49 protein-coding genes and 2 tRNA genes (1 of these 51 running past the window's edge) are annotated in these 57,671 nt (G+C 39.0%); 34 read left to right on the top strand and 17 right to left on the bottom strand.

Annotated elements, in window-relative coordinates:
- Nucleotides 1-49 precede the first annotated feature (49 nt).
- The 4 genes from LJC66_RS02895 to aceA all read left to right on the top strand — a co-directional run bounded on the left by LJC66_RS02895 (nucleotide 50) and on the right by aceA (nucleotide 3,345).
- A tRNA-Asn gene (locus tag LJC66_RS02895) sits at nucleotides 50-124 on the top strand.
- A 4-nt stretch (nucleotides 125-128) separates the two neighbouring features.
- Nucleotides 129-200: transfer RNA gene (locus tag LJC66_RS02900), tRNA-Glu, on the top strand.
- A gap of 209 nt (nucleotides 201-409) precedes the next feature.
- Nucleotides 410-1,669 carry a M48 family metallopeptidase gene (locus LJC66_RS02905; RefSeq protein WP_230931761.1) on the top strand — a complete coding sequence of 420 codons (1,260 nt, stop codon included), beginning with the start codon at nucleotides 410-412 and terminating at the stop codon, nucleotides 1,667-1,669.
- Nucleotides 1,670-2,061: 392 nt separating this feature from the next.
- Entirely contained in the window at nucleotides 2,062-3,345 is a 1,284-nt protein-coding gene (aceA, locus tag LJC66_RS02910; RefSeq protein WP_221813031.1) for an isocitrate lyase, read from the top strand.
- Nucleotides 3,346-3,540: 195 nt separating this feature from the next.
- On the opposite strand, the gene LJC66_RS02915 is transcribed toward aceA, so the two are convergent.
- Nucleotides 3,541-3,777 (bottom strand): IDEAL domain-containing protein, encoded by a 237-nt coding sequence (locus LJC66_RS02915; protein ID WP_013055344.1) that lies wholly within the window; start codon nucleotides 3,775-3,777, stop codon nucleotides 3,541-3,543.
- Between the two features lie 176 nt (nucleotides 3,778-3,953).
- Between LJC66_RS02915 and LJC66_RS02920 the strand changes: the two genes are divergently transcribed.
- From LJC66_RS02920 to LJC66_RS02955, 8 genes are all read left to right on the top strand, one after another.
- Nucleotides 3,954-5,933, top strand: a complete 1,980-nt coding sequence (locus LJC66_RS02920; protein ID WP_230931762.1) for a S9 family peptidase — start codon at nucleotides 3,954-3,956, stop codon at nucleotides 5,931-5,933.
- Nucleotides 5,934-6,095: 162 nt separating this feature from the next.
- Nucleotides 6,096-6,713: a TVP38/TMEM64 family protein gene (locus LJC66_RS02925; protein WP_013081701.1), complete on the top strand. Its 618-nt coding sequence runs from the start codon at nucleotides 6,096-6,098 to the stop codon at nucleotides 6,711-6,713.
- 580 nt (nucleotides 6,714-7,293) lie between these two features.
- A complete protein-coding gene (gene fabG / locus LJC66_RS02930; RefSeq protein ID WP_013055347.1) occupies nucleotides 7,294-8,034 on the top strand; it encodes a 3-oxoacyl-ACP reductase FabG in 741 nt (246 codons plus the stop codon).
- Between the two features lie 262 nt (nucleotides 8,035-8,296).
- Nucleotides 8,297-11,797, top strand: coding sequence for a helicase-exonuclease AddAB subunit AddB (gene addB, locus LJC66_RS02935; protein WP_230931763.1), 3,501 nt, complete (start codon nucleotides 8,297-8,299; stop codon nucleotides 11,795-11,797).
- A complete protein-coding gene (gene addA, locus LJC66_RS02940) occupies nucleotides 11,790-15,515 on the top strand; it encodes a helicase-exonuclease AddAB subunit AddA (RefSeq protein ID WP_230931764.1) in 3,726 nt (1,241 codons plus the stop codon). The genes addB and addA overlap by 8 nt, the downstream gene beginning before the upstream one ends.
- A gap of 53 nt (nucleotides 15,516-15,568) precedes the next feature.
- Nucleotides 15,569-16,753, top strand: a complete 1,185-nt coding sequence (locus tag LJC66_RS02945) for an exonuclease SbcCD subunit D (RefSeq protein ID WP_195695395.1) — start codon at nucleotides 15,569-15,571, stop codon at nucleotides 16,751-16,753.
- Nucleotides 16,750-20,142, top strand: coding sequence for an SbcC/MukB-like Walker B domain-containing protein (locus LJC66_RS02950; protein WP_230931765.1), 3,393 nt, complete (start codon nucleotides 16,750-16,752; stop codon nucleotides 20,140-20,142). The genes LJC66_RS02945 and LJC66_RS02950 overlap by 4 nt, the downstream gene beginning before the upstream one ends.
- A 14-nt stretch (nucleotides 20,143-20,156) precedes the next feature.
- Nucleotides 20,157-20,462: an HNH endonuclease gene (locus LJC66_RS02955; RefSeq protein ID WP_230931766.1), complete on the top strand. Its 306-nt coding sequence runs from the start codon at nucleotides 20,157-20,159 to the stop codon at nucleotides 20,460-20,462.
- A gap of 46 nt (nucleotides 20,463-20,508) precedes the next feature.
- Here the strand turns inward: LJC66_RS02955 and LJC66_RS02960 are convergent, their stop codons facing one another.
- The 6 genes from LJC66_RS02960 to LJC66_RS02985 form a co-directional block, all read right to left on the bottom strand.
- Entirely contained in the window at nucleotides 20,509-20,727 is a 219-nt protein-coding gene (locus tag LJC66_RS02960) for a spore germination protein (RefSeq protein WP_013055353.1), read from the bottom strand.
- A 60-nt stretch (nucleotides 20,728-20,787) separates the two neighbouring features.
- On the bottom strand, nucleotides 20,788-21,219 hold the full coding sequence (locus LJC66_RS02965; protein ID WP_050691098.1) for a spore germination protein GerPE: 432 nt from the start codon (nucleotides 21,217-21,219) through the stop codon (nucleotides 20,788-20,790).
- A 12-nt stretch (nucleotides 21,220-21,231) separates the two neighbouring features.
- A complete protein-coding gene (locus tag LJC66_RS02970; RefSeq protein WP_013055355.1) occupies nucleotides 21,232-21,408 on the bottom strand; it encodes a hypothetical protein in 177 nt (58 codons plus the stop codon).
- Complete coding sequence (gerPC, locus tag LJC66_RS02975; protein ID WP_230931767.1) at nucleotides 21,405-22,121, bottom strand: spore germination protein GerPC; 717 nt, start codon at nucleotides 22,119-22,121, stop codon at nucleotides 21,405-21,407. The genes LJC66_RS02970 and gerPC overlap by 4 nt, the downstream gene beginning before the upstream one ends.
- 89 nt (nucleotides 22,122-22,210) lie before the next feature.
- Nucleotides 22,211-22,486: a spore germination protein GerPB gene (locus LJC66_RS02980; protein WP_016763006.1), complete on the bottom strand. Its 276-nt coding sequence runs from the start codon at nucleotides 22,484-22,486 to the stop codon at nucleotides 22,211-22,213.
- Between the two features lie 30 nt (nucleotides 22,487-22,516).
- Nucleotides 22,517-22,738, bottom strand: coding sequence for a spore germination protein (locus tag LJC66_RS02985; RefSeq protein ID WP_013055358.1), 222 nt, complete (start codon nucleotides 22,736-22,738; stop codon nucleotides 22,517-22,519).
- Nucleotides 22,739-22,936: 198 nt separating this feature from the next.
- On the opposite strand from LJC66_RS02985, the gene LJC66_RS02990 reads away from it, so the two are divergent.
- A complete protein-coding gene (locus LJC66_RS02990) occupies nucleotides 22,937-24,109 on the top strand; it encodes a DUF418 domain-containing protein (RefSeq protein ID WP_230931768.1) in 1,173 nt (390 codons plus the stop codon).
- 78 nt (nucleotides 24,110-24,187) lie between these two features.
- On the top strand, nucleotides 24,188-24,535 hold the full coding sequence (locus LJC66_RS02995; protein ID WP_013055360.1) for a DUF1516 family protein: 348 nt from the start codon (nucleotides 24,188-24,190) through the stop codon (nucleotides 24,533-24,535).
- Nucleotides 24,536-24,889: 354 nt separating this feature from the next.
- Here the strand turns inward: LJC66_RS02995 and LJC66_RS03000 are convergent, their stop codons facing one another.
- Nucleotides 24,890-25,450 (bottom strand): DUF2777 domain-containing protein, encoded by a 561-nt coding sequence (locus LJC66_RS03000; RefSeq protein WP_016763009.1) that lies wholly within the window; start codon nucleotides 25,448-25,450, stop codon nucleotides 24,890-24,892.
- A gap of 171 nt (nucleotides 25,451-25,621) precedes the next feature.
- On the opposite strand from LJC66_RS03000, the gene asnB reads away from it, so the two are divergent.
- From asnB to LJC66_RS03060, 12 genes are all read left to right on the top strand, one after another.
- Nucleotides 25,622-27,469, top strand: coding sequence for an asparagine synthase (glutamine-hydrolyzing) (asnB, locus tag LJC66_RS03005; RefSeq protein WP_230931769.1), 1,848 nt, complete (start codon nucleotides 25,622-25,624; stop codon nucleotides 27,467-27,469).
- Between the two features lie 314 nt (nucleotides 27,470-27,783).
- The gene (locus LJC66_RS03010) at nucleotides 27,784-29,316 is read left to right on the top strand and encodes a phytoene desaturase family protein (RefSeq protein ID WP_050691094.1); all 1,533 of its coding nucleotides are present in this window, start codon (nucleotides 27,784-27,786) and stop codon (nucleotides 29,314-29,316) included.
- Complete coding sequence (locus LJC66_RS03015; RefSeq protein ID WP_230931770.1) at nucleotides 29,313-30,770, top strand: phytoene desaturase family protein; 1,458 nt, start codon at nucleotides 29,313-29,315, stop codon at nucleotides 30,768-30,770. Before LJC66_RS03010 ends, LJC66_RS03015 begins: the two co-directional genes overlap by 4 nt.
- A gap of 58 nt (nucleotides 30,771-30,828) precedes the next feature.
- Nucleotides 30,829-31,677: a phytoene/squalene synthase family protein gene (locus LJC66_RS03020; RefSeq protein ID WP_016763013.1), complete on the top strand. Its 849-nt coding sequence runs from the start codon at nucleotides 30,829-30,831 to the stop codon at nucleotides 31,675-31,677.
- 192 nt (nucleotides 31,678-31,869) lie between these two features.
- A complete protein-coding gene (locus LJC66_RS03025) occupies nucleotides 31,870-32,211 on the top strand; it encodes a P-II family nitrogen regulator (RefSeq protein WP_025749925.1) in 342 nt (113 codons plus the stop codon).
- A 37-nt stretch (nucleotides 32,212-32,248) separates the two neighbouring features.
- On the top strand, nucleotides 32,249-33,649 hold the full coding sequence (locus tag LJC66_RS03030) for an ammonium transporter (protein ID WP_050691053.1): 1,401 nt from the start codon (nucleotides 32,249-32,251) through the stop codon (nucleotides 33,647-33,649).
- Between the two features lie 149 nt (nucleotides 33,650-33,798).
- Nucleotides 33,799-35,313: an alpha-amylase family glycosyl hydrolase gene (locus tag LJC66_RS03035; protein WP_230931771.1), complete on the top strand. Its 1,515-nt coding sequence runs from the start codon at nucleotides 33,799-33,801 to the stop codon at nucleotides 35,311-35,313.
- Between the two features lie 58 nt (nucleotides 35,314-35,371).
- Nucleotides 35,372-36,406 (top strand): LacI family DNA-binding transcriptional regulator, encoded by a 1,035-nt coding sequence (locus LJC66_RS03040; RefSeq protein WP_195695386.1) that lies wholly within the window; start codon nucleotides 35,372-35,374, stop codon nucleotides 36,404-36,406.
- A gap of 345 nt (nucleotides 36,407-36,751) precedes the next feature.
- Nucleotides 36,752-38,299, top strand: a complete 1,548-nt coding sequence (pruA, locus tag LJC66_RS03045) for an L-glutamate gamma-semialdehyde dehydrogenase (RefSeq protein WP_195695385.1) — start codon at nucleotides 36,752-36,754, stop codon at nucleotides 38,297-38,299.
- 23 nt (nucleotides 38,300-38,322) lie between these two features.
- The gene (locus tag LJC66_RS03050) at nucleotides 38,323-39,528 is read left to right on the top strand and encodes an ornithine--oxo-acid transaminase (RefSeq protein WP_230931772.1); all 1,206 of its coding nucleotides are present in this window, start codon (nucleotides 38,323-38,325) and stop codon (nucleotides 39,526-39,528) included.
- Nucleotides 39,529-39,631: 103 nt separating this feature from the next.
- A complete protein-coding gene (locus tag LJC66_RS03055; RefSeq protein WP_230931773.1) occupies nucleotides 39,632-41,311 on the top strand; it encodes a M20/M25/M40 family metallo-hydrolase in 1,680 nt (559 codons plus the stop codon).
- Between the two features lie 23 nt (nucleotides 41,312-41,334).
- Nucleotides 41,335-42,753, top strand: coding sequence for an amino acid permease (locus LJC66_RS03060; RefSeq protein ID WP_028407441.1), 1,419 nt, complete (start codon nucleotides 41,335-41,337; stop codon nucleotides 42,751-42,753).
- Between the two features lie 29 nt (nucleotides 42,754-42,782).
- On the opposite strand, the gene LJC66_RS03065 is transcribed toward LJC66_RS03060, so the two are convergent.
- The 3 genes from LJC66_RS03065 to LJC66_RS03075 form a co-directional block, all read right to left on the bottom strand.
- Nucleotides 42,783-44,195, bottom strand: coding sequence for a sigma-54 interaction domain-containing protein (locus LJC66_RS03065; protein WP_195695383.1), 1,413 nt, complete (start codon nucleotides 44,193-44,195; stop codon nucleotides 42,783-42,785).
- A gap of 104 nt (nucleotides 44,196-44,299) precedes the next feature.
- On the bottom strand, nucleotides 44,300-45,163 hold the full coding sequence (locus LJC66_RS03070) for an SDR family oxidoreductase (protein ID WP_230931774.1): 864 nt from the start codon (nucleotides 45,161-45,163) through the stop codon (nucleotides 44,300-44,302).
- Nucleotides 45,164-45,303: 140 nt separating this feature from the next.
- Nucleotides 45,304-45,795 (bottom strand): YajQ family cyclic di-GMP-binding protein, encoded by a 492-nt coding sequence (locus LJC66_RS03075; RefSeq protein ID WP_013055376.1) that lies wholly within the window; start codon nucleotides 45,793-45,795, stop codon nucleotides 45,304-45,306.
- A gap of 255 nt (nucleotides 45,796-46,050) precedes the next feature.
- Between LJC66_RS03075 and LJC66_RS03080 the strand changes: the two genes are divergently transcribed.
- On the top strand, nucleotides 46,051-46,914 hold the full coding sequence (locus LJC66_RS03080; protein WP_116515080.1) for a CvfB family protein: 864 nt from the start codon (nucleotides 46,051-46,053) through the stop codon (nucleotides 46,912-46,914).
- A gap of 34 nt (nucleotides 46,915-46,948) precedes the next feature.
- Here the strand turns inward: LJC66_RS03080 and LJC66_RS03085 are convergent, their stop codons facing one another.
- Entirely contained in the window at nucleotides 46,949-47,080 is a 132-nt protein-coding gene (locus LJC66_RS03085) for a DUF3941 domain-containing protein (RefSeq protein ID WP_013055378.1), read from the bottom strand.
- Nucleotides 47,081-47,132: 52 nt separating this feature from the next.
- Nucleotides 47,133-47,993, bottom strand: a complete 861-nt coding sequence (locus LJC66_RS03090; RefSeq protein WP_195695381.1) for a DegV family protein — start codon at nucleotides 47,991-47,993, stop codon at nucleotides 47,133-47,135.
- A 256-nt stretch (nucleotides 47,994-48,249) separates the two neighbouring features.
- Between LJC66_RS03090 and LJC66_RS03095 the strand changes: the two genes are divergently transcribed.
- Nucleotides 48,250-49,089, top strand: a complete 840-nt coding sequence (locus LJC66_RS03095; protein WP_192100719.1) for a YitT family protein — start codon at nucleotides 48,250-48,252, stop codon at nucleotides 49,087-49,089.
- A 37-nt stretch (nucleotides 49,090-49,126) separates the two neighbouring features.
- On the opposite strand, the gene LJC66_RS03100 is transcribed toward LJC66_RS03095, so the two are convergent.
- From LJC66_RS03100 to LJC66_RS03110, 3 genes are all read right to left on the bottom strand, one after another.
- Complete coding sequence (locus LJC66_RS03100) at nucleotides 49,127-49,888, bottom strand: DUF3813 family protein (protein ID WP_195695380.1); 762 nt, start codon at nucleotides 49,886-49,888, stop codon at nucleotides 49,127-49,129.
- Between the two features lie 3 nt (nucleotides 49,889-49,891).
- Complete coding sequence (locus LJC66_RS03105; RefSeq protein WP_013055382.1) at nucleotides 49,892-50,044, bottom strand: hypothetical protein; 153 nt, start codon at nucleotides 50,042-50,044, stop codon at nucleotides 49,892-49,894.
- Between the two features lie 118 nt (nucleotides 50,045-50,162).
- Nucleotides 50,163-50,975: a Cof-type HAD-IIB family hydrolase gene (locus tag LJC66_RS03110; protein ID WP_195695379.1), complete on the bottom strand. Its 813-nt coding sequence runs from the start codon at nucleotides 50,973-50,975 to the stop codon at nucleotides 50,163-50,165.
- 235 nt (nucleotides 50,976-51,210) lie between these two features.
- Here LJC66_RS03110 and LJC66_RS03115 point away from each other — a divergent pair, with 235 nt between their 5' ends.
- Nucleotides 51,211-51,519, top strand: coding sequence for a metal-sulfur cluster assembly factor (locus tag LJC66_RS03115; RefSeq protein ID WP_013055384.1), 309 nt, complete (start codon nucleotides 51,211-51,213; stop codon nucleotides 51,517-51,519).
- 30 nt (nucleotides 51,520-51,549) lie between these two features.
- Here the strand turns inward: LJC66_RS03115 and LJC66_RS03120 are convergent, their stop codons facing one another.
- Nucleotides 51,550-52,248 (bottom strand): Crp/Fnr family transcriptional regulator, encoded by a 699-nt coding sequence (locus tag LJC66_RS03120; RefSeq protein WP_050691041.1) that lies wholly within the window; start codon nucleotides 52,246-52,248, stop codon nucleotides 51,550-51,552.
- A 352-nt stretch (nucleotides 52,249-52,600) separates the two neighbouring features.
- Between LJC66_RS03120 and argC the strand changes: the two genes are divergently transcribed.
- The 5 genes from argC to LJC66_RS03145 form a co-directional block, all read left to right on the top strand.
- Nucleotides 52,601-53,644: an N-acetyl-gamma-glutamyl-phosphate reductase gene (gene argC, locus LJC66_RS03125; protein ID WP_028407449.1), complete on the top strand. Its 1,044-nt coding sequence runs from the start codon at nucleotides 52,601-52,603 to the stop codon at nucleotides 53,642-53,644.
- Between the two features lie 49 nt (nucleotides 53,645-53,693).
- Nucleotides 53,694-54,926 carry a bifunctional ornithine acetyltransferase/N-acetylglutamate synthase gene (gene argJ / locus LJC66_RS03130; protein WP_374199187.1) on the top strand — a complete coding sequence of 411 codons (1,233 nt, stop codon included), beginning with the start codon at nucleotides 53,694-53,696 and terminating at the stop codon, nucleotides 54,924-54,926.
- Between the two features lie 12 nt (nucleotides 54,927-54,938).
- Entirely contained in the window at nucleotides 54,939-55,763 is an 825-nt protein-coding gene (gene argB / locus LJC66_RS03135) for an acetylglutamate kinase (RefSeq protein ID WP_230931776.1), read from the top strand.
- Complete coding sequence (locus LJC66_RS03140; protein ID WP_230931777.1) at nucleotides 55,729-56,883, top strand: acetylornithine transaminase; 1,155 nt, start codon at nucleotides 55,729-55,731, stop codon at nucleotides 56,881-56,883. The genes argB and LJC66_RS03140 overlap by 35 nt, the downstream gene beginning before the upstream one ends.
- Nucleotides 56,884-56,953: 70 nt before the next feature.
- Nucleotides 56,954-57,671 carry the 5' portion of a carbamoyl phosphate synthase small subunit gene (locus LJC66_RS03145; protein ID WP_121944379.1) on the top strand. Its footprint extends 356 nt past the window's final position, so the window shows 718 of its 1,074 coding nt (coding positions 1-718); its start codon is at nucleotides 56,954-56,956; the stop codon falls past the right edge of the window.

Consider the following 57,671-nt stretch of genomic DNA (forward strand, 5'->3'; position numbering starts at 1 on the left):
CCTGATAAGCGTGAGGTCGGTGGTTCGAGTCCACTTAGGCCCACCATATTCCACAGTAGCTCAGTGGTAGAGCTATCGGCTGTTAACCGATCGGTCGTAGGTTCGAGTCCTACCTGTGGAGCCATACTGGCCCGTTGGTCAAGCGGTTAAGACACCGCCCTTTCACGGCGGTAACACGGGTTCGAATCCCGTACGGGTCATCTTAAAAGCAGTTTGCATATGCAAACTGCTTTTTTTGTTTGTAAACAGAGTTTATTCTTTTGTCTAAACTCTATTTTTCGTTTTTCTATGATTTCCTCGCCCAAAATTGCATTTCTTATAGCCCATCTATAAACGCTTGTTCTAAATTTCGAAAAAAAACCTACAATAGTAATAACGGCATACTGTTTGTACAAAAGGAGGGGAATGCGTGAAAAAAATTGTTTGGTGGTCCATCGGAGTTTTTCTTGTGTATGGAGCGTGCATTTGGGTGTATTTATTCTATATAAGTGATACCTCTATTCCACAATCATTAAAAGGCACCAGCGTAGACCCGGCTACGTTTATGAATGCACGAGAACTTATGTTGACCGAAAAATATTCAAAAATTAGAGATGCGCTCTTTTTTATCCGAATTCCATATGAGTGGCTAGGGTTTATTTTAATTTTAGTGTTAGGTGTGTCTAAGAAAGTTAATAAGTGGTCTAAAGACGTTAGCCGTTTCGGTCTTCTCCAAACTGCTATTTATGTATTTTGGTTATCTGTTCTGCTGCTGATCTATTCTTTTCCTATGGACTGGATTAGCTATAAGCTTTCAAAGGCTTACCATATTACGACGCAATCTTTCCAAGGATGGATGAAAGATCTTTTTACAGATTTTTGGGTAAACTATGCCACCATGTTTTTAGTGATTGCTGTGTTATATGCATTCATTTGTAAGTTTTCAAAAAAATGGTGGCTGTATGCGTGGCTAGTATCTATTCCATTTACGCTATTTTTGACGTTTATTCAACCAGTGGTTATCGATCCGTTGTACAACGATTTTTATCCATTAAAGAATAAAGAGCTGGAGACGAAAATTTTGCATTTAGCAGATGAAGCTCATATACCTGCTAAGCATGTATATGAAGTAAACATGTCTGAAAAAACGAACTCTCTCAATGCATATGTAACGGGAATAGGTTCTAATTCAAGAATTGTGTTATGGGATACTACTCTTAATAAATTAACGGAACGAGAAATTTTGTTTATCATGGCGCACGAAATGGGTCACTATGTGAAGAAGCATATTTATGTGGGGATTGCTTCAGCATTAGTTTTATCGATTGTAGGTTTATGGCTAACGAAACATTTAGCCAGCTTTTTGATTAAGAGATGGGGAAAAACATTAAAAGTCACTTCTCTTAGTGATTTAAATTCATTACCGCTTATTCTACTTATTTTTTCTGTTCTTACATTTGCTGTGAGTCCTTTAACAAATATGCAATCGCGTCATCATGAACTTCAATCTGACACGTACGCCATGGATTTAACAGGAGATAAACAAGCTGCTGTTAAAACATTTCAGGACTTAACAAAATCAGGATTATCTCAGGTGAATCCGCCGTATTTAGTGAAGATTTTCCGATATGGTCACCCAACAATTCTGGAAAGAATTTCATTTGTTGAGAAGTATGAAAGAAATGAATAAGTGATATAAGAAAAAGTAAAGGATATATGAAGCCTTTTATACGTAGGTATTAATAGAAAAGCCTCCTTGCGGGTAGGAAAAAAATTCTAAAAGGAGGTTTCATTTTCGAAAGTACTGTTATATAATAACGTATGTAAAATAAAAACTGTTTTATAACAATAGGGAGGAATAGTTATTTGTGATTGAAAAGATAGCAGTCTAAATTTTCAGCGTATATTCACCTCAGCTAAGTCTTACTACATGTCCTTCAACTACTTACTTATTTCATCTGCGTTCTTGCTAATATTATGGCAAACTGCTAATTTACTTCATCATGAAACAGACATATTCTAACTGCTGCGTTTTATATTTTTATGAATATAGAATTTTAAATTCATTAGGGGGTATAAAGAATGAAAGACATTCGTGTAAAAAACCTTGAAGAGAACTGGAAAAGCGATGAGCGTTGGAAAGGAATTGAACGTCCATATTCTGCAGAAAAAGTCATTGGGCTAAGAGGGTCCATTGATATTGAACACACGCTTGCTAGAAGAGGAGCCGAAAAGTTCTGGAACTTATTAAAAACAGAGCCATACGTTCATGCATTAGGAGCTTTAACAGGGAATCAAGCAGTACAACAGGTAAAAGCAGGGTTAAAAGCAATTTACTTAAGCGGATGGCAAGTAGCTGCAGATGCAAATCTTTCAGGAAACATGTATCCTGATCAAAGTTTATACCCGGCAAACAGCGTGCCGCATGTTGTGAAACGAATCAATCAAGCGCTCCAGCGTGCCGATCAAATTCAGCATTTAGAAGGAGAAGGGGATATCGATTACTTTGCTCCAATTGTAGCAGATGCAGAAGCAGGGTTTGGAGGACAGTTAAACGTATTTGAACTCATGAAAGGAATGATTGAGTCGGGAGCATCTGCCGTACACTTTGAAGATCAATTATCCTCTGAGAAAAAGTGTGGTCATCTCGGCGGCAAGGTATTGCTTCCAACTCAAACCGCTGTGAAAAATTTGATTGCTGCTCGTTTAGCTGCTGATGTAATGGGTGTTCCAACGCTTCTGATTGCTCGTACCGATGCTGATGCAGCTGATTTAATTACAAGTGATGTTGATCCTGTAGATCGCCAGTTTATTACAGGTGAACGCACCGCTGAAGGTTTTTATCGCACGAGAGCCGGAATCGATCAAGCTATTGCTCGTGGCTTAGCATATGCGCCGTATGCTGATCTAGTATGGTGTGAGACGTCTGAACCAAACTTGGAACAAGCACAAAAATTTGCAGATGCTATTCATGAAAAATTCCCAGGCAAAATGCTTGCTTATAACTGTTCACCATCTTTCAACTGGAAGAAGAAGTTAGATAAGAAAACGATTGAAAAATTCCAAAGAGAAATCGCAAAAATGGGATACAAATTCCAATTCGTTACGCTTGCTGGCTTCCACGCTTTAAATCACAGCATGTTTGAGCTGGCACGAGGATATAAAACAAGAGGAATGGCAGCTTATTCAGAGTTACAAGAAAGAGAGTTTGCTAGTGAAGTAAATGGATATACAGCTACAAGACATCAGCGTGAAGTAGGAACAGGTTATTTTGATGAAGTGGCGCAAGTAGTTTCTGGTGGGACTTCCTCTACAACAGCTTTAAAAGGTTCAACGGAAGAAGAGCAGTTTCAAGCACATAAATAACAAAAAATCTATGAGTGGAACGGTCGGTTACTTCCACTCATAGGAAAAATCCTAACAAAAAAGATTCTTACAGATGTAAGAATCTTTTTTTATGTAGTAAACACGATTTAACAGACAGCTGTTCTTCCTGAGAAGAAAGGATCTGCCTGTTAAACGTACATATAAATCATTAACATGAATTAAGTTCTTAAAATATTAAGTAGATGTTTGAAGCAGGGATTGGTACTGTGCTGATAACTCATAAAAAGCAATTTCATCACGTTGATCTAATGCCGTGTTAATGTTTGTTTCTAACAGTTCTTTTTGACGCTTAAAAAGCGATTCATCAATTACCATTTCGATATAAACATCCAACATACTCACAGTATCAATTACTTTTTTCTTGCGAGCGAGGGACTTCATCATTTCCGTGTACGATTTTTCATTGTTCATACCTCATCACCTCTGCACCCTTTTTATTATTATATAGATTAAAAGAAGAAAAAACAACTAATTTTCTAAATTTTTAGATTTTTATTTTTAGAAATGATAAAGTAAGAGGGAAACGCTATTTTCGTTTCTATCGATTGACTATTTGATTTAAAAATGAATCCTTGGGGGCGAAGAAATTGAATGATTTAAAAAAGCGTACGGTAACGATAGAGGATTTGTATGAATTGAAGTCTGTTTATAATCCTCAGATTTCTCCAGATGGAAAAAGTGTAGTTTATACGGTTCGAAAAACGAAGAAAATAGAAAATGCGTATGAAACGCAGCTGTTTATGTTAGATCTTGAAACGAAAGAAACTAAGCAATTAACGTACTACAAAGGAAATAATCATTCTCCCGCCTGGTCCCCGGACGGCAAGTGGATTGCTTTTTTATCCGATCGCAGTCAAGCCGTGCAGCTCTACCTATTAGCAGCGACAGGCGGGGAAGCAGAAGCACTCACAGATCTTGAAAAAGGCGTTAGTAATCCAGTTTGGTCTCCTTATAGTGACGAAATTATGTTTTCCACAAAAGTAGAAGAAAAAGCTGTAAGAGTTGAACAAAATCATGAACATCCCCAGCCGTATGAAGTGGAACGTTTACTGTACAAATCCGATGTTAGCGGTTATTTAAAAGGTGAATATACTCAAGTTGCTGTCGTTAAACTTAAAAATAAAGAAGTGACGTTTGTAACGGATGGACCTTATCATCACTCTGTAGGGTGCTGGGCCCCTGATGCAAGCTCAATTGTATTTTGCAGCAGCCGAGGAGAGAATCCGGATTTATCGCTAACGATGGATGTGTTTATTTTGCATCGTGATACTAAAAAAGTAACATCTATTACAGCGGAAACAGGATATTTTCATCAAGTTTCGTGGTCACCGGATGGGTCATACATAGCTTACATTGGAAATGAACGTACATACGGATCGGCTTCAATGAATGACATATATATTTATCAGATCTCTAGCCAAAAAACAGCTTGTATCACTGCTGGTATAGACTTAGAAATAGGAGATATGGTAGCAGGAGATTTCCACTTTGGAAGAACCGCAGCGGGAATTATGTGGGGCAGTAATGAAGAATTTTATTTTGTCGTAAGTGAAAAGGGTTCTGTAGGCATATATAAAGGAACTGTGAATGGAAAGTTAGACTCTGTACTTATGGATAATGCTCACGTATATGGGGTATCTGTTCTTCCTGATTGTGAGGAAGCTATTGTGGCAATCAGTACATTTACACATCCGGGAGATCTTTATTCTCTAAATTTAAAAACAGAAGAATTAGTGAAGCTGACAAACGTTAATGACTCATTTTTAAAGCATGTGCAGCTCATACAAGCAGAATCTTTTTACGCGACTTCTACGGACGGTATACATATCCACAGTTGGGTAGTAAAAGCTGCTGCTGCCAATGATGTATCTCCAACCATTTTAGAAATCCATGGAGGTCCGCATCTTATGTATGGTCATACATTTATGCTTGAATTCCAAGTACTTGCATCAAAAGGGTTCAATATCCTCTTTTCTAATCCAAGAGGCGGCAGAGGATATGGTCAAGCATTTACAGATGCGGTTCGAGGGGATTACGGAGGCATGGATTATACGGACTTGATGGCAGTAACCGACGAAGCAGTTAAGCGCTACTCTTATATTAATGAAGATAAGCTTGGCGTAACAGGAGGAAGCTACGGAGGGTTTATGACAAACTGGATTGTAGGAAGTACAAATCGGTTTAAAGCAGCGGTGACGCAACGGTCTATTTCAAATTGGACAAGTTTTTACGGCGTTAGTGATATTGGCTATTATTTTACCGAATGGGAATTAAAAGCTGATATTTATGACAATCCGGAAAAACTTTGGAGCCACTCGCCGCTTCGTTTAGCGGAGAACGTTAAAACACCGCTGTTAATCTTGCATAGCGAACAGGATTATAGATGTCCAATTGAACAAGCTGAACAGCTTTATGTGGCACTGAAAAGAAAAGATAAAGAAGTAGAATTTATTCGTTTTCCTCAGTCTAATCATGAACTCTCTAGAAGCGGTAAGCCTAATTTACGAACGGCAAGACTAAAATATTTAACAAGCTGGTTTAAACGTTATTTAAAACAGTCTCAGTAAAAAATGCATGGCTGCTCAACCAAATATGTGTGTGTAAATAAAGGCTGTATAGTAAACGTAAAGGGACAGGAAAGGTAAAACGCTGTAAAACTTTTGTTTGGTAAAGGAAAGTAGTACAATAAGTGAAAAGTAGCACAGTTGTTTAAATAAGGAGAACATTCGATGGATTTTGAAACATTAAAGCATTATTTGACATTAGACGGCGTCCTCGAGTTATTAAAACAATATCAATCATTTGGAATCATTCCGGGGCTGCTGTTGCCTATTTTAGAAGCGTTTATCCCTATCTTGCCGCTTTTTGCGTTTGTAATGGCCAATGCTGCCGCTTTTGGCTTATGGTTAGGTTTTTTAATTTCATGGGTTGGCAGCTGCGTTGGATCACTGCTTGTCTTTTTGATTTTTAGAAAATATGGACAGGCGAGGTTTTTACATTTCATCAGCCGGCATGCGCAAATTCGAAAGATTATGATTTGGGTAGAAAGACACGGTTTCGGACCGCTGTTTATTATGCTTTGTTTCCCTTTTACCCCGTCTTCGGCAATTAATGTAGTAGCAGGCCTATCACGTGTTAGTATGGCTCAGTTTATGCTGGCTGTATTAGCCGGTAAAATGGTGATGATATTTATGATGAGCTTTATTGGAGCCGATTTTGTTTCATTTGTGAAACAGCCTCTGAAAGCAGTACTTGTTTTAGTCATCATTTTTGTTCTATGGCTTGTTGGAAAACAAATTGAACGAAGATTAAATGAAAAATCTAAAGTGAAACAGTATGACAAATAGTTTGTTTATATATAACAAATAGTGATGAAAGACTGCTTTTTAATAGGCAGTCTTTTGTTATACATACAGCCAAAAGGGGTATTGTAAACTATAGAAAAGCCTTTTCTTATAGGGATACAACAGCATTTTTGAAAGGATCTTAAAATTTTTCTTAACGAAGTTATTTGTCTGTTTATTCGGTTGACAGAACAATGCATATACAGAGTATCTGTCCAGCAATGAACAAGTTTTTTGTTTATCAATTATGAAAAATATGCTAAAATAAAAGAAAAAACTGGGAATAAATTAGACGTCTATTCCTAGTTGCACCTAAGTAATGAACCCTTTGTTTTCTAGAGATATACATGTTTTTTCTCAACATGTATTATCACCTCATGTATTTCAAAACGTTTTCTTGAAAATTATATGAATGATTTTTGAGCTTGACTACTAAGATGTAAGTAGAGGGATCATTACTAGAAAAGCACCGAATGATCATTAAGACGTGCTTGGCGTCGTTTTGAGGAGGGGAATGCGCTACTAAGATTCAAGCGACTTGCTGATTAATCGTTGTTAGTAAGCGTCTTATAGCGCGGGTGACATGAGATTAAAAGATAAAGTGGCAATTATTACGGGTGCAGCAAATGGATTAGGGTTCGAAGCCTCTCGAATATTCGCACAAGAGGGTGCAAAGGTCGCTATGGTTGACTACGATGCAAAAACGGGAGAAGAACGAGCAGCTCAGCTAAAAGAAGAAGGCGGAGATGTAGCATTTTTTCAAGTGAACGTAGCGGATCGAGACAGTGTAGATGCAATGGTAGAAGAAGTAGTGAAACGCTACTCTAAAATAGATATTTTAATTAACAATGCAGGTATCACCAGAGATGGAATGCTAACCAAATTATCAGTTGAAAATTTTCAAGCGGTAATCAATGTAAACCTTACAGGCGTTTTTCACTGTACACAAGCAGTGGTACCGCATATGATTGCTCAAGGTAAAGGGAAAATTATTAGCACATCTTCGGTATCTGGCGTATATGGAAATGTTGGTCAAACAAACTATGCGGCGACAAAGGCAGGCGTAGTAGGAATGACAAAAACATGGGCTAAAGAGCTGGGACGAAAAGGAATTAATGTAAACGCTGTAGCTCCCGGGTTTATTGAGACGGATATGGTGAAGGCGATGCCAGACAAAATCATTGATCAAATGAAATCCACGATTCCTTTACAAAGATTAGGTCAGCCTTCTGACATTGGTTATGCTTACCTGTATTTAGCATCTGATGAGTCCAACTATATTAACGGTACAACACTTCATGTAGATGGTGGAATCATGATGTAAAAGTAGAAAATAATTCGCTTTTCTAAAACTTTTCAGTGGTCTTTTGACTACTGAAAAGTTTTTTTGTTGCATCCAGCATTTCACATATCGGCAAAGTGGAATTTTGTCTGCAAGTTCAGTAAAATAATAAGGAGAGAGATAGAGAGATTTAGATGATTATTACTATGAAATTTTGACGACTGCGTCACGTGTTTACGTGGCGTTTATCCATTTTGTACTTAAATAGATGAAAACATAGAGAAAAAAATGAAGGGGTGAAAACGTGGGGCTACAGTTTTTATTAGGACGTTCAGGAAGCGGGAAAACGGAATATCTTTTAAATAGCATGCGCCAAGAGCTGTTAAATGCTCCGCTTGGGCATCCACTTATTTATATTGTACCTGAACAGATGACATTTCAGTCGGAGTATGAGCTTGTTCAAACACCTGGGTTAGAAGGCATGATGCGTGCTCAAGTTTATAGTTTTACACGTCTTGCATGGCGTATCCTGCAAGAAGTGGGAGGTATTAGCCGCTATCATGTGGATCAAACGGGTATTCATATGATGCTTAAAAAAATTATCGAACATCAAAAAGAAGAGCTTCGACTGTTTGCGAATTCTTCAGAACAAGCGGGGTTTATTGAAGAACTGGAAAAAATGGTTAAAGAATTTAAACAGTACACAGTAGATGCCCCGTCTCTCGAAGAGATGAAGAAAAAGCTTCAAGCAGAAGATGAGAAAGTCCTTGCTGATAAATTACATGATTTACATCTCATTTACGGAGAATTAGAAAAACAGCTGATGACGAAATATGTAGATGGAGAAGACTATTTGAAGCTGCTGAGTGAAAAAGTAGCGTCTTCTGGCTATCTTGCTCAAGCAACGATTTATGTAGATGGATTTCATCACTATACTCCTCAAGAATTAACCGTATTAGTAGAGCTGATGAAAGTTTGTAGAGAAGTAAAAATAGCGGTGACTTCTGATTATTCATATCAAGATTTTATTCCAAATGACTTGCACTTGTTTCGATTAACGAGCGAAACGTACCGAGAAATAATGGGCCTGGCGGCCGAAAACGGGATAGAGATTCAAGAGCCAATCGTATGTAATGAACAAAAAAGGCATCAAAACAGTCCAGAGCTTGCCTATTTAGAACGATATTATGATGAACGGCCAACGCCGGAATTTCAGTCAGAGCCCGAGCACATTCAGCTGCTGCCGGCGGTTAGCCGAAGAGCAGAGGTAGAAGGGATTGCAAGAGAAGTGCTGTTGCTTGTGCGTGATCAGGGCTATCGCTATCGTGACATTGCTTTGATTGTTAGAAATGCAGAAGACTATCATGACTTGCTTCAAACCATTTTTCGAGATTATGAAATTCCGTACTTTATTGACCAAAAGCGAGCGATGTTTCATCATCCACTCGTTGAATTTATTCGTTCAGTCTTAGAGGTGGTAAGCGGGTCATGGCGATATGAAACCATCTTTCGAGCAGTGAAAACAGATCTTTTATTTCCTTTGTCATCTGATGTGCACCAGCTTCGCGAAGAGATGGATGAATTAGAAAATTACGTACTTGCTTACGGTATTCAAGGATCTAAGTGGACGAGTAAGGAACCATTTACCTACAGAAAATATCGTTCGCTTGAAGATATGAACCTTGGGAAAACGGACGAAGAGCTTGCTTTTGAGCAAAAAATAAATGAATTAAAAAATATGATTGTTCCTCCTATTTATTCGCTTCAGCAAAAATTAAAACAAGGAAAAATAGGAAAAGAAAAAGCAGAAGCGCTCTATCGTTTTTTAACGAATTTAGATATTCCACAAAAGATAGAAGCGCTGCGCAATCGATGTGAAGAAGAAGGAAAGCTTCAAGAAGCAAGAGAGCACGAGCAGGTATGGAAAGCAATTCTTCACTTATTTGATCAGTTTGTTGAAATGATGGGAGAAGAGAAAGTATCGATTTCTTTGTTCGCAGATCTATTTGAGACAGGGCTTGACAGCATGCAGTTTGCACTTGTTCCGCCTGCACTGGATCAAGTGGTTGTGGCAAGCTTCGAGCGTTCGCGTTTATCCGGTATCAAAGCAAGCTTTGTGTTAGGTGTAAATGACGGTGTGATTCCAGCTAAACCAAAAAGCGATGGCCTGTTATCTGAGAAAGAAAGAGAGCAGCTGCTTGAATCAGGTTTATTACTTGCGCCAACTGGAAGGCAAAAGTTGTTTGACGAACAATTTCTCATTTATTTAGCACTTTCCAGCTCTTCTGAAAAACTTTATGTTTCGTATCCTCTTGCCAATGAGGAAGGGAAGACTCTGCTGCCTTCACTCGTTATTAATCGAGTAAAAGAGCTGTTTCCGCTCCTGCAGGAAAAGCTGTTAATGATGGAGCCTACGGATTTAGAAGAAGAAAAGCAAGTTGATTATATCACAAATCCTTTAACGAGCATCGCGTATTTAGCCAGTCAGCTGCAAGGTTGGAAACGCCATTATCCGATGAGTTCGGCTTGGTGGGATGTATATAATTTTTATGTAGAAAATCCAAATTGGAACTCATACAGTGAGAGGGTACTAAGCAGCTTATTTTATAAAAACGAAGCAAAAAGGTTAACAAAGAAAACGAGTCAGCGTCTGTATGGAAAGCATATTCAAGCAAGTGTATCGAGAATGGAGAAATTTGAAGCCTGTCCGTACGCTCATTTTGCTTCTCATGGGCTCAAACTTAAAGAACGAAAAGTTTTCAAATTAGCAGCTCCTGACATAGGCGAGTTATTTCACGCGGCGCTGAAGATGATTTCAGACGAGCTTCGCGGCGATCAAAAAGAATGGAAGAACTTAACGAGAAAAGACTGTCAGCAGCTTTCTACGGCTGCGGTGCACGAACTTGCTCCGCGCTTACAAAACGAGATTTTATTGAGCTCTAATCGTCACCATTATTTAACGCATAAGCTGCAGCAAATTATTGAACGTGCGTCGCTTGTGTTAAGTGAGCACGCTAAGATGAGCGGCTTTGTTCCTGTTGGATTGGAGCTTGGCTTTGGACCTAGTGCAGAGCTGCCTTCTATGCAGTTCACACTGCCAAATGGCCATACGATGGAACTCGTTGGCCGAATTGACAGGGTAGATAAAGCGGAAAGCTCAAAAGGACTTTTACTGCGTATTGTCGACTATAAATCAAGCGATAAAGCATTAAACTTAGTGGAAGTGTACTACGGTTTATCTCTTCAAATTTTAGCTTATTTAGACATAGTCGTGACGTATGCTGAACAGCTTCTTCATGATAATAGAGGAGCATTGCCTGCTGGCGTTCTTTATTTCCACGTTCATAATCCAATGATCAACAGTACTAAAGCATTACAGCCTGATCAAATTGAAGCTGAAATCTTCAAGAAGTTTAAAATGAAAGGACTGCTTGTAGGAGACGAGGAAGCAGTAAGGTTAATGGACGAAACGTTAGAATCAGGGCACTCACAGGTTATATCAGCTGGCATTAAAAAGACAGGGGGCTTTTATTCCAATTCTTCGGTTGCGAGCGAAGAAGATTTTACACATCTCCGTCAGTATGTGCGAGGTAAATTTTTGGAGGCAGGTACAGAGATTACAAATGGGAAAATTGATATTTCGCCTTATAAACTAAAAGATAAAACACCATGTGCGTTTTGTGAATACCGCTCAATTTGTCAGTTCGATGAATCAATGGAAAACAACGAATATCGTCAGCTTAGTACAGAGAGTCAAAGTGTTATTTTAGATAAAATTCGAGAGGAGGCCAAACGAGATGAGTGAAGATATACACGTAAAACCGGCCGACTCCCAGTGGACGGATGATCAGTGGAACGCCATTGTTTCATCCGGTCAAGATATATTAGTAGCCGCGGCGGCTGGCTCAGGAAAAACAGCGGTTTTAGTTGAACGTATTATTAAAAAGATTACGATGGGTGATGAGCCAATCGATGTTGATAGATTACTCGTTGCTACGTTCACAAATGCTTCTGCAGCCGAAATGAGAAATCGAATTGGAGAAGCATTGGAAAAAGAGTTAAAAAAGAATCCATCTTCTTTGCACTTGCGCAGACAGCTTAATTTATTAAACCGTGCGTCGATTTCTACGCTCCATTCTTTTTGTTTAGAAGTCATTCGAACGTATTATTATTTGATCGATGTAGACCCTGGTTTTCGGATTGCAGATGATACGGAAGCCGATCTTCTGCGTGAAGAAGTATTAGAAGAATTGTTTGAAGAACAGTACAGTATTGAACAGAACGAGCGATTCTTTGATTTAATTGATCGTTATACAAGTGACCGAAATGATTTAGATATTCAGCTTATGGTAAGAAAGCTATATGACTTTGCAAGATCTAACCCTGACCCAAACGGCTGGCTTGAAATGATCGTGAGTCAATATGATGTCACAGAGGACTCTTCTATTGATTCACTTCCGTTTCTATCTTTTCTTTTACAAGAAGTAACAACGCAGCTGATGGGCATTGAATCGATTTTAAAACAATGCTTAGAGCTAACAAAGCTGCCAGGAGGGCCTGCTCCTCGCGCCGTTAATGCAGAGGAAGACCTGGCTCAAATTCATCGGCTGATCAGCGCTTCTAAGCATTCTTTTGCTGATTTGCATGAGGAAATGCAGAATTTGAATTTTACTCGTTTAAAGCCATGTAAAGGAGAAGCGTACGACTCGCAGCTTTTAGATGATTTCGGAGAGCTTCGCAAAAAAGCTAAAACAAGTCTTGAAAAACTGCATGCCGATTTGTTTTCTAGGCCTTTGCATGGCTACATGGCTGATTTTGAGAAAATGAAGCCCGTTATTGAAACGCTAATCTTTTTAGTTCAGCGCTTCGGTGAACGATATGAACATATGAAAAAAGAGAAAGGGTTAGTAGACTTTTCTGATTTAGAACATTATTGCCTGCAAATCTTGAGTGTAAAAGAAGATGGAGTGCTTAAGCCTTCGTCCATTGCCCAAAAATATCGCACTCAGTTTGAAGAGGTGCTTGTTGACGAATATCAAGATACAAATATGGTTCAAGAAACACTGATTAAACTAGTGACAAGAGATAGTGAAGAACAAGGGAATTTATTTATGGTTGGAGATGTAAAACAATCCATTTACCGCTTTCGTTTAGCGGAGCCATTTTTATTTTTAACAAAGTACAAGCGCTTTACACAAGATGGTCGCCAGTTCGGAAAACGTATCGATTTGAATAAAAACTTCCGCAGTCGTTCTCAAGTGCTTGATGCTACAAACTTTATTTTTAACCAGCTGATGGATGAAGAAGTAGGAGAAATTGCATATGACGATGATGCTTCTTTAAAATTAGGAGCATCGTATCCAAAAGTGGAAGGAATGGAAACGGAGCTTCTGCTAATTGCGAAAGAAAATGCAGAAGAAGAAGCGGATTCTTCTCTCGTCGCTTTTTCAGAAGCAGAGCTTGAAACGGCTCAGTTAGAGGCAAGAGCAATGGCGCGCAAAATCAAAGAACTCGTTCGAAATCGTTTTCAAATGTATGATCGCAAGCTCGATATTATGAGAAACGTGACGTATCGTGACTTTGTTATTTTGCTTCGTTCCATGCCTTGGGCTGCGCAGATTATGGATGAATTTAAGCAAGAGGGCGTGCCGATTTATGCCGATTTATCAACAGGTTATTTTGATGCTACTGAAGTGATGATTATGATGTCTTTATTAAAAGTAGTAGATAACCCGCATCAAGACATTCCGTTAGCTTCTGTTCTTCGCTCACCGGTAGTAGGGCTTTCAGATGAAGAGTTAGCTACACTGAGAGCAGAGCAAAAGAAAGGAACGTATTACGATGCGTTAAAAACGTACTTAGCGGTTTCAGATGATGAAGAACTTCGCGATAAAGTAAAGTATTTCTATGAGCAGTTAAAAGCATGGAGAACACAAGCTAGACAAAGCTCTTTGTCAGAACTGGTATGGCAAATTTACCGCGATACGGGTTTCTTTGAATTTGTTGGCGGACTTCCTGGCGGGAAACAGCGTCAAGCCAATTTACGTGCTCTTTACGATCGCGCTCGCCAGTACGAGGCAACTTCATTTAGAGGTCTGTTTCGATTTTTACGCTTTATTGAACGCATGCAGGACAGAGGGAACGATTTAGGAGCTGCTCGAGCACTGGGAGAACAAGAAGATGTGGTGCGTTTGATGACAATCCACAGCAGTAAAGGTCTTGAGTTTCCTGTTGTTTTTGTAGCTGGTCTTGCTCGTCAGTTTAACTTAATGGACTTGAATAAAGCATATTTACTCGATAAAGAACTAGGTTTTGGATCTAAATATATTGATCCAAAACTGCGTATTACGTACCCTACTCTTCTTCAGCAGACCATGAAGAAAAAAATGAAAAAAGAAAGCATGGCAGAGGAAATGCGGGTATTATACGTAGCGTTGACGCGTGCGAAAGAAAAACTTATTTTAGTTGGAACAGTAAAAGACGCACCAGAAAAGCTCAGACAATGGAGCTCCGTTATGGCACATGAAGATTGGACGCTTCCAGCTCACGTGAGAAGAGATGCAAAATGTTATTTAGACTGGATTGGACCTTCTTTAATTCGTCACCAACATGTTAGTCACATGGTTGAAGGAGCGGTCCAGCCGGCTGAGATGATTCATCAGCATGCTTCAAGCTGGAAACTTTCAACGTTATTAGCAGGTGATCTAGCCGAACAGCCTCTTGAAGAGCAGCAGCATCATGAAGAGCTTTTAAACGCTCTTCAAAAGCATGAGCCAGTTTCAGAATCGAGCGATTATAAAGACGAAGTGTATAGACGCTTAAATTGGTCTTATGATTATCGTGTAGCTTCCGTTCATCGTTCGAAGCAATCTGTTTCTGAACTAAAAAGGCAGCAGCAGCTGACGGATGCAGGTGGAAGCGACGATCTCGTTCGGGGATCTAAAGCACCTCTTGAAAATCGTCCGCTGTTTCTTCAAGAGAAATCTCTCACAGGAGCTGAAAGAGGAACAGCTACACATGCTGTTATGCAGCAGCTTCCATTAAATAAAGCTTATACCCTTGAAATGGTTCAAGACTTTATTCAATCAATGGTTACCAAAGAATTATTGACGCAAGAACAAGCGGATGCTGTTGATGCAAATGATGTAGCAGACTTTTTAGACAGTGACATTGCACAAGGTATTCGAACGGCTCGCACGGTTTATAGAGAGATGCCTTTTAGTTTAGGTGTTTCCGCTAAAGAAATCTATGATCATTGGGAGCAGGAAGACGAAACAATTTTAGTGCAAGGTATTATTGATTGTTTGTATGAAACGGAAGAAGGCCTCGTTTTACTTGATTTTAAAACCGATAACATTTCGGATCGTTTTCAAGGGGATTTTGAACGGGCAAAACCATTTCTAATTGACAGATACCGCATTCAGCTAGAGCTTTACGCAAAGGCCATTGAGCGGATCGTAAAACAACCTGTTCAGCATCGCTATCTGTACTTTTTAGATGGTGGACATGCTGTTAAAATATAAAAAAAGAAGAAGGCGATAGTCTTCTTCTTTTTCACCAATAAGGAGAGAGTAACATGCGTTTATTACATACAGCGGATTGGCATTTGGGGCGAACGTTAGAAGGTCGAAGCCGTCTAGCTGAGCAAGCACAGTTTTTAGATGAACTGGCAGACATTGTGGAAGAAGAAAAGATAGATGCTATTCTCATGGCGGGAGATGCCTTTGATACGGTTAACCCTCCAGCAGCGGCAGAGCAGCTTTTTTACGAAAGTATGTCTAGGTTGAGCAACAATGGAAAACGTCCGATTATTGTTATTGCAGGTAATCATGACAACCCAGATCGGCTGTCGGCGGCTTCTCCATTAGCTGTTCATCAAAATATTACGCTTCTTGGTTTGCCTACTACCGATGTAGAAAGCATTCACATTCCTACATCAGATGAAGTGTTAAAGGTTGCGGCTCTTCCTTACCCATCTGAATCAAGGTTAAAGGAACTTTTAGCAGAAGAAAATGATGAGCTGGCTCTTCGAAACTCATATGATGCCAGAGTAAAAGGTATTTTTGATAAAATGAGTGAGCAGTTCACAACAGATAGCGTTAATATTGCCATGAGTCATATTTATGTAGCAGGCGGAAGTTCAACGGACTCAGAACGTCCAATTGAAGTAGGAGGAGCTTATACGGTGGCGGCAACTAGTTTACCTGCTAATGCTCAATATGTAGCATTAGGACATTTGCATCGCCCGCAAATGATCAATCGCGCCAGCACCCTTGCAAGATATTCCGGTTCACCTCTTGCTTATAGTTTTTCAGAGTCAGGCTATGCAAAGTCCGTTACCATTTTAGATGCTAAGCCAGGAAAAGAGATTGAGATGACTGAAATTCCATTATCCAGCGGAAAGCCTTTGACACGTTGGAAAGCGAAAAACGGATTGTCAGAAGTATATACGTGGCTTGATGAGCAAAAAGATACGCAGGCATGGGTTGATTTAGAAGTTCACGTAGAAGATGCACTTTCACTAGAAGAAATCCATCGTCTTCGCAAGCTTCATCCAGGTTTTATTCATATCCGTCCGGTATTCAAAGCAGAAGAACTAGCACTCGAAACACGTTCACAGCGCGAAGTGCCGATCGAAGAACTGTTTACAAAGTTTTACAGCAGGCAAACCGGCGGAGGGGCACCTGATGATGAATTAGTCAAACTGTTTTTAACCTTGATTAACGATGAAGAAGTATCGGGAAAGGAGGATGAAAAATGAAACCTATTAACTTGACCGTTTCGGGGCTTCACAGTTTTAGAGAAAAACAAACTGTGGATTTTGAAGCGCTGTGTTCAGGCGGTGTTTTCGGAATATTTGGTCCTACAGGAAGCGGGAAATCCTCCATTTTGGATGCCATTACACTAGCTTTATACGGAAAAGTAGAGCGTGCAGCCAATAATACACAAGGAATTTTAAATCACGGGGAAAATGAACTGAAAGTATCGTTTACGTTCGAGCTGGAAAACGCTAGTCATCAAAAGCGTTACACAGTTGAACGAAGCTTCAAACGGACGGATGAGCTTCGTGTAAAATCAGCTTCAAGTCGATTGATTGAAATTGAAGATGAAACGTACGTATTAGCAGATAAAACGAATGATGTAAATCAGCAGGTACAGGAACTTCTCGGTTTAACTATTGATGATTTTACAAGAGCTGTTGTATTACCACAGGGAAAGTTTGCAGAGTTTTTATCATTAAAAGGGACGGAGCGCCGTCAAATGCTGCAGCGCCTTTTTAATCTCGAGCAGTACGGAGATCAGCTTAGTAAGAAAATACGCTATCAAGTTCAGCAGCTAAAGACAGACCTAGATAAAATCACGGCAGAACAAACGGGATTAGGTGAAGCTTCAACAGAGAAAGTAGCGGAAGCCGAGCAGCTTGTAAGTGATAGCATTGTACTTTTGGAAAAACGAGAAAAAGAAGCGTCTGATTTGCAGGAAAGATACGATCAGCAGGCGTCTCTTTGGAAAGCGCAGCAGGAAAAAACACTGCTAGAAGAAAAACTAGTGCATGCTTCTAAGCAGGAAGAGGAGATTAAACAAAAGCAAGATGTGGTGACGAAAGCTCAGCAGGCAGAACGTCTTTTTCCCTATTTAGAAACATTTGAACAAGCTGAAAAGCAGCAAAAGCTTTACGAAGATAAAGTAGAAAAATTAAAAGCACAAATTGTTCAAAAAAGTGAGGAATATAAGCGATCGAATAGTTTATATGAGCAGGCTCGCTTACAAAAAAATGAACAGCAGCCCAAATTAGTTGTTCAAAAAGAACAGCTTCAACAAGCTTCTGATCTTCAAAAACAAATTAAAGAAGGACAGCAAGAAATAAAAGAAGCGGAAGTTTCTCTTCAGCAAAAGCAGCAGGCACTTCAAGCGAAAAATGATGAATTAATGGAAGCTGATAAGCGGTATCAGCAAGGCTTGACTCTTCAAAAAGAGTTAAAAGAAGCATTAACAAAAGTGGAAATTCAATCTGATTATCGGCAGGCTGTTCAGCAAGCATTTTATCGTTATCAAGTATGGAATAACGATAAAAAAAATCTAGATGAAGGTCAAAAAACGTATAAAGAAAAAGCCGAACAGCTTAAGCATTTGCACACACAAAAACAAACACATCAAGAGAGAGAGCAGCAAACAATAGAACAAAGTAAAGGGTTATTTTCAGATATTCAAGGCTTGTATCACACCGTATGTGAGCGGGAAAAAGAGTTTCAGCAGCTTTTTCAACAAGCAGATCGTTTAATGAGCGATCTAAAAAGACGCAAAGAAAAAGAATGGTCACGCCGTCTGGCTCATCAATTAGCTGAGCAGCTGACCCAAGGTGAGCCTTGTCCGGTTTGTGGCTCTGAGCATCACCCTAACCCCGTATTACACCAACAAGAAGATGACGTCATAACTGAATCAGCGGATCAGTTCGAAGATCAAGTTAATCAGTTGCGCGAACAGCGATTTAGCTATTCGTCGCTCAAAATGCAGCTTGAACAGCTAGCTAAACCTCTTGTTGAAAAAATACCTGAGTTAGCTGAGTTTATGAACGAAGCTGGCGAAATTCCTGCTTTAGGAAAAATGGATACAGATGCCTTTGGCCATTATGCTAAGAAAATAGAAGTTGAAATCAAATCTCTTGAGCAGGATTATTTGCAGGTAAGTGAAAAACAGCAGGCAATTCTCAAGCAGGTACAAAAGGTCCAGCAAAGTCTTGAAAAGATTGAATTAGAGCTTGCTCATTATCAAAAAGAACAAGCTGAATTAGAAGGAAAAGTAAATCAGCAAAAACAAGCGCTACAAGCAGGAAAAGAAGCTTTTCAACAAGACTATCCTTCCTTTGTATTTGAAGAGATGGAAAAAATTAATGAAAGGCTGACTGAAAGAGAAAAAGAAGAGCAGACAATAAAGGCTCGAATTGAAAAAAGTAGCGTATTTTTTGAAAAGCAGCAAAAGAAAATCGAACGTCTAAAAGAAGAGAAATATGCGGGCGAAAAAGAATTTACAGAATTAAAAGCAATGCTGTCTCATAAACAATCTCTTGTTTACTCGCAAATTGAACGCTTGCGTACGCTTACAGATCAAGAAGATATTGAACAGGCGCTGCAAAAAACAGTTCTTTTACTTGCGGAGTTAGAGACGAATGAACAGCAGGCATATCAACATTGGCAGACTGTTCAAAAAGCGTATCAAACGCTGCAAATGGATGAAAAAGCAGCGAGCGAATCTCTAGAAACAGCTGATATGCAGTATAAAAAAGCAGCTGAAAAATGGGAAGAAGCTGTAGGGAATTCTTTATTCAGCGAAGGAAAAGAAGTTCAGCAAGCTTTGTTATCACATGATGAGATGAAATTGTTGGATGAAACTGTTCAGGCTTATTGGGACAACATAAAACAGATGAAGTCATCAATTGAACCGTTAAATATTCAGCTGAATCACCAGTCCATAGAAGAGCACCAATTTGAAGAAACTCAGCAGCTGCTTCATGATATAAAAGCGGCTGTGAAAGAAGCGGTTCAGCTCAAGGGAGCAGCTGAGCAAACGTTAAAAAGCGTCAAAGAACGGCATGAGCGATTTTTAGTGCTTGAACAGGACCGTGAAGAAAAACAAGCGTTATTTGAACAGTATCAAAAGCTTCAAACAGTATTTAAAGGAAATGCTTTCGTGGAATATATTGCTGAAGAACAGCTGATGTCCGTTAGCCGAGATGCTTCTGAGCGTCTAGGTATATTAACACGTCAGCGCTATGCGATTGAAGTTGATTCCCAAGGCGGCTTTATTATGAGAGATGATGCAAATGGAGGCGTAAAACGTCCGGTTTCAACTTTATCTGGTGGAGAGACATTTTTAACTTCGCTGGCTTTGGCCCTTTCATTATCTGCACAAATTCAGCTAAGAGGAGAATATCCGCTGCAGTTTTTCTTTTTAGATGAAGGATTTGGAACACTTGATGGAGAGCTTCTTGATACCGTTGTTACAGCGCTTGAAAAGCTTCAATCAAATAATTTATCAATTGGAGTCATCAGTCACGTACAAGAACTTCGTGCTCGCCTGCCAAAACGTTTGATTGTTGAGCCGTCCGAGCCTTCTGGCAAAGGAACTAGTGTAAGAGTAGAAACTTTATAGGGAAGGAAATCTATATGAACAAAAAAGACAGGCGGATAGGAACATGCGAATTATGCGGAAGGCAGGATGTCTTGACGACCGTACATCATTTAACGCCAAAGGAAATGGGCGGAGCGTTTGAACCAACGGCAAACTTATGTATTCCGTGTCATAAACAAATTCATGCGTTATACACAAATGATGAATTAGCCATTCGTCTTAATACGATTTCTTTATTACAAGCTGATGCTAAAATTAGCTCTTTTATTAAATGGATTCGTAAACAGCCTTCTTCTAAATTACCTAAAACCAAGAAATCAAACAGCCGAAAATCCAAGTGAATAAAAAACCCCTTATCCGCTTTAATAGCAAAGATAAGGGGTTTTTTTAAGCGTTTGCTGCTATATTTTGATCGAATAAATCTGGATCTAACGTATTTGTTCCTGAAATGCCGTTATTCGTATTAACAAAGTTACCTGTATTTAAGGAACCAGAGCCTGAGGCTGTTTTAGCAGCGCTTTTTGGAGAGACGTAGAACGTATCTCCAAACGTTACGACACCGCCTCCGACGCTCGTGATACTAACGGGTCCGATTATTGCTGGCATGAGGTTCACACCCTTTTTTTCGTGATATTAGTTTAGTATATGAGCCGTTTCTCAAAAGGTTCACTCACTGCCGCTAGGTGCTGAGGCAGCTTTTTTCGATGTTCCGGCTTCAGCTTCCTGTGAAGGTTCATCGTTGATCAGTTCACGAATATGCTTAATGCGGGCTTCTGCATACACATTGCACGTTGATCCAACATGAATAACTGACGAGAATGAGCAACCTTTTATATCGATTCTGTTAACGCGGATCAAAGGTATTTCATTCCATGTTTGAACGGGAATAGGTTCGTAATCGCCATGAGGAATAGGCTCATTAAAGATAGCGTAATCATCAAAGTTTCCTTCTCGACCGTAGAAAAACGGATACTGTCTCCGATCAGCTAACGCTTTATTAAGTAGATGAATTTCGGTTGAATCTCCAATTTGACAAAAGGAGCTCGCTGACAAGGAATTAATTTCTATATAATTAACAGAAGATGTGCGTGAAAGCATACGTAAGCTCCTTTATGATAACGATAGTGGCACATAAGGTCCGATAATCAAAGATTCAGCCGGCGTATCAAATGTCGAGGATAGAGAGATATAATTTGCATCACCAATTAAAAAAAGAGAAGAAGAAGATACGCCTGTAATACTAACGTCTCCAACAAGCAATTCGCGGTTTACAACGTTAAAGTTCATGAAGGGGGTCCACCTTTCTTTAAAGATTCAGGTAAATACGTTAAAAATGCGTCAATTCCTTTTTTCATATCTTCATAAAGTTTACCGATAATCTGAGGTTTGATTTGTTCAAAATTTCGTTCTATTTCCTCCGGTTGAACTTGCTGTATATAAAAAGTAATCCGCTGCTGCAGCTGCTTTTTAATATCTTCTAAAATAAACTCGTAGTACGATTCATCAATCATCATTGAGCGCTCATCAAGCACATGTTGAACCATAGAAAATCCATATTGATTAAGCTCATTTAAAATCGTTTCATGAATATCAGAGACCCACTGTTTTTCTAGCTGGCGGTTCAACGGTTTTAAGCTAGGATTTTGCGGTCCAGGACCTCCGGGTTGTCCCGGCTGCTCACCTTGAGGCGGCTGCCCTTGTTGCTGAGCTCCTTGCGAAAATGTTACTTCTGGTTTCTCATTAATAATGATATCTTCTAAGTTATCAGGTGTAAGAGGGTTTAATCCAATATTTAATGTTCCATCTAAAGAATCGATTTTTAACTGTTCAAATTTATATTCAATTTTATCAATTTTAATAGGTGGCTGTTCACCTAACTCTTTTATTTTTTTCTGAAGTTCTTGTACGTTTTTTTCAAGTTGAGCAATGCGTCCTTCTTGCTGCTGAATATACGAAGACATTTGCTGAACATACTGATGTACCTGCTGAATATAGTCCATGTTATCCACCTTCAATCACCTCGATTCCCTTATCTTCGGATAAAGAAAATAGTTATATATATACATATGGCGATGAAGGTTGTAACATGTCAGTCGTTGTCTCGAACTGGGGGAGTTAACGACTGTGAAAAAGGAGCTGGGGCAGTGCCCGCACCGGTTCCGGGAGTAAAGGTAGAAGGAGAAACAGATCCAAGAATGCCTTTTTTTGTTTCAGTAGGTGCAGCGCCTGTAAACCCTCCTGTATTAAAGAGATTTGAGTTCGGTTTAATAACACCTACGCTTCCGATTTGAAGTACTGAAGAGTTACTTACGGCACTGATTTTCATACTTTGAATACAGATACTTTGATTCACGTAAAAGTTCATAAGCATCCTCCTGTATGAGCTTCATTTTTATTATAGATTTCCAGCAACATTTTGGTCATTTACATCATTGTCTGACGTATTGGTTGAGCTCTGCTGATTCACAACATATAATCCGTCGCCTGTATTAAACGAACCTGCGCCAGCAAATGTTTTAGCAGTGGAAATAGGGGCTATTGTATAAACATCTCCAATATGAAAGACGCTGGCTGAACCAACACTGTTAAGATTAACAACACCAACAATGGCAGGCATAGGCAAACACCCTTTTAATTTAGTCTAGTAACAGCATATGAAGCCTAGACAGAAAGGTGATTAATGCTTTTTTCTTATCTATATGCAGGAAGGAAGTAAAACATTAAAAAGAGGTATGGAAATAGTAAACATTGAAGAAAAACTTTTACGTTCGATATAATGTGAAAGCAATAATGAAATCATGTAAGGTGTGAAAGAATGAAACGTTTCAAAATGAACGCAGCTGATAAAGAACAGCGCATTGAGGCAGCAGATGTATTAAAAGGAATCGCACTTATTGGTATTTTGCTCATAAACATGCCGAATTTTTATTCACCTGCTTCCTATTACGACCATAATTTGTTGGACGGTTCAAGAATGAATTATGTTGCTAATGGATTAGTTGATGTAGTTGTAGGGCAGACAGGCTACGCGCTGCTCGCTATTTTGTTTGGATTTGGTTTTATGAAAATGTTCCAGCGTACATACGAAAGGCAAGTAAGTTTTACTCCTTTTTATGTACGAAGAATCACGGCTTTGCTTCTTGTTGGTGCTATTCATGCTTTATTTATTTGGCACGGTGATATGATTGTGATGAACAGCTTCTTTGCTTTGATCATGCTATTTTTTCAAGAAGCAAAGAAAGAAGTGTTATTAGCGTGGGGAACCGGAATATTTAGCATTTATGCTGTGATTATGATTGTTATTTTAACAGTAGCGGCTTTGGTTAACGAAGGAGAGACAGCAGCGGGAATTCACCAGCCTATTATTGACCAAGCGCTTCAAGCATATGGACACGGAAGTTTTGCGTCAATCTTTCATCAGCGCTTGCTTGATTGGTACTACGCGTATAATTTAAATACGGTTCCTTTTCTGTTTTTATCGCTATTTCCACTGTTTTTATTAGGCGGTTTTATGGCAAAAAGCGAGTGGTTCGAAGAAATAGAAGAATATATAGTGGAGACAAAGTGGCTTTGTCTTATTTCATTCATCGTGTATGCAGCATCATCCGTATTGCCGTATGTTTTGGATCACAATGTAGCGACATCGTATATTCACGATACAATCGGAGGAACGGGAGGAGCAATTTTTATTGTAACGTTGGTCACATTAGCTATGCGAAGTGTATCTATTCAAAAAGTCATGCAGCCATTTGCCCTTTTGGGGAGAATGATTTTAACTAATTATATTGTCCAGTCCATTGTATGCACATTTCTTTTTTACTCATATGGGTTAGGATACTACGGACATATTTCAATTGTAGAAGGTTTGGCTATTGCGGGGATTATCATTTTTATTCAACTGCTGGGAAGCCGGATATGGATGAGCCTATTTTCAGATGGACCCCTTGAAAAACTCATTCGGTATGCTACTTATGGACGCAGCCGCTAAAAATCCTTTTCTTTCCTTCTATTATTGGTGAAGGAAAGGTTTTCATGATATGATATTTTCAGAAAGGACGTGAGATGAATGGCTCCACTACATATTCATGTAACGCTTTGGACATTATTAATTATTTCGTTTGTGGTTTCGTTGATTTTACATCGAGCAGGTAAAGCTAAAGGTCAAAAAATCCTACATATGGTGGCGAGACTCCTATATTTATTAGTATTAGTATCAGGTCTGCATATGTTAGCAGCTTGGTACCATTTTCAAGGCGCAGCGCTCATTAAAGGAATTGCCGGAGTGTTAGTGCTTGTGGGAATGGAAATGGTACTTGTTCGTACTGAAAAAAGAAAGCGTACAGGCGTTGCTTGGGCAGTTCTTGTAATTGCGCTTATCTTAGTATTCTATTACGGATATGTCGTACTAGGATAAGAAAAGGGACTAGGACAAGAGGATTTTAGTTGAAAGAAAAACCGAAGTATTAATCAGAATTATTGATTAATACTTCGGTTTTTTTGTTGTCATTGTGAAGGCAGGTTTCATGTGTGTAGGTGCTTCTAGCTGTTGATTGGAGGGCAAGGCGAAGACTCCTGCGGGAAATAGTGGCACAGCTGAGACCCCGCAGGAGCGCAAGCGACGAGGAGGCTCATCGGCCACCCGCGGAAAGCGAAGCCTTGCACGGAAACCAATAGCGGTGTAAAAGCAATCCATACGAACTCATATATCCAATTTGTTCGTTTTTAGGTTGGGTTGATGAAGTTATGTCTCACACTCTTTTCTTTTGCTTTAATCTAAAAAAAGATTCATTGAACGTTCTCCATCATTAACGGTATATTCAAATCGATCTAGGTGATGCGTGCCTCGTTCGAATAAATGCTGAACGGCACAAATTTTCTCCTCATTGTCATAAATGATAAAATTAGCACCTTTTGTATCACCGTCTGTCGGTAAAAAACATAATGTGTTGTGACAGTAAATACAATCATAAAGAGAGAATTTTAATGAATTTAAGTGCTGAGTGAATGATAAAAAGGTCTCTTTCGGTAGTGATTGAAGCAGCTGTTCGTATGCATAAGGTAGCTTTTTAGTCAGTCTTAGCTTATCCCCATTTCGCAATAAATACGTTCCATCGTGAAGCTTTATTTGACGGTCATCAACCATAATGGCTTTTTCCCAGCGTGTATCAATAAGAAGTTCTAATGTATCATCCATTACTTCATGGAGCATGGAAGCTTCGTCACTTTCATCTTCAAAGAAGATCCACTGTGAATCAACACATTCAACCGTACCAATCACGAAGGAACGCGGCTGATTGTTCAGAGCTTGTTGTTTAGAATAATGAGTCATAATCAAACCTCCGTGTGAAATTTATCCATATTTTTTTATTGCCTAAAAAAGCTCTCTTTATAACTCGAAAGTGAAAATAAAATATAAGGACAATTCAACTGTAACTATTGCGTGCATACAATGGCATTATTTCATTCATAAACAAGAGCGTGAAAGAAAGGATGATAAACGATGTGTGGTATAACGGGTTGGGTCGACTTAAAGCGATCGCTTTTAAATGAAACAGCAACAATAACAAAAATGGCTGACACTTTATCGAAAAGAGGTCCTGATGACACCAACGTATGGACACAGCAGCATGTTGCTTTTGGGCACAAACGCTTAGTTGTAGTAGATCCTCAAGGCGGAAGACAGCCCATGACAAGAGAAAAAAATGAACAGCTCTATACGCTTTGCTATAATGGAGAGCTTTACAACACGGAAGATATTCGGAAAGAATTACTAAAAAGAGGTTATCAATTTCAGGGACATTCAGATACGGAAGTACTTCTAACATCTTATATAGAATGGAAAGAATCATGCGTAGATCATTTTAACGGTATCTTTGCTTTTTCAATCTGGGATGAAGCCAATGAAAAGTTATTTATAGCACGCGACAGAATGGGAGTGAAGCCCTTATTCTATCGATCTTATGAAGGTGGAATTCAATTTGCATCGGAATTAAAAGCGATATTAGCTCATCCTGAGGTGAAAGCGGAAGTAGGATTAGATGGATTAGCAGAAGTGTTTGGCTTAGGACCTTCTCGTTCTCCCGGCCACGGCGTATTTAAAGAAATAAATGAATTGCGCCCGGCTCACGCGCTCACGCTTACTCGTAACGGGTTGAAAATCTGGCGGTACTGGAACGTAAAAAGTGAGCAGCATACAGATGATTTAGGTGAAACTACAGAAAAAGTTAAATTTTTAGTGCAAGACGCGATTGTGAGACAGCTAGTGTCAGATGTCCCGGTTTGTACATTTTTATCAGGTGGAGTAGATTCAAGCGCCATTACAGCAATTGCTGCAAATGCGTTCAAAGAAAGCGGCAAGGGCTCTCTTCATACGTATTCTATCGATTATGAAGACAATGATAAATTTTTTAAAGCAAATGAGTTTCAGCCAAATTCTGATGGAACTTATATAAAGCTCATGTCGGATACGTTTCAAACAAATCATCACCGCTGCATTATTTCAACGGAGGACCTTGTGCAACATTTAACAGAGGCTGTAGAGGTGAGAGACCTTCCTGGTATGGCTGACGTAGATTCATCGCTGCTTTGGTTTTGCCGTGAAATCAAACAAGATTTTGTTGTGAGCTTATCAGGAGAATGTGCGGATGAAATTTTTGGAGGATATCCGTGGTTTCACCGAAAACATGATTTGTCTTCGGATACCTTCCCGTGGATGCGTTCATTAGACGCTCGAATTGATTTGCTGCAAAGTTCATGGAGAAAGAAATTACAGTTAGAAGATTATGTGCGTGCAAGATATGAAGAAACATTAAAGGAAATGCCTGAATTAGAAGGTGAATCGTTAGAAGATGCGCAGCGGAGAAAGCTGTTTTATTTAAATCAGATCTGGTTTATGACAACTTTATTAGATCGTAAAGATCGTATGAGCATGGGCGCAAGCTTAGAAGTACGCGTACCTTTTGCAGATCATCGCCTTGTGGAATATGCATGGAATATTCCGTGGGAGATGAAAATGACGGGCAATAAAGAGAAGGGGATTTTACGAAAAGCGCTTGAAGGAATTTTGCCTCATGACGTTCTTTATCGCAAGAAAAGCCCTTATCCTAAAACGCATAACCCAGCTTATACAAAAGCTGTAACTGTATGGCTTCAATCTCTTTTACAAGATAAACAGTCACCTCTTCATGAATTTTTTGATAAGCAACAGTTAAAGCATATTATTGATACAGGCGGAGAAGGATTTAAAGCACCGTGGTTTGGTCAATTAATGACAGGACCTCAGCTGCTAGCTCATCTAGCTCAAATTCACGTCTGGTTTACTCACAATAATATTCAAATTGTGGAATGACAGGACCCTCAGTACAGAGGGTTTTTTTTATGAAATAAAGTCATCTGTTTCTCTTTTTTGTACGTTTAACTAGAGAAGAAGACCGCAGTCTATTTTTGTATAACTTTACATAGATATAAAATAAAAGCTTGAGAGCACCGAATAAAGGGAAAGTGTACTGAAACCCTGGAAAAATGGTACAAACGTCATATTTTAATGGTTTAGTTATTGGTAATTTTGTGATTCGAATAAAGACAAGCAGTTTATCGTTGTGTTTAATAATAAAGCTTTGTATAATGTTTGTATAACTATTGTATAGGATTAGGAGTGTATGTATGCAAAAAAACGTAATCGTGATTGGAGCAGGTCCAGGAGGACTAGCGGCAGCGATGCTGTTAGCAAGTCATGGCTATAAAGTAGATGTATATGAAAAGCAAGGATACGTGGGCGGGCGAAATTCAGCGATTAAAATGTCGGGTTATACGTTTGATATGGGTCCTACATTTTTGAGCATGCCACAGATTTTTGAAGAATTATTTCAAGCTGCTAATCGCAATGCGCATGATTATATGGACTTAAAACGTCTAAATCTCATGTATGAGCTTATTTTCGATGATGCGCAGATTCAGATGACGGATAATCATAAAAAGATGAAAGAAGAAATCGAACGTTTATACCCAGGAAACGGAGAAGGCTATGAACGCTTTATGAAAGACACCGAAGCAAAGATGGCGGCTTTGCTGCCTTTATTGCAGGGCGAGATGGATCGTTTTCATCACTATTTAAAGCCTGAAGCAATTCGAGCACTGCCGCATTTATCCTTAGGTAAAACGCTCTATGATGTACTTGGCAAGTATTTCACTGATGAGAAATTGAAATTAGCTTTTACTTTTCAATCGAAGTACTTGGGAATGTCCCCTTGGGAATGTCCAGGAGCCTTTTCTATTTTATCGTTTATGGAACACGCTTACGGTATCTTCCATCCGATAGGAGGAGTAAACCAACTATCTCAAGCAATGGCAAAAGTAGTGGAAGAACATCAAGGGCACATCCACTTAAACCAAGGTGTCCAAAAACTATGGATTGAAAATAAGAGAGTAAAAGGAATTATTCTAGAAAATGGAGAGCGAATAGGGGCAGACGACGTCATTATCAATGGAGATTTTGCTCATGCCATGACGAATTTAATAGATGAAGGTACCCTTAAAAAATATGCAGTTGAAAAACTTGAAAAGAAAAAATACTCTTGTTCTACTTTCATGATTTATCTAGGCATAGACAAACAGTACAAAGACCTGCCTCATCACACGATTGTGTTCGCTGAAGATTATAAAAAAAATGTAGAAGAAATTACGAAAACGCTAGCTCTTTCAGAAGACCCTTCTATCTACATTCAAAACCCTGTGGTAACGGACCCAACTTTAGCACCGGAAGGAAAGTCTGCTCTTTATATTTTAGCGCCGGTTCCAAATAATTTCAGCGGTGTAAACTGGGATGAAAAACAAAAAGATTTTCGGGATGCAGTATTAAAAATTGTAGAAAAGAAAACGGGTTTCAAAGATTTAGAGAGTCATATTGAAGTTGAAAAAATCATTTCACCAAAGCAGTGGGAAGAAGACGTGCTGGTCTATAAAGGAGCGACATTTAACCTTGGACATCAGCTCACTCAAATGATGGTGCTGCGTCCGCATAATAAATTTGAAGAATTAGAAAACTGCTGGCTAGTTGGAGGAGGAACTCATCCAGGAAGCGGTCTACCAACTATTCTGGAATCATCTCGCATTACGACAAAGCTCATCTTAAAAAGAGACGGACAATTACTGAATGAGCCGTTTAAAACCATGAAGGAAATGGAGAGTGCATTATGAGAACAGCAATTGTTGGAGGCGGCATAGGCGGTTTGATTACCGCTTTGTTATTAAGCAAACGAGGATTTTCTGTTGATATTTTCGAAAAAGAAAACAAGCTTGGCGGCCGGCTGGCGTTTGTAGAAAAAGACGGTTATAAAATTGATGAAGGTCCCACGATTGTCTTACTGCCTTTAATGCTTGAACGTATTTTAGATGAAGCAGGCATTTCTGCTTCTCAATATGAACTAATACGCTGTGATCCACTTTATGATATTCATTTTCCAGACGGTACGACCTATACAAAAAAAGCGACTGAAAAAGATCAGTTAGAGGAAATTAGCCGTTTGTTTCCAGGCGAAGAGCAAAACTACCGGCGTTTTATGACTGAATTAAAAAAGCGATTTGAATTAGGAAGTAAGGCATTTTTGGAAAAAACATTTGTAAATAAACGAGATTTTTGGACATGGCAAAACATCAAGGCATTAAAAAAAATGAATGCAAATAAATCAATGAGAAAATTTGTTTCAACGTATTTCCATGATGAACGTCTAGTAGATGCCTATTCCCTGCAATCTCTCTATATTGGAGGAAATCCTTATTCGGCGCCCGCTATTTATTCCCTTGTTCCTTACAGTGAGCATGCTCATGGCATCTATTACGTAAAAGGCGGATACGCAAGTCTTGTGCCACTTCTTGAAAAGGCGCTGATAGAGCAAGGTGTAAACATTCATTTGAATAAGGCGGTTCAAGAGCTTTCTATAACAGGAGACAAAACGGAAGGGGTTATTGTTGACGAACAACTTTATCCATTTGATCAAGTTGTTTTAAATGGCGACTTTCCTAATATGGCGAAAATTGCTCGAAAAAAAGAAAAGAAGTATGTGCCTTCGTCCAGCTGTCTGCTGCTTTATCTTGGTTTGAAGAGAAAATATGATCATCACAATGTGCATCAATACTTTATGGGCAATGATTTAGCTAAACATATGGAAGCAGTGTTTAAGCATAAAACGATTCCTGAAGATCCCGCTATTTATACATTTAATCCCTCTGTTATTGATCCATCGTTAGCCCCTGAAGGGAAAAGTGTGCTATATGCACTTATACCGGTTCCATCAGGTGGCCACATTGATTGGAGCAATCAGCAAGATTTTGTTGATGGAATTATTCGAACTTTAGAAGAAAAAGGGTTTGAAGAGCTTCGTAAAGAAATAGAGTGGGTAAAAGTACGCACGCCAAATGATGCTCAAGCATTTGGACTTTACGAAGGAGGAAGCTTTGGTATTGCTCCTGAGCTGTTTCAATCAGGCGTATTCAGACCTCAGTACCAGCCGTACGAATATAAAAATGTTTTTGCGGTCGGAGCATCTATTCATCCAGGCGGAGGCGTGCCCATTGTTATGCAAGGAGCAAAAATGTTAGCTGATCATCTTATTGAACAATCATCTGTTCAAGCGGTTGCAAAGCTTTCTTAAGATCTTGTAAGCCATAAGGAAATGATGGTTTATCCTTTAATAGAGAAAGGGGTCCTATATGATGAACATTTCGTTAGACAAAGCGTACAATCAGTGTGAAGAAATTATTAAAGAAAACTCAAAAACGTTTTACAAAGCTTTTTCCATGCTGCCGTCAAAACAAAGAAAGGCAGTATGGGCAGTATATGCATTTTGCCGTCAAGTCGATGATATTGTAGATGAAGGATGCAACCCTGAAATAGAGCTGCAGCAATTCGAATCAGAATTTGCCCGATTTAAAAATGGAGAACTATTGAACGAAAGCGCCATGTGGGTAGCTCTGCGCAATGTATTTGAACAATATGAGATGAATGTTCAAGCGTTTGATGATATGATTACCGGCCAGAGAATGGATTTAGTAAAAAAAGAATACGATACGCTTGATGAAGTGAAAACATACTCTTATCATGTAGCGAGTACGGTAGGGTTAATGCTTTTACCAATTTTAGCTCCAACTACTCATAAAGAATTAGAAGAAGAAGCAGTTGCATTAGGCATTGCGATGCAGCTGACCAACATTTTAAGAGACGTTGGGGAAGACTTAGAGCGAGGGCGCATTTATTTACCGAAAGACCTTATGAATTCTTACGGATATACGCGCATGCTATTAGAGAACCGGTGGGTCACTTCTGAATTTATAGAGATGTGGGAGCACCTGGCCAAAGAAGCGGAGATGTATTATATAAAAGGACTTCAGTCGATTCATAAATATCCAGTCGCTTCTCGTTTGCCTCTTACAGGAGCGGCGCATTTATACCGAGCGATTCTTGATAAAATTCGAAAAGAAAATTATGACGTATTTACAGAAAAGCACTTTGTCACAAGTCAAGTAAAAAAGAAAATTATGACATCTATTTCTACGGGGTAACGCAAAGGAATTACTTTTCCTTTGCGTTACTTTTTTTTTTTTTTTGAAAAGATATGAAAGCGTTAACTATTATGTAAATAAGAAAAAAGTCTCATTTTTATTACATATTAACTTGAATATTCAGAAAATTACCTATATGATAATATATATAACATTAAATGTTAATAAAACTAACATGGAAGAGGGGTTACGATGAAAAAAGTAGAAGCCATCATTCGTCCAGAAAAATTTCAAGCACTGCGCGTAAAATTAGAGGAAGTAGGAATAAACGGATTAACGGTCTCAGAAGTAGCAGGATGCGGTCAGCAAAAAGGAGAGCAGGGACTGTTCAGGGGACAAAGTTTTGAAATCAAACTAGTACCTAAAGTCAAGGTAGAAATGATTTTAGAAACAGAACAAGTTGATGAAGTCATTAAGATCATTCAATCAATTTGTTCTACGAATCAAATAGGCGACGGAAAGGTTTTTGTATATCCGGTAGAGGATGCTGTCCGAATTAGAACAGGAGAAGCAGGTGTAGAGGCTATTTTATAAAAAGAGAGTGTTCTTTTAATAGAGGGGGAGTTAAGCGTTGAAAAAGAAAATTAGTGCGGCTTTGTTTATTAGTTTGTTGGCAGCAACACGCGTTAATGCGGCTGACCCAACTGTTGAATCAGTCAGCGCATCAATTGACATGATGTGGGTAATGTTTGGGGCAGTACTTGTGTTTTTAATGCACGCAGGGTTTGCGATGGTTGAAACAGGCTTCACTCGTTCGAAAAATTCGCTTAATATCTTAATGAAAAATATGCTAACGGTAGCTGTGTCTTCCGTCTTGTATTTTGTGGTTGGTTTTGCGCTTATGTTTGGAAATTCTAAAGGAGGATTTATCGGTTCGAGCGGTTTCTTTTTAAATGGAGAAAGCGATCAAATGAGCTTTTTTGTCTTTCAAATTGTTTTCGCAGCAACATGCGCTACGATTATTTCAGGAGCGGTAGCAGAACGTATGAAATTATCGAGCTATATGATGCTCACAATTGCTATGGTAGCTGTTATTTATCCAGTTGTAGGTCACTGGGTGTGGGGAGGAGGATGGTTGTCTAAACTAGGCTTCGTAGATTTTGCAGGGTCGACAGTTGTTCATTTGACTGGAGCTCTTGGTGCGGCTGTAGCAGTTACTTTTCTAGGAGCACGTCTTGGAAAGTATGGAAGCGATGGAAAAGTCAATGCTATTCAAGGACATAATATTCCGCTTGGCGCATTAGGTGTATTTATCCTCTGGTTTGGCTGGTTTGGATTTAATGGAGGAAGTACATTAGCAGCGGATCCTGCCCTTGTACCAGGAATCATCGCAACTACATTAATGTCTGGGTCATGTGGAGTCCTGTCTTCTGCTTTATATACAAAGTTTCGCTACAAACGTATTGACGCTAGCTTAACATTAAACGGTGCTTTAGCTGGACTTGTAGGAATTACAGCTGGAACAGCAAACGTATCGATTCCAGGTGCAATCGTCATTGGGCTAATTGCAGGAATTATTCTAGTAGAAGCTGTGCATTTTATCGATAGCAAAATGAAGTTAGATGATCCAGTTGGTGCTATTACTGTTCATGGAATTTGCGGTATTTGGGGGACGTTAGCAGTGGGGCTGTTTGATACGGCTAATGGTTTATTTTATGGCGGAGGCGTACAGCTATTAGGTATTCAAGCTCTTGGAATCATAGCTGTGATGGGCTGGACAATTGGAACGGTTGGGTTATTCTTATTTGTTCTCACGCGTTTTTCTTCTATTCGAGTATCAAGCGAAGAAGAAATTGCTGGTTTAGATTTTGCTGAACACGGTTCATCCGCATACGAATTTCGTGAAAGTTTCGTAGCGACAGGAGATGGTAACCTTCATCCTGAATTTGGTGTTGGATTGATTGATCGATTAAATAAAGTTGGTAAAGTATCGGATAAACCTCATATCTCGAACGTAAATGAGACGGTATAGCAGTATATAGATGAAAAAAAGTGATTAAAAGTAAAAACTTTTAATCACTTTTTTTGTTTTTATCAACTTATTTAACAATAATGTAAGCGTTAACGTTATAATGGAAACAAAAGTGAGTTTGAAACAGTTCGTCTATAGGAGGGGAATAGATGAAATGGAAAACGATAAGTATGCTGCTTATACTATTATTGCTTTTTGGAAGCAGTGCCTCAGCGCAAGATCATAAAGATATACGTGATGAGGTAATATACTCATTGATGATCAACCGTTTTTATAACGGAAGTGAACAGAATGATCGAAATGTTAACTATGAACGTTCAGATGCCTATTATGGAGGCGATTTACAGGGAGTAGCACAAAAGTTAGACTATATTCAAGAGATGGGATTTACCGCTGTTTTATTAACTCCTTTTATGGAAAATGATGAGACAGGCTATCATGGATATGCGGTGACCAACCATTATAAAATAGACGATCATTTTGGAACGTTAAAAGACTTACAAAATCTTGTGAAGAAAGCACATGAGCGCAATATAAAAATTATGGTCGAATTTCCGTTGACAATCAGTAACAATCATTCCTGGGCAGCAGATAAAGAAAAAAAAACATGGATAAGTAATGAATCTCGTACAGATAACGAAGTAATTAAAGCATTGCCTCACCTTAATTTAAAAGAAAGCGCTGTGCAGAAATACCTTATTAAAAATGCCGCTTGGTGGAGCAAACAAGCAGATATTGACGGATATTACGTTAAAGATATCGATCAAGCTCCTTCTGCATTTATTTCATCCTTTTCTAAGACGCTAAAAAGCATGAATCCTTCTTTTCTATTAATAGGAGAAATAAAAGGGCAACCATTTAAAAAAAATGAACAGGTTGATTCGTTAGGAGTAGATTTGCTTGTAGATAGAACGCTAGCCGAAGCCACTGCTGCTACGTTTAGCGGTACTAATCGTCCGCAGAAAATGTTGTATGACAAGTGGGGGAAAGGAAGTAATCAGCCTTTAGCCAATTTTTTAGATGATGTTCATAGCACACGTTTTACAGCACAAGCATTGAAGAGTGAAAATCATCCTGGAGCCCGAACAAAGCAAGGGCTTTCGTATCTTTATACTTCGCCGAGTGTACCAATCGTTTTTTATGGAACGGAAATTGCGCTGAATGGGGGAAAGGGAGCAGAAAATTATGGGATGATGAATTTTTTAGCTAATCCCGATATTATAGATCATTTAAAAAAACTGGCTGAACTTAGAGCAAAGTCGCCTTCTCTTCGAAAAGGAAGCTTTACCCTTGTGTCTGAGCAAAAAGGTGTGGCTGTATACAAGAGAAGGTATAAGGACGAAACGACGTTTGTTGTGATTAATAATACAAAGGAAACGTCGGACATTAATGTCCCGCTCAAAAAAGTTGGAAAAGAAAATGAACTAAGAGGGTTAATAACGGAAGGAATTATACGACCCGTTGACGATGTATACAACATTTCATTGGAGCCTGAGACCACAAATGTATATAAAGTAGTGAAAAAGTCAGGGTTTAATATTGGATATATCGCAGCGGTTGCTGCTGTTTATACGGGATTTGGCATCTTTTTGTACAAAGCATCTTCAAAAAGAAGAAAAGAAAAGAAAATTTCTCAATCACGTAAAAAGGACAGCGCGTCGTAGTTGTCAAATTATAATTGGATAAGTATTAATGAAGAAAACATAATTAAGAGGTGGAATTATGGGTGTAACAATAAAAGATGTGGCAAATTTAGCAAATGTAGCCCCTTCGACGGTATCTCGCGTCATTGCAGACAGCTCAAGAATTAGTGAAAAAACAAAACAGCGCGTGCGATCGGCTATGAAAGAACTTGGTTATCACCCAAATATTATTGCGCGAAGTCTAGCAAATCAAACGACAGAGGCAGTCGGCCTAGTGATGCCGAGCTCAGCAGACAAGGTGTTTCAAAATCCATTCTTTCCCGAAGTGCTAAGAGGAATCAGCACCGGAGCTCACGAGAACAAAAGAGCGATTTATATGTCCACTGGAGAAACGGAAGAAGAGATTTTTGCAGAAGTTGTTCAAATGGTACAGGGAAGACGAGTAGATGGATTAATTTTGCTGTACTCCAAAGTTGATGATCAAGTACTTTCTTATTTGCAAGAACAGAGCGTGCCGTTTGTAGTTATTGGAAAGCCGTTTAAACATAGTGAAAGCATCACGTTTGTTGATAATGATAATTTTAAAGCTGGAAAAGAAGCGACGGAATATTTAATTGAATCTGGGCATGAGCGTATTGCGTTTATTGGCGGAAGTCTTGAATTAGTCGTTACCATTGACCGTTTAACAGGCTATGATAAAGCGATTCAAAAAGCAAACATTCCTTACCGGGACGAGTATGTGATTCATGAAGAATTTCTACAGAAGGGAGGAAAAGAAGCTGTTTGCGAACTTTTATCTCTGAAAGAACGTCCAACGGCTCTAGTAGTAGCAGACGATCTAATGGCATTAGGCGTTTTAAATACATTGGATGAACTGGGAATTTCGGTTCCTGAAGACATTTCGATTGTCAGTTTTAATAATGTTCTGATCGCCGAAATGGCTAGACCTGCTCTCACATCTGTTGATATTAATATTTTTGAACTTGGTTATCAGGCTGTACGCTGCTTGATTAAGCAGATTGAAACGCCATATGCTGTTGCAGAACAAGTGCGCGTTCCTCACAAAATGATTAAAAGACAATCCTGTAAAACCATTCAAATGACGAAGAGATAACTTTATAAACAAATAGAAAGAGGCTGGAACAAAAGTATTGTAGTTGCAGGAAGATCCGAACGAGTTTGATTCTTGATGGAGAATCAAACTTGTTCGGATTTTTTCGTTTTTAGATTGGATTGATTTAGGTATGTCTCAATATATTTTCTGTGCCAAAGATATTGGCATTTAAAGTGCAAAAAAAATATACACATGCCAATTATTTTTTCCTGTATCAAAAAGAAAGAATGATATAAGTGATGAAAACCTTGATGACAAATAGGCTGTAAAGTTTTATTAAAAGTTGGCACGCTATTTGCATAACTATAAAGTAAACAAAGATTTGCATACTAGGAGGTATATATCATGGTAGTTTCTTATTCTCATGAACCATTTACAAATTTTAAGGACGAAAACAATAAAAAGGTATTTCAAGAAGCATTAACATATGTAAATACACAGCTTGGCAAAACGTACCCGCTTGTGATCAACGGTGAAAAAGTGGAAACTGAAGAGAAAATTACGTCTGTTAACCCAGCGAATATAAAAGAAGTGATTGGATATGTCTCGACAGTAAATAAAGATCTAGCAGAGCAAGCGATGCAGTCAGCTTTAAAAGCTTTTGAAACGTGGAAAAAATGGAAAGTAGAACATCGAGCAGATATTCTTTTCCGTGCAGCGGCCATCATCCGTCGCAGAAAGCATGAATTTTCTAGTTATCTTGTAAAAGAAGCAGGAAAGCCTTGGAACGAAGCAGATGCTGATACAGCAGAAGCAATTGATTTTTTAGAGTACTATGCACGTCAAGTCCTGACGTTAAAAGATGGTTCTCCAGTACAGAGTCGAGACGGTGAGTATAATCAGTACAATTATATTCCACTTGGCGTAGGTATTATTATTTCACCCTTTAACTTCCCGTTAGCTATCATGGCTGGAACAGCAGTAGCAGCTATCGTAACAGGCAACACGATTTTATTAAAGCCAGCTGATGCCACTCCTGTAGTAGCAGCGAAATTTGTAGAAGTAATGGAAGAAGCAGGTTTACCGAAAGGCGTATTAAACTTTATTCCGGGTGCTACACCTGAAATCGGTGACTACTTAGTTGAACATCCAAAAACACGCTTTGTTTCATTTACCGGCTCGCGCGCAGTAGGTTGCCGCATTTACGAAAGAGCAGCAAAAGTACAGCCGGGCCAAAAATGGCTAAAACGCGTTATTGCTGAAATGGGCGGAAAAGATACGGTGGTTGTAGACAAAGATGCGGATCTGGATTTAGCTGCTTCTTCAATTGTATACTCTGCATTTGGTTTTGCAGGGCAAAAGTGCTCCGCTGGTTCTCGTGCTGTTGTGCATCAAGATGTGTATGATGAAGTGCTTGAAAAAGCAGTTGCGCTAACCAAAACATTAACCGTTGGAAACCCGGAAGAAGTTTCAACTTATATGGGACCTGTTATTCACGAGGCTTCGTACAATAAAGTATTATCGTATATTGAAATTGGAAAAGAAGAAGGGCGTCTCGTTGCGGGAGGAGAAGCAGACAATTCAACTGGATACTTTATTCAGCCAACTATTTTTGCGGATGTAGATGAAAAAGCTCGTCTCATGCAAGAAGAAATTTTTGGTCCGGTAGTAGCATTCTCTAAAGCGCGAGATTTTGATCATATGATGGAGATTGCAAACAATACAGAATATGCATTAACAGGCGCTTTATTATCAAACAACCGCGAGCATATTGAACGCGCCCGTGAAGAGTTCCATGTTGGAAATCTGTATTTTAACAGAGGATGTACAGGAGCGATTGTTGGTTACCAGCCTTTTGGCGGGTTTAATATGTCAGGAACGGATTCAAAAGCAGGCGGACCGGATTATCTTGTTCTTCACATGCAAGCAAAAACAACATCTGAAACATTCTGATTGGAAAATAAGGAGGAGTAAATATGACAACTGAAACACAAAAAACGGTGAAAATCATTGAGCAAACAGAAAAATTTGGGGCACACAACTATCATCCGCTGCCGATTGTAATTGAAAAGGCAGAAGGCGTATGGGTACACGATCCAGAAAATAATAAATATATGGATATGCTAAGCGCTTATTCCGCTGTTAACCAAGGACATCGTCATTCAAAAATTATTGAAGCATTAAAACGTCAAGCTGATAAAGTAACGTTAACGTCACGAGCGTTTCATAATGATCAGCTTGGTCCATGGTATGAAAAGATTTGTAAATTAACAAATAAAAATATGGCTCTTCCAATGAATACGGGAGCAGAAGCGGTGGAAACAGCCATTAAAGCTGCACGCCGCTGGGCTTACGATGTGAAAGGCGTTGCTGAAAATCAAGCACAAATCATCGCATGTGTGGGCAACTTCCACGGTCGTACAATGACAGCTGTTTCATTATCGTCTGAAGCAGAATATCAACGTGGTTTTGGACCGATGCTTCCGGGGCTTCAAACCATTCCTTATGGTGATTTAGAAGCGTTAAAAGCTGCTATTACACCAAATACAGCCGCATTTTTAATTGAGCCAATTCAAGGTGAAGCAGGTATCGTTTTACCTCCAGAAGGCTTCTTAAAAGCTGCAGCTGACTTATGTAAAGAACATAATGTGCTATTTATTGCTGATGAAATCCAAGTTGGCTTAGCGCGTACAGGCAAAATGTTTGCTTGTGATTGGGAAGGCGTAGAACCAGATATGCTGATTTTAGGTAAAGCGCTTGGAGGAGGAGTTTTCCCTATTTCTTGCGTAGTCGCTAATGAAGACATTTTAAGTGTCTTTAACCCTGGCTCTCATGGTTCAACATTTGGAGGAAACCCGCTTGCTTGTGCCGTATCATTAGCTGCTTTGGAAGTAATTGAAGATGAAGAACTTCCAGCGCGCTCATTAGAATTAGGTTCTTATTTCAAGCAGAAGCTCCAAAGCTTAAGCAATCCAGTTATTAAAGAAGTGCGCGGCCGAGGTCTATTCATCGGGGTAGAATTACACGAAGAAGCTCGTCCTTATTGTGAAAAATTAAAAGACCAAGGTTTGCTTTGTAAAGAAACGCACAGTACGGTTATTCGTTTTGCTCCGCCGCTAACGATTTCAAAAGAAGAGTTAGACTGGGCAATTGAACGAATTGAAAAAGTATTTGCTGAGTAATCGGTTTAAAGTAAATAAAAATAGTACGATATGTATATATCGTACTATTTTTATTCATATGCAGCTAAATAACGTTTTTATTTGATAGGCAGGAGGAATAGAAGTGTATATCCAACTCTCACAGCTAAGCATGGAAGAGCAAGTTGAATGTTTAACAAAAGCGTTAGTGAAAATCAAAAGTATCAATGGGACAATCGGCGAAGTAAAGATTGCTGATTTCATTAAAAACACGCTTCAAAGTTTTCCTTATTTCAAAGAAAATCCCCTTCATGTTTGGGAACAGAAAATTAATGGCGATACGCTAGGTAGAAAAAATGTATTTGCTTTTATTCAAGGCAGCAAAAAAAATGCTCAAACAATGATTTATCACGCTCACTTAGATACGGTTGGCATTGAAGATTTTGGTCCATTAAAAGACATAGCATTAGATCCAGAAGAACTTCAGCGCTATTTCTCTATGCATAACATTAATGAAGATGTACAGCGAGATGCTCGCTCAGGTGAATGGATGTTTGGAAGAGGAGCCGTTGATATGCAAAGTGGAATTGCTGTACATTTAGCCAATGTGCTGCATTTTACTAAGCATCCAAATAAATTAGAAGGAAACGTCCTTTTTATGGTCAACCCAGATGAGGAAAGTCAGCATGCTGGAATTATTTCTGCTGTTTCTGAACTGAACCGTTTGAAAAAAGAAAAAAATCTTTCATATGTAGCAGCGATTAATACCGACTTTATTACACCTCTTTACGATGGAGATTCCACGCGCTATATTTATACAGGAGCCGCTGGGAAACTGCTTCCATGTTTTTATATTTACGGAAGGGAGGTACACGTAGGAGATACGCTTGCTGGTATAGATCCTAATTTGATTGCATCTGAGATTACAGGAAGCATCCATAACAATATTAATCTAGCTGAAAATATTGAAGGAGAGCTGGTACTGCCACCTTCCTGTCTGTATCAACGAGATAATAAAGAGGCTTATAATGTGCAAACTGCTGTAAGTAGTCATTTGTATTTTAACTATTTCATCTATGAACGAACGGCCAAAGAAGTGATGAGTCAATTAATTGGATTATCAATCGAAGCATGTGAAAAAGTGGAGGAAAAACTTTCTGATTATTACGAATTTTTTGTTCGGAGAACGAATTTACCAAAGCGAAACTTGTCTTGGAAAGTAGATGTTGTGAGTTTGGAAGATTACCTGGAAGAATTGGATCAAAAAGAGATAAATGCTCAGGCTTGTATTGAACGAGCTTTTGAACAGTATGCGCATTTAGAACTTAGAACAAGGTGCTTTAAAGTAATTGAAGAACTTCAAAGGTTAGATCCGCATCAAAGTCCGCGCGTAATTGTCTTTTTTGCACCGCCTTACTTGCCTCATAATCACTTGAAGAAAGAAGAAAGCAGAGATCAGCAGCTTCTTTATCCCTTGCAAGCGGCTGTGGAGAAGGTTGGAAAACAGACGGGAGAGACGTTTCAGTTTAAAAAATTTTTCCCCTACCTAGCGGATGGCAGCTTTTTATCTCTTCATGAGACAGATGAGGAAATCGATGCTTTTACACGTAACTTTCCGGGATGGGGGATTGCAGGGGCGATTCCTTTCCGTGAAATTCGAGAATTAAATATTCCGTCCATCAATATGGGGGTATATGGGAAAGACGGACATAAGTGGACAGAGCGAGTGTACAAGCCTTATTCGTTCGCCGTCCTTCCTAAGTTGATTCAAGAAACAACTGTTCAGATGCTAAAAAGTAGTCATGCTTGTACAAACCACATATAAGAAAATGAAGAACGGAGGTACCGATGAATAGACATACAGAACAAAACCAATTACAGAGAACAATGAAAAGCAGACATTTATTTATGATTGCGTTAGGAGGCGTGATTGGAACAGGCCTATTTTTAGGTTCGGGTTTTACTATAAGCCAGGCAGGGCCGGGAGGAGCCATTCTTGCATATATAATAGGCGGCTTCCTCATGTACTTAGTTATGCTTTGTTTAGGAGAGCTAGCGGTAGCAATGCCGGTTTCAGGTTCCTTTCAAGAATACGCTACAAGGTTTTTAGGGCCTTCTACAGGCTTTATGATTGGATGGCTGTACTGGTTCAGCTGGGCAAATACGACAGGGCTTGAATTTACGTCAGCAGGAATTTTAATGCAGAGATGGTTTCCTGATGTACCTATATGGTCATGGTGCTTGATTTTTGGCGTCATTACATTTTTAATTAACGCTCTTTCTGCTCGAAGCTATGCTGAAACTGAGTTTTGGTTTTCGAGTATTAAAGTTACGGCTATTATTCTATTTATTTTAATTGGAGGAGCTGCTGTTTTTGGTTTTATCGATTTCAAGGGAGGAGAATCCGCACCGTTTCTTTCACATTTCACCCAAGGCGCAGGTCTTTTTCCAAATGGAATACTGGCAGTTTTATTGACTTTAGTAACGGTTAACTTTTCGTTTCAAGGAACGGAGCTGGTCGGCATTGCAGCAGGAGAAAGTGAAAGTCCTGAGAAAACGTTGCCGAGATCTATTCGAAACGTCATTTGGAGAACGCTGTTTTTCTTTGTGTTAGCTATGTTTGTTTTAGTCTCTATTCTGCCATACAAAACAGCAGGCGTCATTGAAAGTCCGTTTGTTGCCGTATTAGATCAAATTGGCATTCCATACGCAGCGGATATCATGAACTTTGTCATTTTAACAGCCGTTCTATCAGTGGCGAACTCCGGCGTTTATGCTGCTTCTCGGATGCTTTGGTCACTGTCAAACAGCAATATGGGGCCAAAACCTTTGAAGAAATTATCTTCAAAAGGTGTTCCAATTAACGCATTAATTGTGACAATGATTATTTCAGGGTGCTCGTTGATTACAAGCGTCGTGGCTGCTGAAACCGTATATCTTTGGTTTATTTCAATTTCAGGAATGGTAACCATTATTGTTTGGATGTCCATTTGTGCCTCTCAATTTATGTTCCGCCGTCGTTTTTTAGCGGAAGGAGGAGACATAAAGGAATTGAAATTTAAAACGCCGCTTTATCCGTTCGTTCCTATTCTAGGTTTTTGTTTGTATGGACTGGTATTAATCAGCTTAATTTTTATTCCGGATCAACGAATTGGTCTTTACTGCGGTGTCCCTTTAATCATTGTACTCTACGTGTATTATCACGTAGGAATCAAGAAAAATATTGATCAAAAACAATCGGATTCACCGGTTTATAAAGCAAAATAAAAAAGAAGTGCACTGTGCACTTCTTTTTTTTATTTAGAGCGGATGTTTAATCGTTTCATACGATACTGCAAGCTTTGTCTGGTCAGCCCTAGTATCTTAGCACTTTTTGAGATGTTGTGGCTGTGTTGTTCAAGCGTTTGTTTAATACATTCGGCTTCGAACGATAACAGCTGTTCCTTTAAAGGAAGAGAAGGGTGAAAAGCGCTTGGATAAGAAGGTGCGTCACTGCTTGCTTTATTTTCAAAATGTTCATGCTGCTTTAGCTGGAACTTCGTTCTGTATTGGAAAGGAAGGTGAGAATAGTGAATAACATCTTCGTCCATTACCAAGTTCATTGCACCTTCAATAATGTGTTCTAACTCCCGTACATTCCCTGGCCAGTCATAAGAGAGAAAAGAAGACATGACTTGGTGATCTACGGTTTTTACATTCATCTGAAACAAATCATTGTATTTTTTGATGAAAAACTTTGTTAATTCAATAATATCTTCTTTTCGTTCACGAAGAGGAGGAATAAAAAGTGTCACGACGCCAAGTCGATAATATAAGTCTTTGCGTAATCGGTTTTCTGCAATCGCATCGATTGGATCTTCATTCATGTTCGCGATCACTCGAACGTTAACCGGTTTGTCCACTGTATCCCCAATTCTTCGTACGGTTTTTTCCTGCAGCACTCGAAGAAGCTTAGCCTGAAGATTTGGGTTTAACGAGTTGATTTCATCTAGCAGTAATGTGCCTCCTTGCGCTTGTTCGAAAAGACCGGGATTATCCATTGCACCTGTAAAAGCTCCACGTTTCGTACCGAATAAAAGGCTTTCAATTAAATTATCCGGTAGCGCAGCACAGTTTTGTGAAATAAAAGGAGCAGAAGAGCGGCTGCTGCCATTATGTATGCTTTGAGCAAATAGTTCTTTTCCCGTGCCTGTTTCTCCAATAATTAAGACATAAGAAGGAGTTCTAGTAGCGCGCTTGGCGTCTTCAATCACATCGTGAACCGCTTGACTGTTTCCGATGATGCTATCAAACGTAAAGCGTGTGTTTCCTTTTTGCCTAATGTTTTGCCGGATTAGACGCTCTAGTTTCGTCACGTCCTGAGCAATTTCAACCGCTCCTTGAATGACCCCGTCTTTTAAAATAGGGAAGGTATTATTAATCGTCGTGATTTCTTGTCCTTGATTGTTGAAATATGTTTGCTTGACGTTAACCGTTTCTTTTCCTTTTTGCAGCGCCTGTACAAGCGTGCTTTGCTGATTTTCTTTGAACATAAACACATCTAACAAGTTTTTATGTAAAACGTCTTGTTCATCCATCAGCTCCATCTTTGTCATCTTTTCATTATAAATAATAGTTTTTCCTGTTTCATCGACCGCATGGATACCGGCATCGACTTTATTTAAAATGGTTTCGTATATATGTTTAAGAGTGCTTAATGTATCGGTCATTCAAATACTCTCCTTTAGCGGTGTTCATATCTCTATTTAAACAAAAATAGCTGAATTCTGATAGTGTTTCCACATAAAAATAAATGAATGACCGAAGAGAAATGTTATCCGTTTACAATGGATCCCCCATTAATGTGCAGAACTTGCCCGGACATATAAGAAGAATCAGAGCTTGCCAAGTATACATAGGCCGGTCCGAGCTCAGAAGGCTGTCCTGCTCGTTTCATAGGTGTATTAGACCCAAATGTCGCAACTTGCTGTTCGTCGAACGTAGACGGAATAAGAGGTGTCCAAATGGGTCCCGGAGCTACGCCGTTGACGCGAATGCCTTTTGTTGCGAGCGAAGCTGATAAAGAACGTGTAAAAGCAACGATAGCCCCTTTGGTTGAAGAGTAATCAATCAGCTGATCATGCCCATGGTAAGCTGTCACAGACGTTGTATTAATAATAGCGCTTCCTTGTTTTAAATGAGGCAATGCAGCTTTGGTCAGATGAAAAATTGAAAAAATATTCGTTTGAAACGTACGAGTAAGCTGTTCAGTCGTAATATCCGTAATGCTTTTTTGAGGATGCTGTTCAGCTGCATTATTGACTAAAATGTCTATTTTACCGAAAGTCTGGATGGCCTTTGAGATGACTTCTTGACAAAAATGCTCATCTCCTATGTCACCAGCAAGCAACAAACAAGAAGCTCCCATGCGTTCAACCTGCTTTTTAGTTTCATTTGCATCATCATGTTCATTAAGATAGGTCACAACAACATTTGCGCCTTCTTTCGCGTAATGATAAGCGACAGAACGTCCAATTCCGCTGTCTCCTCCCGTGATAACAGCTACTTTGTTCTGTAATTTTCCGCTTGCCTTATAGTCTGGAGCGATAGAAGTAGGGATTGGATGCATCTCTTTTTCAATACCTGGCTGCGCTTGCTGATGCTGAGGAGGGAAGTTTTGTTTTTGATTTTGATTCATTGGTATACACTCCTTCATTAATATGAGTACGTAAGCGTATACTAGTATTTGTTAAGAAAGTGTATCTATGCATAGGGATAAGATTGGACGAATAGAAAGAGGCGTTAAAAGAAAAAATGAATGCCGAGGGCATTCATTTTTTAGCGGTAATTAATAAATTGTACATCAATAGGTAAATCAGCGCTGCGGATAGCCGAAATAATTTGCTGCAGGTCATCCCTATTTTTACCGCTTACGCGAAGCTGATCATCTTGAATTTGGCTTTTTACTTTTAAACCGGTATTTTTGATAATTGTATTTAGCTTTTTAGCGTTGTCTTTGTCGATACCTTGAATTAGCTTGGCGCGTTGTCTAACCGTTCCTCCAGAAGCATTCTCAATTTTGCCGTATGAGATATTGCGTGTAGGTACACCGCGTTTAATGAGCTTAGAGATCAGTACGTCTTTTAACTGTTCAAGCTTAAATTCATCATCTGAAATAAGAACAAGCTCTTCGTTTTCGAGCGAGATTTCGCTTTTGCTGCCTTTAAAATCGTAGCGGGTTTTAATTTCTTTTGTTGCCATGGTAATGCCGTTCGTTACCTCTGATAAATCGACTTGTGACACAATGTCAAATGAACTATCTTTAGCCATAATAACCTCCATATGTAAAGAGTTTGTTCTTTTATTATAAATAAAACACAAACTGTATACAACTGATATTGAATAGAGAGCCGGTAATTGATACAATACAAGTTATGCTTTTTGTTGTAAGCTATAGAAGCAGCTTTTTTAAACAATGCATGCATTTAAGTTGATTTGAAATTTAAAATGCTGTTCGATGCAAAGTGAGAAGGTATGTGGTGACGGAATAGTCACTACTAATTTATATAAAGGATGGATAGAACGATGAATGTAGAAGCTGGGATGAAAGCGTATTTAACAGTAAACCGTGAAACGCCGATTGGTTATATGTTAGCAGAAGGCGAAGAAGAAATTTTGCTACATAAAAATGAAACAACAAGAGAACTTGCTGAAGGAGAAGAAGTAGAAGTTTTTCTATATCTTGATCAGCACGATCGCTTAACGGCAACGATGCACTTACCTCTTGTTGAAGAAGGAGTCTATGAGTGGGTTGAAGTCGTAGATGTTAATCCAGGTTTAGGCGTGTTTGTAAATATCGGAATGAACAAAGATATGTTAATTGGTTCAACCGACTTACCTGCGCTAGAAGAGCTGTGGCCAGAAGTTGGAAACAAAGTTTACTGTACAATGAAGATTTCAAAGCGCGGTAAGATGTACGGGAAAATTGCTACAGACGATGTCATGAAAGCAATGGCATTGGATGCTCCGCCTGAACTTTTTAATCGTGAAGTGAGCGGATATATCTATCGCGTACTGCGCGTAGGTTCATTTATTATGACAGATGAAGGATATGTTGGATTTATTCATGAAAGCGAGAGACGCAAAGAACCAAAGCTTGGTACGTATGTAACAGGCCGTGTCATTAATGTAAAAGAAGATGGAACGCTAAACGTCTCGCTTCTTCCGCGCAAGCAAGAAAGCATGGATGAAGATGCACAGGTACTATACGATTACATGGAAAGCCGCGGTGGCGTGATGCCATTTTGGGATAAAAGTTATCCAGAAGATATTCGTGAGCGTTTTAATATGAGTAAAGCTGCGTTCAAACGTGCGCTTGGTAAACTGATGAAAGAAGGAAAAGTTTATCAAGAAGAAGGATGGACATATTTTAAAAAAGAAGAAAACTAAAAGGAGAAGCCGCTGAAAATTCAGCGGCTTCTTTTTATAAGTGATCAGTTTTTTTAGAAAATGAATGTTTTCCAAGCTCACGGTTATGCTTAGCTTGCAGATTCTTTTCGTGAAGCTTTGCATTATTATCTTTTGCTTTTTTATCGTTATCGCTCGTTTTTGGCATTGTGATACACCCCTTTTTGGTCGTACCTTTAGAATGCCCTGATCTCTTTAAATTATTCGATGGTTTCGTTCAAAAAGAAGACTGCAATCGTCCCTGGGCCAGAGTGAGAACCTATGGCTGCACCAATAATATTAATAATAAAATGTTGGGTTCCAAAACGTTCTTGAATCATCTCTTTCAGCTGAAGAGCTGTTTCTAAATCATCTCCATGGCTAATTCCAATGGTTTGAGAAGAGAGATTTTTCCCTCGCTCTTCCATTACGTCAAGCATGCGTTTAAATACTTTTTTACGGCCGCGGATTTTTTCGATTGGAATCAATTTTCCATCTTCCACATGAAGCAGCGGCTTAATATTAAGCAGACCTCCTACAAAAGCAGAAGCTTTGCTAACCCGTCCTCCTTGAGCAAGAAAATCTAAGTCATCGACCGTAAAAATATGTTCCATATGCAGCGCGTATTGTTTTATTTTTTCTGTCATCTCTACAAGTGAGAGGTTTTGTTGTAGCAATTGTGCTGCATAATAAGTAACTACTCCCTGGCCAAGAGATGCACATCTCGTATCGATTATCTCTAATTGGAAATCGGGATACTTTTCTAGGAGTTCTTCTCGAATCATCATTGCTGTTTGATATGTACCGGATAATTCTGAAGAAAAAGCTAAATAAACGCACGAATTACCTGATTTAGCTATGTCCTCAAAGACCTCATACATAGTAGTTGGAGCCGCTTGAGATGTTTTTGGCATCTTGCCTTTACGGATGGCTTCGTAGACAGAAGCTGGCTCAATGGTTTGTAGATCTAAAAATTCTTGATTATCCAGGCTTACGCGAAGCGGTAAAAAGCCAACGTTATTTTCTTGAAAAAAGGATAAAGGCAAATCGCTTGCACTATCGGTTAAAAGTTTAATTGACATAAATGTCACCTTCCTAATTGCATTTATAAAATATTAAATGAGTTTGATGTATAAACATTGAGAAGCGTTATATACGACATAGTATTAGTGTATAAGCACTTTGAGGAAAATACAATTTTTGAATAAGTTTTTTTAATTCTGCCAAATCGTACATACTATATGTACTAACTATTTTAAAGATGCTGACTTTATTCATTTTATAAATGGGTATAGGAGAGTAAGAAGTTTTAAAAAAGCGGAGGTCGGTCATTTGAATATGTGGCTTGAAACAAAAAAAACGATAGTCGTCTTGGTAGGAGCATTATTGAATGCGCTTGCACTCAACTTGTTTTTGATACCCGCTAATGTATATTCGAGCGGCTTTACAGGAGTAGCGCAGCTTGTTTCGAGTATCGTGACAGATTACACCCCTTTTACTATTTCCACTGGAGTGCTGCTGTTGTTGTTAAATATTCCTGTAACTATTTTAGGGTGGAAAAAAGTTGGGAAGTCATTTACTGTTTACAGCTTTATCAGCGTTGCTGCAACAACTTTGTTTCTTGGAATTATTCCTATTCAAGCACTTTCTAAAGACATCATCCTTAACGCAGTTTTTGGAGGCGTTATTTTAGCGGTAGGGGTAGGAATTACGTTGAAGTTTGGAGCTTCAACTGGTGGGCTCGATATTATTGCCCTGATTTTATCTCGAGTAAAGGACCGACCAATTGGCACTTATATGTTCATATTAAACGCAATTATTATCGTGCTAGCAGGTCTTTTATATGGGGCTGAGAAGTCACTCTATACGCTTGTGACGCTTTATACAACTACTCGCGTCATTGATGTTATTCATACGCGTCATGTCAAACTCACAGCAATGATCGTAACGAAAAAAGGAGTGGAGCTAAGAAAGGCAATTCACGCCAAACTTGTGCGAGGGATTACGGCGGTACCGGCTAAAGGCGGCTTTACAAACGAAGATAAAGAAATGCTAATGATTGTTTTGACTAGATACGAATTATTTGACTTGGAGCGAGTGATTAAAGAGGTAGATCCTAAAGCATTTACCAATATCGTTCAGACAACGGGAATCTTTGGTTTGTTTCGCAAGGATTAAAAAAGGTCCAGGTATTCATTACCTGGACTCTTTTTTATTAATGTGTGCCTTTTAAGTCATTAGAAAGCTCTTGAAGCTGAGCTTGTTCTTCAGGAGAAGCATTTTGCTGCGCATGAGACAGCATATCAGCTGCAATGTTTTCATCAGAACCTGCAGACGTATGAGCCTGAGACGTTTGATGATTTTGACCAGCAGCTCCCAATGTATTCTGAAGCTGCTGAAGCTGAGCTTGTTCTTCAGGAGAAGCGCTTTGCTGTGCATGAGACAGCATATCAGCTGCTACGTTTTCACTAGACGTGTGAGCTTCACGGTGAGCGTGAGACTGACCGCCCTCTAAAGTGCTTTGAAGCTGTTCAAGCTGGCTCTTTTCTTCAGGAGAAGCATTTTGCTGTGCATGAGATAATATATCAGCTGCCACGCTTTCACTGGACGTGTGAGCTTTACCGTGAGCGTGAGACTGACCGCCTTCTAAAGTGCTTTGAAGCTGTTCAAGCTGTGCCTTCTCTTCGGAAGAAGCATTCTGAACGATATGAGACAGCGTATCGGACATAATGTCTGCGCTTTTCTCTTGTGAATGTGATTCTCCATCTGTATCATACGCTTGATGCAATGAGTTTTGGAATTGCTTCAGCTGCTCTTGCTCCTCAGGAGAAGCGTTAGAAGCAATACTGTTTAATACGCCTTCTGAAATATCAAGTTCCCCGTTGCCGTGCTTTTGACGATGAAGCTGATCTTCTGAATGGCCGGATACTGCGTTTCGAATCGCATCTTTTACTTGACCAAAAAGTGAATTTTTCATAAGTTACTGTCCTCCATGAGGAGTTTGGCGCTGCTGAGCTTGAAATGCTTCTGCCTCTGCCATAGTCATATGATAAGGAATTCGTTCATCATGTTTTTGAACTGCGTCTGCACCTTGTTTCACAAAACGTTTTGATCGATTGCCTCTGCCCATCATAAATTCCTCCTCGTAATATAAATAAAACCGACACCTTAAGAAGTGTCGGTTATAGTGTGTGCTAAATAAAAAAAATGATAGCGATAAAAATTTACCTTGCTTTTCAAAAAAAGCTAAGTTATAAATTTAACGTTTTTTCCAAATAATAAGCAATACCGTCATTTTCATTCGATTTTGTTACTTCACGCGCTAGCTGTTTTAATTCGTTAATACCATTTTCCATGGCGATACCGTGTCCTGCAAATTTAATCATTTCAAAATCATTGTCTTCATCTCCAAACGCAATAATTCGTTCGCGTGGAATTTGATAATGATTAGCTACGCGCTCAAGACCTACAGCTTTATTAAGTCCTTTTTTTACAATTTCAACGACATGCCAAGGTGCTCCCCAGCGTCTGTGTTCTAGTACTTCTGCATGAACATCTGAAAGGTGAGAGCGTATATCTTGCACATGTTCTTCATCTGCGTGAATTAAAATAGACGTTGGGTCGTGCTGCAGCGTATGACGCAAATCACCCGTTTGTAATTTAGGATCCCCTAGGCTAAGTACATCCATTAATTTTCGATCTTCAAAATGAAGATACACATCATCTTGTACTTCTGCCATGATATTGTTGATGCGATAGTCTTGCATAGCTGTCACAATGTCATGGACAGTGCGGCGGTTTAAAGGTTCGTGATGCGTGCCGAAATCAGGCTGAAGGGGGTGATGAACAAGCGCTCCGTTAAAGTTTACGATAGGCGTGGATAAATTTAATTCGCTGTAATACATAGCACTGGAACGATAAGGTCTACCAGTTGCAATCATTACAATATGTCCTTCTTGTTTGGCTTTTTCTAATACCCGTTTTGTTGTAGGTGAAATGGTTTTTTCATTCGTTAACAATGTTCCATCCAGATCTAAGGCGATTAAGTGTTGATTGTTTCTCATATAGGGCTCCTTTTAAATTGAAGTAGTTATACGATTATATTGAATTCTACTAATATTCATGCTTGTATTCCCATATTTTACACAACTTTTCCTTAGGAGCAAAGCAGAACGATTGACATGCAAAAGCTGTCTTGTTACGGTGTAAGACATAGTTATTGATTGCTTACGATAATTTGTTTAAGGGTATATTTAATACGTGAAGATAATTACGGAAGTAAGAGAAAGGAGAATGAATATGGATAAACAGTTAGAAGATAAAATCATGGAATCACTAGAAGAAGTAATTGATCCAGAGCTTGGCGTTGATATCGTAAATTTAGGCTTAGTGTATGGTGTAGAAATGGAAGAAAACAACACAGTTATCGTGACGATGACGTTAACTTCTATCGGCTGCCCGCTGGCTGGTGTGATTGGCGAACAAGTGAAAAAACAATTAATTTCTCTTGAAGAAGTAGAAAATGTAGAAGTGAATATCACATTTAATCCTCCATGGGATAAAGATCGAATGACGCGCTACGCTAAAATTGCATTAGGTGTTCAATAAGAAAAAAGCCATCAACGATGGCTTTTTTTCTTATTCAATTCTGCACAATTCCAAAGGGCAGTCCTCACAGTCTATTTCTTTCTTTAAAAAAGAGAGCTTATGAATGATGATTTTTCCATCTGCCATCGAAATCACTTCGTTTTTTCGCAACTCAGCGAGCATGCGATTGACCACTTCTCGAGATGTCCCGCATAGATTGGCGATTTCTTGATTTGTCAACGTTACGTTTAATAAGATACCATTTGGCTTCATTACTCCAAAACTATTAGACATGCGGATCAGAGTAGAGTAGAGAGCACCTTTTTTTCCATTTAGAATTAAGTCTCTAAACTTTGTCTGCATTCGCTTGATTTGGAGTCCCATCCACTTCATGTACTCCATAGAAAGAGCAGGGTATTGTGCTAGTTCGTTTTCTAACAACCGTTTTTGAATACTGATTGCTGTACAAGGTTCAATGGCTTTTGCTTGGAGCATATGGGGAGTAGATCCGCAAAACAGCATGACTTCCCCGATTAAGTCTCCTGAACTCGCCAGCTGAAGTGTCAGTTCGCGTCCTTCAGGCGTCACTTTACCTACTTGCACGGCCCCTGACGTAATAAAAAATAAATGAGTTGAAGGTGAACCTTCTTGAAAGAGAAAGTCACCTTTTTCAAACGAAAGCTTATGATCAAAGTTCATAAAAAATTGCTGCAGCTCATTTGAAAAAGAATCCGTTGTGATGTTCATCATGTTATCACCTTTTAATTAAAATTTTTGCGACTGTTATTTATGAATCTATTAAGTTAGAACAGTCTGTATATGCTGTACGTCCACTAGCCGTATGAAAAAAATGTCATACGGATGATTTTATCAATATTCTTATTATACACAAAAACAACCAGTGTTTTCCAAAACTATCTGTGAACAATTTCTAAACAAAAATAGAAAGATAGTTATAAAAATAAAAACTTATGAATAAATAAAAATTTTTAAAAATATAGAATAAAGTGTTGGATTTTTTAAATATTCATTTGATTTTATTTTTATACGGTATTATAATGATAAATAATTCAAATAGATACGTGGAAAAAGGAGTTTTAAAATGAAAGAATACAAGGTAGGAATTGTTGGAGCAACAGGGTATGGAGGAGTAGAACTGATTCGTTTGTTAGCGAATCACCCACATTTTCATGTTTATGCAGTTTATTCATCCTCTCAGGATGGGATGGAACTAGCAGAAGTTTATCCTCACCTTTCTAATACTGTATATACGCTGCAAGATATAAACCCTAAGAAGATGGCTGAAGAATTAGATTTAGTGTTTACAGCAACTCCGTCCGGTGTTTCTAGCAAACTTGTACCTCAATTAATAGAAGAAGGAATCAAAGTAGTAGATCTATCTGGAGATTTTAGATTAAAAACAGAAGCGCTTTATGAAAAATGGTACAAAAAGCCTGCTGCAGCCGAAGCATTTTTACAACAGTCTGTGTATGGATTATCAGAATGGTTTGCAGACGAAGTCGAAAGCAGTACGTTCGTTGCGAACCCGGGTTGTTATCCAACAGCTACACTGCTTGGGCTAGCTCCCCTCGTTAGTAAACAAATGGTGAAATCAAACTCTATTATCATTGATGCAAAGTCCGGAATCTCAGGAGCAGGGCGCGGACTTTCGCAAATGGCTCATTATGCTGAAATCAATGAAAATATGAAAATATACAAAGTTAATCAACATCAGCATATCCCAGAAATCGAATCTATTTTAGAAAAGTGGGATGAGGAAATTGGCCATGTTACGTTTAGTACGCACTTAGTTCCAATGACGCGAGGGATTATGAGTACAATATACGCTGAACTTTCTGAAGAGAGCTCAGTTCAAGAGCTCCATCAGCTATATGTAGATACATATCAAAACTCCCCGTTCGTTCGCGTTCGAAAAGCTGGTGAATTTCCTTCTACTAAAGAAGTAAGTGCATCAAATTATTGCGATATCGGTATTACATTTGACGAACGAACAAAGCGTGTCACGATCGTTTCTGTCATTGATAACTTAGTAAAAGGGGCAGCCGGTCAGGCCATTCAAAATGCCAATATCATGATGGGATTTGAACAGCAAGCGGGTATCGGACTACTGCCTGTCTTCCCATAAAGTCAACAGCATCACTAATCACGATAAAAGCAGGAGGGAACGTATAGTGATTACGGTTAAACAAACGAAAGAAAAGATAAAGAAAATAGAGAACGGTACAATTGTAACGCCGCTAGGCTTTTCAGCAGACGGCGTTCATGCTGGTTTACGTTATGCTAAAAAAGATTTAGGAGTTATTGTAAGCGAGGTGCCAGCTAATTGCGCAGCTGTTTACACGCTTAATGCCTTTCAAGCAGCGCCTTTAGCTGTTACAAAAGAAAGTGTAGCAGTGGAGCAGAAGCTGCAAGCGATCGTTGTGAACAGCGCATGTGCAAATGCATGTACGGGAGAACAAGGATTAAAAGATGCATACCAAATGCGAAATACATGTGCGAAAAAGCTTAATATCCTACCTCATCATGTAGCGGTAGCTTCTACAGGCGTAATTGGAGAGCTTCTAGATATGGAAAAAATCGTGAAAGGCATTGGGTTGTTAAGTCCTTCGTCGAACAAAGAAAAAGCAGAAGAATTTCAAACGGCTATTTTAACAACAGATACAGTGATGAAGTCAGCTTGCTATGAAACAAAAATTGACGGCAAAGTAGTTACTATTGGAGGCACAGCGAAAGGATCAGGCATGATTCACCCAAATATGGCTACGATGCTTAGCTTTATCACAACGGATGCTAAGGTTGAAGCTTCAGTGCTGCAAGATGCGCTAGGTTCTATTACAAATAAAAGCTTTAATCAAATTACAGTGGATGGTGACACATCGACAAATGATATGGTTGTTGTTTTAGCAAATGGAAAAGCTGATCACCAGTCGCTTACACCAGATCATCCTGAATGGAATTCGTTTTATGAAGCACTGCGCTTGACGTGTGAAGATTTAGCCAAACAAATTGCACGCGACGGTGAAGGAGCAACAAAACTAATTGAAGTAAACGTATCTGGGGCTCATACAAACGAAGAAGCAAATGTGATTGCTAAACAAATTGTGGGCTCGAATCTAGTGAAAACGGCCATGTATGGAGCCGATGCCAATTGGGGACGAATTATTTGTTCAGTTGGGTACAGCGGAGTAGCGCTTAATCCAGAAACAGTGAATGTTTCGTTAGGCAATATCCAGATGTTAGAAAACAGTCAGCCTGTTTCATTTAGTGAAGAAGAAGCAAAGGCTTATTTAGAAAATGATACGGTCGAAGTCTATGTTGACTTGCAGCAGGGAAATGGAATTGGCAAAGCGTGGGGCTGCGATTTGACTTACGATTACGTCAAAATCAACGCCAGTTATCGAACGTAAGGAGAGAGTGAAATGAGCAATGAAAAAATCGTCGTTGTAAAATGCGGAGGCAGCATTGTCAATCAGTTAACAAGCGCTTTTTTTGAAAGTATTCAGCAGTTAAAAGCGAGTGGATATCAGATCATTGTTGTGCACGGAGGCGGACCTGATATTCAAGATACGCTTACCAAACTTCACATTGAAACGGAATTTGTAGATGGGCTTCGAAAAACGTCCAAAGAAGCATTAGAAGTTGTGACGATGGTATTAGCAGGCAAGGTTAATAAGCAGCTTGTAAAAGATCTACAAAAAGCGAACTTAAAAGCGGTAGGACTATCAGGAATTGATGGATTATTGCTTAAAGCAGAGGCAATTGATGTGGAACGTCTAGGTTACGTTGGAGAAGTAAAAGGCGTAAACGATACATTATTAAAACAACTAACTGACAGTCAGTATATTCCAGTTGTTTCTTCCATTGGAGCAGATGAAGAAGGTAATAGCTATAATATTAATGCTGACGTGGCAGCCGGAGCCGTTGCACAAGCAGTAAATGCTGAAAAGCTGATGTTTGTAACGGATGTAAAAGGTGTGTTAAAGGATGGAACATTGCTTCCAGAACTTACAAAGTCAGAGATTGATGCACTTATTGAAGAAAAAGTAATTTACGGCGGAATGATTCCGAAAGTAACATCAGCGGTAAATGCGTTATCTCCTTTACTTGAAGAAGTTCATATTATTAGCGGAACTGATGGATTTTTAGATAAGGAAGGAAAGCTGATTGGTACAGCAATTAAATATAGTGGAAAAGGTGGAGAAGATAGCGATGAGTTCATTGTTTCCAACATATCAACGGTTTGATATCCATGTGGAAGAGGCGCAAGGAACAAAATTAATAGATAACAAAGGAAATGAGTATTTAGATTTTATTTCAGGTATCGCTGTTTGTAACGTAGGTCATCGTCATCCTGATGTTCAAAAAGCGGTGGAAGAGCAGTTAAATAAAGTGTGGCACGTGTCAAATTTATTTCATCAATCGATTCAAGAAGACGTAGCAGGTAAGCTTGTGGAACATTCAAACGGTGATGCAGTATTTTTCTGTAACAGCGGTGCAGAAGCCAACGAAGCGGCGATTAAATTAGCGCGCAAGTACACACAAAAACACAAAATTATTACGTTTACAAAATCATTTCATGGACGTACATTTGCTACAATGACAGCTACAGGGCAGGCAAAAATTCATGATGGCTTCGGTCCTCTTGTTAATGAGTTTGTTTACGTGCCATACAATGATGAAGAAGCATTAAAACAAGAAATGGACGACAGCGTAGCAGCAATTATGGTTGAAGTCATTCAAGGAGAAGGCGGAGTGGTTCCAGGAACCGAAGCATTTTTATTAACCATTCAAGAGCTGTGTAAAAAGCATGAAGCACTGTTTATAGTCGATGAAGTGCAAACTGGAATCGGCAGAACAGGAAAACCATTTGCTTATCAGCATTTTAACGTGTCACCAGATATTATTACAGCAGCTAAAGGATTAGGAAGCGGAATGCCGGTTGGTGCGATGATTGGAAAAGGATATCTCAAAGAAGCATTTGGACCTGGTACTCACGGAACAACCTTTGGAGGAAACCCAATTGCACTAGCTTCAGCCAAAGCAACCTTAAACATTATTTTTAATGAAGCATTTTTGGCAGAGGTTACAGAAAAAAGCCTTTATTTTACCAATGCTTTGAAAAATAGCGTAGCAGATTATTCATTTGTAACCGATATTCGTGGAAAAGGTTTTATGATTGGAATTGAATGCGGAGAACATCAGTCAGCATTGCTTGCAGCTATGCATGAAAAAGGATTGCTAGCACTGGGAGCAGGACCGCATGTAGTACGATTGTTGCCGCCGTTAACTGTAACAAAAGAAGAGTTGGACCAAGCGATTCATATCATTGAAGAAGCGTTTAGCCAAACAAAAATTACTTCATAATACAAATTTTTTTGAATATGTTTGTATAAAAATTCTGTTTTATAAATAATTATTCGAAGAGGGATGCACAATGAACGGATATTTACACTTAGCAAACGGCGATTCGTTCGCCGGACACATTGAACATACAGCAACGCACCAGGCAGAAGGAGAAATTGTTTTCTTTACTGGAATGACTGGTTATCAAGAAGTTGTGACTGATCCATCTTACAAAGATCAAATTATCGTCTTTACGTACCCTTTGATTGGGAACTATGGTATCAATGAAAAAGATTATGAAAGCAAAAAGCCTCATGTAGCAGGCGTTGTCGTATACGAATGTTCAGATGAAGGGTTCCATTACGAAGCCATGTACAGCTTTAAACAATATTTAAAGAAATGGAACATTCCGCTTATTACACATGTGGATACGAGAGCGGTCGTAAAACGAATTCGAAAAGAAGGTACGATGCAATCTGCCTTTTCGACATCTGCTGAGCCGCCAGCATTTACTGCTGAATGCGATGGATATGTAGTAAAAGAAGTATCAACAAAAGAGCCTGTTACTTACGGAAACGGTGAAAAACACGTTGTATTAATGGACTTTGGCTATAAAAAATCAATTTTACAAGAGCTGTTAAATCGAGAGTGCAAAGTAACAGTTGTTCCTTATTCTACAAGCTCTTCACAAGTAAAAGAGCTGCAGCCGGATGGCATTGTCTTATCAAACGGACCTGGAGATCCAACCCAAGTGAGCAGTCAGCTGGATGAATTAAAAGAAATTATTTCATCGTATCCAACTTTAGGAA

Origin of the sequence: Priestia sp. TSO9 (genome assembly GCF_021029645.1) — a bacterium.
GTDB classification, from domain to species: domain Bacteria; phylum Bacillota; class Bacilli; order Bacillales; family Bacillaceae_H; genus Priestia; species Priestia megaterium_E.

Bases quoted from the DNA above. Each gene is read 5' to 3' on its own strand.
- LJC66_RS03000 (WP_016763009.1), bottom strand. From the start codon at position 25,450: ATGACTCATTATTCTAAACAACAAGCTCTGAACAATCAGCCGCGTTCC.
- argB (WP_230931776.1), top strand. From the start codon at position 54,939: ATGAGCAATGAAAAAATCGTCGTTGTAAAATGCGGAGGCAGCATTGTC.
- LJC66_RS02980 (WP_016763006.1), bottom strand. From the start codon at position 22,486: ATGAACTTTTACGTGAATCAAAGTATCTGTATTCAAAGTATGAAAATC.
- LJC66_RS03120 (WP_050691041.1), bottom strand. From the start codon at position 52,248: ATGATGAACATCACAACGGATTCTTTTTCAAATGAGCTGCAGCAATTT.
- LJC66_RS02955 (WP_230931766.1), top strand. From the start codon at position 20,157: ATGAACAAAAAAGACAGGCGGATAGGAACATGCGAATTATGCGGAAGG.
- LJC66_RS02985 (WP_013055358.1), bottom strand. From the start codon at position 22,738: ATGCCTGCCATTGTTGGTGTTGTTAATCTTAACAGTGTTGGTTCAGCC.
- LJC66_RS03075 (WP_013055376.1), bottom strand. From the start codon at position 45,795: ATGGCTAAAGATAGTTCATTTGACATTGTGTCACAAGTCGATTTATCA.
- LJC66_RS03085 (WP_013055378.1), bottom strand. From the start codon at position 47,080: ATGCCAAAAACGAGCGATAACGATAAAAAAGCAAAAGATAATAATGCA.
- LJC66_RS03080 (WP_116515080.1), top strand. From the start codon at position 46,051: ATGAATGTAGAAGCTGGGATGAAAGCGTATTTAACAGTAAACCGTGAA.
- LJC66_RS03025 (WP_025749925.1), top strand. From the start codon at position 31,870: ATGAAAAAAGTAGAAGCCATCATTCGTCCAGAAAAATTTCAAGCACTG.
- aceA (WP_221813031.1), top strand. From the start codon at position 2,062: ATGAAAGACATTCGTGTAAAAAACCTTGAAGAGAACTGGAAAAGCGAT.
- LJC66_RS03010 (WP_050691094.1), top strand. From the start codon at position 27,784: ATGCAAAAAAACGTAATCGTGATTGGAGCAGGTCCAGGAGGACTAGCG.
- LJC66_RS02970 (WP_013055355.1), bottom strand. From the start codon at position 21,408: ATGAACTTTAACGTTGTAAACCGCGAATTGCTTGTTGGAGACGTTAGT.
- LJC66_RS02915 (WP_013055344.1), bottom strand. From the start codon at position 3,777: ATGAACAATGAAAAATCGTACACGGAAATGATGAAGTCCCTCGCTCGC.
- LJC66_RS02925 (WP_013081701.1), top strand. From the start codon at position 6,096: ATGGATTTTGAAACATTAAAGCATTATTTGACATTAGACGGCGTCCTC.
- LJC66_RS02995 (WP_013055360.1), top strand. From the start codon at position 24,188: ATGGCTCCACTACATATTCATGTAACGCTTTGGACATTATTAATTATT.
- LJC66_RS03050 (WP_230931772.1), top strand. From the start codon at position 38,323: ATGACAACTGAAACACAAAAAACGGTGAAAATCATTGAGCAAACAGAA.
- LJC66_RS03115 (WP_013055384.1), top strand. From the start codon at position 51,211: ATGGATAAACAGTTAGAAGATAAAATCATGGAATCACTAGAAGAAGTA.
- fabG (WP_013055347.1), top strand. From the start codon at position 7,294: ATGAGATTAAAAGATAAAGTGGCAATTATTACGGGTGCAGCAAATGGA.
- LJC66_RS03020 (WP_016763013.1), top strand. From the start codon at position 30,829: ATGATGAACATTTCGTTAGACAAAGCGTACAATCAGTGTGAAGAAATT.
- LJC66_RS03065 (WP_195695383.1), bottom strand. From the start codon at position 44,195: ATGACCGATACATTAAGCACTCTTAAACATATATACGAAACCATTTTA.
- LJC66_RS03015 (WP_230931770.1), top strand. From the start codon at position 29,313: ATGAGAACAGCAATTGTTGGAGGCGGCATAGGCGGTTTGATTACCGCT.
- LJC66_RS03090 (WP_195695381.1), bottom strand. From the start codon at position 47,993: ATGTCAATTAAACTTTTAACCGATAGTGCAAGCGATTTGCCTTTATCC.
- asnB (WP_230931769.1), top strand. From the start codon at position 25,622: ATGTGTGGTATAACGGGTTGGGTCGACTTAAAGCGATCGCTTTTAAAT.
- LJC66_RS03095 (WP_192100719.1), top strand. From the start codon at position 48,250: ATGTGGCTTGAAACAAAAAAAACGATAGTCGTCTTGGTAGGAGCATTA.
- LJC66_RS03110 (WP_195695379.1), bottom strand. From the start codon at position 50,975: ATGAGAAACAATCAACACTTAATCGCCTTAGATCTGGATGGAACATTG.
- addA (WP_230931764.1), top strand. From the start codon at position 11,790: ATGAGTGAAGATATACACGTAAAACCGGCCGACTCCCAGTGGACGGAT.
- LJC66_RS02990 (WP_230931768.1), top strand. From the start codon at position 22,937: ATGAAACGTTTCAAAATGAACGCAGCTGATAAAGAACAGCGCATTGAG.
- LJC66_RS03070 (WP_230931774.1), bottom strand. From the start codon at position 45,163: ATGAATCAAAATCAAAAACAAAACTTCCCTCCTCAGCATCAGCAAGCG.
- LJC66_RS03040 (WP_195695386.1), top strand. From the start codon at position 35,372: ATGGGTGTAACAATAAAAGATGTGGCAAATTTAGCAAATGTAGCCCCT.
- LJC66_RS03105 (WP_013055382.1), bottom strand. From the start codon at position 50,044: ATGATGGGCAGAGGCAATCGATCAAAACGTTTTGTGAAACAAGGTGCA.
- LJC66_RS02950 (WP_230931765.1), top strand. From the start codon at position 16,750: ATGAAACCTATTAACTTGACCGTTTCGGGGCTTCACAGTTTTAGAGAA.
- LJC66_RS02960 (WP_013055353.1), bottom strand. From the start codon at position 20,727: ATGCCAGCAATAATCGGACCCGTTAGTATCACGAGCGTCGGAGGCGGT.
- LJC66_RS03100 (WP_195695380.1), bottom strand. From the start codon at position 49,888: ATGAAAAATTCACTTTTTGGTCAAGTAAAAGATGCGATTCGAAACGCA.
- LJC66_RS03035 (WP_230931771.1), top strand. From the start codon at position 33,799: ATGAAATGGAAAACGATAAGTATGCTGCTTATACTATTATTGCTTTTT.
- LJC66_RS03140 (WP_230931777.1), top strand. From the start codon at position 55,729: ATGAGTTCATTGTTTCCAACATATCAACGGTTTGATATCCATGTGGAA.
- gerPC (WP_230931767.1), bottom strand. From the start codon at position 22,121: ATGGACTATATTCAGCAGGTACATCAGTATGTTCAGCAAATGTCTTCG.
- pruA (WP_195695385.1), top strand. From the start codon at position 36,752: ATGGTAGTTTCTTATTCTCATGAACCATTTACAAATTTTAAGGACGAA.
- LJC66_RS02945 (WP_195695395.1), top strand. From the start codon at position 15,569: ATGCGTTTATTACATACAGCGGATTGGCATTTGGGGCGAACGTTAGAA.
- LJC66_RS03060 (WP_028407441.1), top strand. From the start codon at position 41,335: ATGAATAGACATACAGAACAAAACCAATTACAGAGAACAATGAAAAGC.
- argC (WP_028407449.1), top strand. From the start codon at position 52,601: ATGAAAGAATACAAGGTAGGAATTGTTGGAGCAACAGGGTATGGAGGA.
- LJC66_RS02965 (WP_050691098.1), bottom strand. From the start codon at position 21,219: ATGCTTTCACGCACATCTTCTGTTAATTATATAGAAATTAATTCCTTG.